General features: G+C 37.0%; 57 protein-coding genes and 1 other annotated feature (2 of these 58 cut by a window edge). Of the genes, 50 read left to right on the top strand and 7 right to left on the bottom strand.

Annotation, left to right across the window (positions count from 1 at the left end; genetic code table 11):
- Window positions 1-754, top strand: the 3' end of a protein-coding gene (locus EDD72_RS00560; protein ID WP_132766689.1) for a 2-oxoacid:acceptor oxidoreductase subunit alpha. The gene continues 1,019 nt to the left of window position 1, outside the view; the window shows 754 of its 1,773 coding nt (coding positions 1,020-1,773); its start codon lies off the left edge, out of view; the stop codon is at window positions 752-754.
- Between the two features lies 1 nt (window position 755).
- The gene (locus tag EDD72_RS00555) at window positions 756-1,619 is read left to right on the top strand and encodes a 2-oxoacid:ferredoxin oxidoreductase subunit beta (protein WP_132766688.1); all 864 of its coding nucleotides are present in this window, start codon (window positions 756-758) and stop codon (window positions 1,617-1,619) included.
- Between the two features lie 206 nt (window positions 1,620-1,825).
- Here the strand turns inward: EDD72_RS00555 and EDD72_RS00550 are convergent, their stop codons facing one another.
- Window positions 1,826-2,008 carry a hypothetical protein gene (locus tag EDD72_RS00550; protein ID WP_132766687.1) on the bottom strand — a complete coding sequence of 61 codons (183 nt, stop codon included), beginning with the start codon at window positions 2,006-2,008 and terminating at the stop codon, window positions 1,826-1,828.
- A gap of 263 nt (window positions 2,009-2,271) precedes the next feature.
- Here EDD72_RS00550 and EDD72_RS00545 point away from each other — a divergent pair, with 263 nt between their 5' ends.
- Window positions 2,272-2,772 (top strand): DUF2062 domain-containing protein, encoded by a 501-nt coding sequence (locus EDD72_RS00545; RefSeq protein ID WP_132766686.1) that lies wholly within the window; start codon window positions 2,272-2,274, stop codon window positions 2,770-2,772.
- Between the two features lie 26 nt (window positions 2,773-2,798).
- Here the strand turns inward: EDD72_RS00545 and EDD72_RS00540 are convergent, their stop codons facing one another.
- A complete protein-coding gene (locus EDD72_RS00540) occupies window positions 2,799-3,428 on the bottom strand; it encodes a YktB family protein (protein WP_132766685.1) in 630 nt (209 codons plus the stop codon).
- Between the two features lie 234 nt (window positions 3,429-3,662).
- Here EDD72_RS00540 and EDD72_RS00535 point away from each other — a divergent pair, with 234 nt between their 5' ends.
- The gene (locus tag EDD72_RS00535; protein ID WP_165894861.1) at window positions 3,663-5,162 is read left to right on the top strand and encodes a leucyl aminopeptidase; all 1,500 of its coding nucleotides are present in this window, start codon (window positions 3,663-3,665) and stop codon (window positions 5,160-5,162) included.
- A 55-nt stretch (window positions 5,163-5,217) separates the two neighbouring features.
- Here EDD72_RS00535 and argH read toward each other — a convergent pair whose 3' ends face one another.
- Window positions 5,218-6,609 (bottom strand): argininosuccinate lyase, encoded by a 1,392-nt coding sequence (gene argH / locus EDD72_RS00530; protein WP_132766683.1) that lies wholly within the window; start codon window positions 6,607-6,609, stop codon window positions 5,218-5,220.
- Between the two features lie 171 nt (window positions 6,610-6,780).
- On the opposite strand from argH, the gene EDD72_RS00525 reads away from it, so the two are divergent.
- The 4 genes from EDD72_RS00525 (at window position 6,781) to EDD72_RS00510 (ending at window position 10,913) form a co-directional block, all read left to right on the top strand.
- On the top strand, window positions 6,781-7,662 hold the full coding sequence (locus EDD72_RS00525; RefSeq protein ID WP_132766682.1) for an NAD(P)-dependent oxidoreductase: 882 nt from the start codon (window positions 6,781-6,783) through the stop codon (window positions 7,660-7,662).
- A gap of 224 nt (window positions 7,663-7,886) precedes the next feature.
- Window positions 7,887-9,719: a translational GTPase TypA gene (typA, locus tag EDD72_RS00520; RefSeq protein ID WP_132766681.1), complete on the top strand. Its 1,833-nt coding sequence runs from the start codon at window positions 7,887-7,889 to the stop codon at window positions 9,717-9,719.
- A gap of 27 nt (window positions 9,720-9,746) precedes the next feature.
- Window positions 9,747-10,589 (top strand): deoxyribonuclease IV, encoded by an 843-nt coding sequence (locus EDD72_RS00515; RefSeq protein ID WP_132766680.1) that lies wholly within the window; start codon window positions 9,747-9,749, stop codon window positions 10,587-10,589.
- A 48-nt stretch (window positions 10,590-10,637) separates the two neighbouring features.
- Entirely contained in the window at window positions 10,638-10,913 is a 276-nt protein-coding gene (locus EDD72_RS00510) for a hypothetical protein (RefSeq protein WP_132766679.1), read from the top strand.
- Window positions 10,914-11,175: 262 nt separating this feature from the next.
- On the opposite strand, the gene EDD72_RS00505 is transcribed toward EDD72_RS00510, so the two are convergent.
- Window positions 11,176-11,772, bottom strand: coding sequence for a YhcN/YlaJ family sporulation lipoprotein (locus EDD72_RS00505; RefSeq protein ID WP_132766678.1), 597 nt, complete (start codon window positions 11,770-11,772; stop codon window positions 11,176-11,178).
- A 208-nt stretch (window positions 11,773-11,980) separates the two neighbouring features.
- Between EDD72_RS00505 and EDD72_RS00500 the strand changes: the two genes are divergently transcribed.
- The 4 genes from EDD72_RS00500 to EDD72_RS00485 all read left to right on the top strand — a co-directional run bounded on the left by EDD72_RS00500 (window position 11,981) and on the right by EDD72_RS00485 (window position 16,549).
- The gene (locus EDD72_RS00500; RefSeq protein ID WP_132766677.1) at window positions 11,981-13,312 is read left to right on the top strand and encodes a PhoH family protein; all 1,332 of its coding nucleotides are present in this window, start codon (window positions 11,981-11,983) and stop codon (window positions 13,310-13,312) included.
- Between the two features lie 126 nt (window positions 13,313-13,438).
- Complete coding sequence (locus EDD72_RS00495) at window positions 13,439-14,059, top strand: MBL fold metallo-hydrolase (protein WP_132766676.1); 621 nt, start codon at window positions 13,439-13,441, stop codon at window positions 14,057-14,059.
- Between the two features lie 14 nt (window positions 14,060-14,073).
- Complete coding sequence (locus EDD72_RS00490) at window positions 14,074-15,138, top strand: CapA family protein (protein WP_132766675.1); 1,065 nt, start codon at window positions 14,074-14,076, stop codon at window positions 15,136-15,138.
- A gap of 226 nt (window positions 15,139-15,364) precedes the next feature.
- A complete protein-coding gene (locus tag EDD72_RS00485) occupies window positions 15,365-16,549 on the top strand; it encodes a class I SAM-dependent methyltransferase (RefSeq protein ID WP_132766674.1) in 1,185 nt (394 codons plus the stop codon).
- A gap of 206 nt (window positions 16,550-16,755) precedes the next feature.
- Here EDD72_RS00485 and EDD72_RS00480 read toward each other — a convergent pair whose 3' ends face one another.
- On the bottom strand, window positions 16,756-17,469 hold the full coding sequence (locus tag EDD72_RS00480; protein ID WP_132766673.1) for a helix-turn-helix transcriptional regulator: 714 nt from the start codon (window positions 17,467-17,469) through the stop codon (window positions 16,756-16,758).
- A gap of 321 nt (window positions 17,470-17,790) precedes the next feature.
- Here EDD72_RS00480 and EDD72_RS00475 point away from each other — a divergent pair, with 321 nt between their 5' ends.
- On the top strand, window positions 17,791-18,150 hold the full coding sequence (locus EDD72_RS00475; protein ID WP_132766672.1) for a Spx/MgsR family RNA polymerase-binding regulatory protein: 360 nt from the start codon (window positions 17,791-17,793) through the stop codon (window positions 18,148-18,150).
- Between the two features lie 127 nt (window positions 18,151-18,277).
- The gene (locus EDD72_RS00470; protein ID WP_132766671.1) at window positions 18,278-19,726 is read left to right on the top strand and encodes an MFS transporter; all 1,449 of its coding nucleotides are present in this window, start codon (window positions 18,278-18,280) and stop codon (window positions 19,724-19,726) included.
- On the opposite strand, the gene corA is transcribed toward EDD72_RS00470, so the two are convergent.
- Entirely contained in the window at window positions 19,727-20,674 is a 948-nt protein-coding gene (gene corA, locus EDD72_RS00465) for a magnesium/cobalt transporter CorA (protein WP_132766670.1), read from the bottom strand.
- 191 nt (window positions 20,675-20,865) lie between these two features.
- Here corA and EDD72_RS00460 point away from each other — a divergent pair, with 191 nt between their 5' ends.
- Together EDD72_RS00460 and EDD72_RS00455 are read left to right on the top strand one after the other, a co-directional pair.
- Complete coding sequence (locus tag EDD72_RS00460) at window positions 20,866-21,618, top strand: enoyl-CoA hydratase/isomerase family protein (RefSeq protein ID WP_165894859.1); 753 nt, start codon at window positions 20,866-20,868, stop codon at window positions 21,616-21,618.
- 126 nt (window positions 21,619-21,744) lie between these two features.
- Window positions 21,745-22,377 (top strand): RsfA family transcriptional regulator, encoded by a 633-nt coding sequence (locus EDD72_RS00455; protein ID WP_132766668.1) that lies wholly within the window; start codon window positions 21,745-21,747, stop codon window positions 22,375-22,377.
- A gap of 59 nt (window positions 22,378-22,436) precedes the next feature.
- On the opposite strand, the gene EDD72_RS00450 is transcribed toward EDD72_RS00455, so the two are convergent.
- Window positions 22,437-22,910, bottom strand: coding sequence for an N-acetyltransferase (locus EDD72_RS00450; RefSeq protein ID WP_424565516.1), 474 nt, complete (start codon window positions 22,908-22,910; stop codon window positions 22,437-22,439).
- 214 nt (window positions 22,911-23,124) lie between these two features.
- Between EDD72_RS00450 and EDD72_RS00445 the strand changes: the two genes are divergently transcribed.
- From EDD72_RS00445 to ileS, 34 genes are all read left to right on the top strand, one after another.
- The gene (locus EDD72_RS00445; protein WP_132766667.1) at window positions 23,125-24,054 is read left to right on the top strand and encodes a ketopantoate reductase family protein; all 930 of its coding nucleotides are present in this window, start codon (window positions 23,125-23,127) and stop codon (window positions 24,052-24,054) included.
- 2 nt (window positions 24,055-24,056) lie between these two features.
- Window positions 24,057-24,428, top strand: coding sequence for a DUF3397 family protein (locus tag EDD72_RS00440; RefSeq protein WP_165894856.1), 372 nt, complete (start codon window positions 24,057-24,059; stop codon window positions 24,426-24,428).
- Window positions 24,429-24,551: 123 nt separating this feature from the next.
- On the top strand, window positions 24,552-25,727 hold the full coding sequence (nirJ1, locus tag EDD72_RS00435) for a putative heme d1 biosynthesis radical SAM protein NirJ1 (protein ID WP_132766665.1): 1,176 nt from the start codon (window positions 24,552-24,554) through the stop codon (window positions 25,725-25,727).
- A 15-nt stretch (window positions 25,728-25,742) separates the two neighbouring features.
- A complete protein-coding gene (locus EDD72_RS00430) occupies window positions 25,743-26,837 on the top strand; it encodes a radical SAM/SPASM domain-containing protein (protein WP_132766664.1) in 1,095 nt (364 codons plus the stop codon).
- Window positions 26,838-27,051: 214 nt separating this feature from the next.
- Window positions 27,052-27,483, top strand: a complete 432-nt coding sequence (mraZ, locus tag EDD72_RS00425) for a division/cell wall cluster transcriptional repressor MraZ (RefSeq protein ID WP_132766663.1) — start codon at window positions 27,052-27,054, stop codon at window positions 27,481-27,483.
- A gap of 18 nt (window positions 27,484-27,501) precedes the next feature.
- A complete protein-coding gene (gene rsmH, locus EDD72_RS00420; RefSeq protein WP_132766662.1) occupies window positions 27,502-28,434 on the top strand; it encodes a 16S rRNA (cytosine(1402)-N(4))-methyltransferase RsmH in 933 nt (310 codons plus the stop codon).
- A gap of 12 nt (window positions 28,435-28,446) precedes the next feature.
- Window positions 28,447-28,830, top strand: a complete 384-nt coding sequence (gene ftsL, locus EDD72_RS00415; RefSeq protein ID WP_132766661.1) for a cell division protein FtsL — start codon at window positions 28,447-28,449, stop codon at window positions 28,828-28,830.
- A 21-nt stretch (window positions 28,831-28,851) separates the two neighbouring features.
- On the top strand, window positions 28,852-31,044 hold the full coding sequence (locus tag EDD72_RS00410; RefSeq protein WP_132766660.1) for a penicillin-binding protein: 2,193 nt from the start codon (window positions 28,852-28,854) through the stop codon (window positions 31,042-31,044).
- 130 nt (window positions 31,045-31,174) lie between these two features.
- Complete coding sequence (locus EDD72_RS00405; protein WP_132766659.1) at window positions 31,175-33,112, top strand: stage V sporulation protein D; 1,938 nt, start codon at window positions 31,175-31,177, stop codon at window positions 33,110-33,112.
- Between the two features lie 110 nt (window positions 33,113-33,222).
- A complete protein-coding gene (locus tag EDD72_RS00400) occupies window positions 33,223-34,710 on the top strand; it encodes a UDP-N-acetylmuramoyl-L-alanyl-D-glutamate--2,6-diaminopimelate ligase (protein WP_132766658.1) in 1,488 nt (495 codons plus the stop codon).
- Complete coding sequence (locus tag EDD72_RS00395) at window positions 34,707-36,083, top strand: UDP-N-acetylmuramoyl-tripeptide--D-alanyl-D-alanine ligase (protein WP_132766657.1); 1,377 nt, start codon at window positions 34,707-34,709, stop codon at window positions 36,081-36,083. Before EDD72_RS00400 ends, EDD72_RS00395 begins: the two co-directional genes overlap by 4 nt.
- 66 nt (window positions 36,084-36,149) lie before the next feature.
- Window positions 36,150-37,112, top strand: coding sequence for a phospho-N-acetylmuramoyl-pentapeptide-transferase (gene mraY, locus EDD72_RS00390; protein ID WP_132766656.1), 963 nt, complete (start codon window positions 36,150-36,152; stop codon window positions 37,110-37,112).
- Window positions 37,112-38,467 (top strand): UDP-N-acetylmuramoyl-L-alanine--D-glutamate ligase, encoded by a 1,356-nt coding sequence (murD, locus tag EDD72_RS00385; RefSeq protein WP_132766655.1) that lies wholly within the window; start codon window positions 37,112-37,114, stop codon window positions 38,465-38,467. Before mraY ends, murD begins: the two co-directional genes overlap by 1 nt.
- A gap of 44 nt (window positions 38,468-38,511) precedes the next feature.
- On the top strand, window positions 38,512-39,609 hold the full coding sequence (gene spoVE, locus EDD72_RS00380; RefSeq protein WP_132766654.1) for a stage V sporulation protein E: 1,098 nt from the start codon (window positions 38,512-38,514) through the stop codon (window positions 39,607-39,609).
- A gap of 15 nt (window positions 39,610-39,624) precedes the next feature.
- A complete protein-coding gene (gene murG, locus EDD72_RS00375) occupies window positions 39,625-40,740 on the top strand; it encodes an undecaprenyldiphospho-muramoylpentapeptide beta-N-acetylglucosaminyltransferase (RefSeq protein WP_132766653.1) in 1,116 nt (371 codons plus the stop codon).
- Between the two features lie 73 nt (window positions 40,741-40,813).
- Window positions 40,814-41,719, top strand: a complete 906-nt coding sequence (gene murB, locus EDD72_RS00370) for a UDP-N-acetylmuramate dehydrogenase (protein WP_132766652.1) — start codon at window positions 40,814-40,816, stop codon at window positions 41,717-41,719.
- Between the two features lie 15 nt (window positions 41,720-41,734).
- Window positions 41,735-43,000 (top strand): UDP-N-acetylglucosamine 1-carboxyvinyltransferase, encoded by a 1,266-nt coding sequence (gene murA / locus EDD72_RS00365; protein WP_132766651.1) that lies wholly within the window; start codon window positions 41,735-41,737, stop codon window positions 42,998-43,000.
- A 63-nt stretch (window positions 43,001-43,063) separates the two neighbouring features.
- Window positions 43,064-43,819, top strand: coding sequence for a cell division protein FtsQ/DivIB (locus EDD72_RS00360; RefSeq protein ID WP_165894854.1), 756 nt, complete (start codon window positions 43,064-43,066; stop codon window positions 43,817-43,819).
- Window positions 43,816-44,556 carry a DUF881 domain-containing protein gene (locus tag EDD72_RS00355; RefSeq protein WP_132766649.1) on the top strand — a complete coding sequence of 247 codons (741 nt, stop codon included), beginning with the start codon at window positions 43,816-43,818 and terminating at the stop codon, window positions 44,554-44,556. The genes EDD72_RS00360 and EDD72_RS00355 overlap by 4 nt, the downstream gene beginning before the upstream one ends.
- A gap of 7 nt (window positions 44,557-44,563) precedes the next feature.
- Window positions 44,564-45,280, top strand: a complete 717-nt coding sequence (locus tag EDD72_RS00350; RefSeq protein WP_132766648.1) for a DUF881 domain-containing protein — start codon at window positions 44,564-44,566, stop codon at window positions 45,278-45,280.
- Entirely contained in the window at window positions 45,280-45,639 is a 360-nt protein-coding gene (locus tag EDD72_RS00345; protein ID WP_132766647.1) for a small basic family protein, read from the top strand. Before EDD72_RS00350 ends, EDD72_RS00345 begins: the two co-directional genes overlap by 1 nt.
- A gap of 204 nt (window positions 45,640-45,843) precedes the next feature.
- A complete protein-coding gene (gene ftsA, locus EDD72_RS00340) occupies window positions 45,844-47,094 on the top strand; it encodes a cell division protein FtsA (RefSeq protein ID WP_132766646.1) in 1,251 nt (416 codons plus the stop codon).
- A gap of 42 nt (window positions 47,095-47,136) precedes the next feature.
- On the top strand, window positions 47,137-48,237 hold the full coding sequence (gene ftsZ, locus EDD72_RS00335) for a cell division protein FtsZ (protein ID WP_132766645.1): 1,101 nt from the start codon (window positions 47,137-47,139) through the stop codon (window positions 48,235-48,237).
- 392 nt (window positions 48,238-48,629) lie between these two features.
- Complete coding sequence (gene spoIIGA / locus EDD72_RS00330) at window positions 48,630-49,541, top strand: sigma-E processing peptidase SpoIIGA (RefSeq protein ID WP_132766644.1); 912 nt, start codon at window positions 48,630-48,632, stop codon at window positions 49,539-49,541.
- A gap of 27 nt (window positions 49,542-49,568) precedes the next feature.
- Window positions 49,569-50,291: an RNA polymerase sporulation sigma factor SigE gene (sigE, locus tag EDD72_RS00325; RefSeq protein WP_132766643.1), complete on the top strand. Its 723-nt coding sequence runs from the start codon at window positions 49,569-49,571 to the stop codon at window positions 50,289-50,291.
- Window positions 50,292-50,355: 64 nt separating this feature from the next.
- Window positions 50,356-51,135: an RNA polymerase sporulation sigma factor SigG gene (gene sigG, locus EDD72_RS00320; protein ID WP_132766642.1), complete on the top strand. Its 780-nt coding sequence runs from the start codon at window positions 50,356-50,358 to the stop codon at window positions 51,133-51,135.
- 72 nt (window positions 51,136-51,207) lie between these two features.
- The gene (locus EDD72_RS00315; protein ID WP_132766822.1) at window positions 51,208-51,501 is read left to right on the top strand and encodes a YlmC/YmxH family sporulation protein; all 294 of its coding nucleotides are present in this window, start codon (window positions 51,208-51,210) and stop codon (window positions 51,499-51,501) included.
- Between the two features lie 157 nt (window positions 51,502-51,658).
- Window positions 51,659-52,489 carry a peptidoglycan editing factor PgeF gene (gene pgeF / locus EDD72_RS00310; RefSeq protein WP_132766641.1) on the top strand — a complete coding sequence of 277 codons (831 nt, stop codon included), beginning with the start codon at window positions 51,659-51,661 and terminating at the stop codon, window positions 52,487-52,489.
- Between the two features lie 4 nt (window positions 52,490-52,493).
- Window positions 52,494-53,174, top strand: coding sequence for a YggS family pyridoxal phosphate-dependent enzyme (locus EDD72_RS00305; RefSeq protein WP_132766640.1), 681 nt, complete (start codon window positions 52,494-52,496; stop codon window positions 53,172-53,174).
- Window positions 53,175-53,195: 21 nt separating this feature from the next.
- The gene (locus EDD72_RS00300; RefSeq protein WP_132766821.1) at window positions 53,196-53,603 is read left to right on the top strand and encodes a cell division protein SepF; all 408 of its coding nucleotides are present in this window, start codon (window positions 53,196-53,198) and stop codon (window positions 53,601-53,603) included.
- Window positions 53,604-53,630: 27 nt separating this feature from the next.
- Window positions 53,631-53,909: a YggT family protein gene (locus EDD72_RS00295; RefSeq protein ID WP_207893599.1), complete on the top strand. Its 279-nt coding sequence runs from the start codon at window positions 53,631-53,633 to the stop codon at window positions 53,907-53,909.
- Between the two features lie 5 nt (window positions 53,910-53,914).
- On the top strand, window positions 53,915-54,697 hold the full coding sequence (locus EDD72_RS00290; RefSeq protein WP_132766639.1) for a YlmH family RNA-binding protein: 783 nt from the start codon (window positions 53,915-53,917) through the stop codon (window positions 54,695-54,697).
- Window positions 54,698-54,795: 98 nt separating this feature from the next.
- A complete protein-coding gene (locus EDD72_RS00285; protein WP_132766638.1) occupies window positions 54,796-55,299 on the top strand; it encodes a DivIVA domain-containing protein in 504 nt (167 codons plus the stop codon).
- Between the two features lie 52 nt (window positions 55,300-55,351).
- Window positions 55,352-55,565 (top strand) — a binding site (T-box leader).
- A 79-nt stretch (window positions 55,566-55,644) separates the two neighbouring features.
- On the top strand, window positions 55,645-57,671 hold the 5' portion of the coding sequence (gene ileS / locus EDD72_RS00280) for an isoleucine--tRNA ligase (RefSeq protein WP_132766637.1). 742 nt of this gene lie beyond the right edge of the window; the window shows 2,027 of its 2,769 coding nt (coding positions 1-2,027); its start codon is at window positions 55,645-55,647; the stop codon falls past the right edge of the window.

Raw genomic sequence — 57,671 nt, 5'->3', positions numbered from 1 at the left:
GATTACACCAACAACAGCAGAAGAGGCATTTTATTACATTCAACATGCGTTTAATTTAGCTGAAAAATATCAATGCCCTGTCATTGTTGGTACGGATATGTTTATGGGAATGTCAAAAAAATCAATATCGGATCTCGATTTTGGAAAAATAAAGATTAATCGTGACGAGATCATTAGTGATGAGGAACTACAGAAAATTGAAAAGGGAATGTTCAAACGATACAACCTAGAAACCAAAACAGGGATCTCACCTCGTTCCATTCCAGGGCAAAAGAATGGTAGATATGTTGCACTTGGAAACGAACATGAGGAAACGGGTTATGAAATCGAAGATCCTGAAACAAGAGTAAAAATGATGGACAAACGGATGAGAAAATTAAAACATTTCGATCCATCAGAGATCGGTATTTATTTTTCGGGAGAAGATCAGTTTGATATCTTGCTTATCGGTTTTGGTTCAACCTTTGCTCAAATCGATGAAGCATACCAAGAACTGAAAGAAAAAGGAGAAAAAGTAGCACATCTTCAGGTGAAAGTGGTATATCCATTCCCAAGAAAAATCGTGGGAGAGCAGATTCAAAAAGCTGCAAAGGTATTTGTAGTCGATCATAATGCGACAGGACAGTTAAGACAACTGATTCAAAAAGAGGTGGGTTACCACGAAAAATTAACAAGCATTCTAAAATATGATGGGAATCCATTCAGTGTGAGAGAAATCGTAAATGGAGTTCTTGGTAAAGGAGTGAATGCGTAAAATGGCAACATTGAAAGATTTTCGAGTCAGTGAAAAAGCAACTTGGTGTCCTGGTTGCGGTCACTTTACAGTCTTAGCAGCTTTACAAGCAGCTTCAGCGAATTTAGGGATAGAACCATATAATATGGTTTTGGTATCTGGAATTGGCTGTTCTGGTAAAATCAGTCAACATTTTGGTTCCTATGGTTTTCACAGCCTTCATGGACGAACACTACCTGTTGCAACAGGGGTACAACTGAATAATCATGACTTAGTGGTCGTTGCGGCTGGTGGTGATGGTGATGGTTACGGAATTGGGATTGGCCATTTTATGCACGCCTTAAGAAGAAATATTGACATGACTTATATTGTCATGGATAACCATATATATGGTTTAACGACTGGGCAAACTTCGCCTACGAGTCATCGCGGTTTTAAATCGAAAACATCTCCAGCTGGTTCAGCGGAAGAACCAGTGCGTCCTGTGCAAACGGCGATTATCAATGGTGCAAGCTTTGTGGCTCAGGCTTTTTCTGGAGATGTCAAACAAATGACAAGAATTATGGAAGAAGCCATTCGTCACAAAGGTTTTTCCTTAATTAACGCGTTTAGCCCTTGCGTCACTTTTAACAAAGTAAATACTTATGATTGGTTTAAGGAAAATATCTATAACTTAGATGAAATAATTGATTATGATCCAACCGATAAATTTGCAGCGCTGAGAGTACTTGAAGATCATGGAAGTGTCGTAACAGGAGTGATTTACCAAGAAGAACGGCCTGTTTACCACGAAGCAATGATTGGAGCCACAAAAGATCCGACAGTAAAGCTAGATTTGACGTTACAAGCTGAGGAGATTGAAGCAATTAAGAACTCCTTAAGATAAAAATTAAAGCTTGTCTTGTGAATATGTAACCATTCATTTTCTTTAACGAAAATGAGTGGTTTTTTTATTATTAAACCTTTTGCAAAATAACATTTTCGGAAGCATCCTTTTCACGTTTGATTCATAAATTAAGTGAGTCAAATGTATTAGAGAAAATTTGCTTAATTGAAAAAAAATATTCATAATCTAGTGTTTACTAGCATATATTATTGTACCCTTACTATTGCCTCGACTAAAACAGAAATGATTTGCTCTACATTAGGTTTAGCTTCAGGAATGGTTAATCTCTCTTGAATTGCTATTTCATTATTGGGGTTTAATGGGCCGATAACTGGAAATTCACTCGGATCCGTAATTCCAATAATTTGAACAAAATCTCTCTGTGCCAACTTTACTCACCTCCCTCTATAAATGCTTCTTAATTTGTGTAATTTATTTCATTTTATTTTATGTTTTTGGAAGAAAAGAAGATATGATGAAACAGCCTGTTTTAATTTGGTATTAGCCAGGTTTGAATCTATAACCACTCATTTTCTGTGACGGAAATTGAGTGGTTTTTAGGTTCATCAAACTCAAACTTTACGAAAACTTAGATTGAATGTTAAACTGCCCATTCGTTATAATAGAAAAAAAAAGCTTAGGGGAATAAAACGTGGCAGCTAAGAGTACCAAAAAAGGGAGTATATATCGGAAATTAAAATTACAATATTTGAAGTTGTTAAGAATGAAAAGTGCCCCGTCGATTATTGCTCGTGGGTATGCGATTGGAACATTTCTTGAATTTTTGACTCTTCCTACTTTAGGGGTCGCTTTTTTTCTACTTTATCCATTCTCGAAAATATTCAGAGCTAGTTTTGCTTCTTCGATGATTGGTTACATTGTAGGAAAATTTATTATGTTATTCTTCCTTTATTGGAATTATTCTGTAGGGAATATGATCACAAAAATGAAGGTTAGTGAACAAGTCTCAGCAGAAGTTTCTCACTTTTTCACGATTGATGCGATTAAAGAGAATGGGATAGCATTTTTTATTGGAAGTGCTGTTAATGGAACGATTGTTGGTCTAGTAAGCTACTTTTTGGTGTATTATTTATTGGTGTATTATCGTTGGAAAAAGAGTAAAAAAAGGAAAGTGAAACTTAATCATTCATGAAAAAAGAAGCCTCAATTTGGGCTTCTTTATGCTTTTTTAGCAATTCGGTATAAAGGGTGCAAAGTTTTCAATGTTTCTTCAATCCGTTTTATCAATTTTTCTCCGTCTTTTAGAATTGGATCATTCCGATCAATATTGATTCCACATAGAATCTCTGCCTTCTTTATTCTCTCTAACCGTTCAGCCATTTCAATCATCTTTTGTTCATTGACTTCGCGATGAGGGATTATGTTTGGTTGAGTGTGATCCAACGACCAAACATAATCCTGAGGAACAGCATGAAGGATCTCGTTTGCATATTTCTTTAATTCTTGACCAAAAGCTGCTTTATTCGGTGCTTCATAAATCATAGCGAACCAGACAAAGAGATGAGTTTGCCACAATCCCACTTGAAAATGTGGTTCAGCCTTATAACCTCTTTTGTTCGCAGACCATGCCACCCAAGTATCTGCAGGAGGGTTCACAGTTCTTCTCGCATGTTTTGCTACATGGTAATAAATTTCTTCCTGAGTTAATACACTTAAATAAGTAGATAATTCTTGTCCAATCACTTCTAATTTTGGGCGAATACGGGTTCGAATTGCTTCCATTCTCGGTTCCAATCCATCAATTGTAAAAACATCAAAATCCTGCGAAGTAAATCCTTGAAAATTCATCGTTAAACTCCTTTGCTAAAAACCTCTAACATCAAAAACAAAAATCTCGATGGGATTTTTGTTTTTAATATACCATATCCTTCCTAATTATTTCAAAAAAAGAGTGTAACTTAATTTTCCTACTATTTACTAATTTCAAATTTTGACTTTTTTAGAGAAGAAAACGTTTTAATTGGAAAATAAAAATTATATAATATCCTTGAGAGAGAGAAACCAATGTGGAGGTGCCAAACTATGCAATTTAAAGTGAGTACAGAGTCCATTATTTCCTTGGCAACAGATTGTCTTATTATTACTTACACGGAAGACAGAGACGGATTAAGAGGGTTAGCTGAGCAAGTGGATGAAAGGATGGATCATCGAATTTCTCAATTAATCGCCGAAAGAGAGATTAAAGGTGAATTTGCAGAGGTAACGATTGTCCATACTTGGGGCAAAATTCCAGCTAAGCGTGTATTAGTTTTAGGTCTAGGAAAAGAAGAAAATTTAACTTTGGAGAAGGCTAGAGCAGCTTTTGCCATTGCCGCAAGAAAGGCTCAATCCATTGGTGTTAAAGAATTAACTCTTGCAATTAGCCAAAAATATAAAGATCTATGGAATCCAGTAGATTTGGGACAAGTCGCTGTAGAAGCAATGATGCTTGGTTCATATCAATATAGTCCATATAAGAAGAAAGAGAAAACAGAGAATCAATTAGAAAGAGTCATTGTTACAGTGGATGGTATTTCGGTTAGTGCTGTTGAAGCTGGAGTGGAGAGAGGGATTATTTTTGCTCAATCCCAAAATCTCGCTAGAGATTTAACAAATACACCGGCAAATCGAATGACACCAACAATTCTAGCAGAAAAAGCGAAGGAAATTGCTAGAAAACATCAAATGGAGATTGAAATTTTAGAAAAAGAACAATTACAAGAATTAAATATGGGGGCTTTTCTTGGGGTTGCACAAGGAAGTAATGAACCTCCTAAAATGATCATTATAAAATATCTTGGTGCACCTGATTGCAAAGATGTGATTGGTTATGTTGGAAAAGGTATTACCTTTGATGCTGGCGGAATCCAGATTAAACCGGAAAAAGATATGGATGAGATGAAAGGGGATATGGCTGGAGCTGCTGCTGTACTGGCAGCAATGAATGCCATCGGTACTCTAAAACCACATGTAAACGTAATCGCTGTAATCCCTGCATGTGAGAATATGGTTTCGGGGCATGCAATTCATCCAGGAGATGTGGTAGATACCTTCTCTGGTAAAACAGTTGAAATTAAGCATACCGATGCAGAAGGACGCTTAATTCTTGCAGATGCGATTGCCTATGCGAAATATTTAGGTGCAACAAAGTTAGTGGACATAGCAACTCTTACTGGTTCTGTGATCTCTGCCTTAGGAAACTCGATTACTGGAGTGTTTACTAATAGTGAGGCTTGGAAGAAAGAAGTATTTGAAGCAGCCAAGATCTCTGGAGAAAAGGTTTGGGAATTACCATTAATTGACGATTATGAAGAACTTGTAAAAAGTGATATTGCTGACTTAAAAAATGATGCTGGTTTTGGAGCAGGAGCCATTCAAGGTGCAATGTTCTTAAAGCAGTTTGCAGGAGATACCCCATGGGTGCATCTAGATATCGCGGGAACAGCGGATTCAAAAGAAATAAAAGGAATTCATACAAAAGGTGCAACGGGTGAAATGGTGAGAACATTAATCTCCCTTGCAATTCGTTTTGGTGGAAAATAAAAGATCGAAGTATGGAAAAAGCTTTAGCGAACATTCGCTAAAGCTTTTTTGGAAACTATTCTTTCTCATTTCTCGAATCTACAATTTCTTTCGCTTTGATCAGTTGTTTTCGTACCTGTTCAAACCCGGTTCCACCTGCACTATTTCTCCTTGCCACAACAGTCCGAGGTTGGAGAACGTTATAAATGTCTTCAGCAAATAGATCGGATGCCTCTTTATAAGTGGACAATGGAAGATCGAGCAAGTATTTTCCTTCCTGAATACAATGAAGGACTAATTTACCAACCACTTCATGGGCTTCTCGAAAAGGCATTCCTTTCGTCACCAAGTAATCTGCTAATTCAGTTGCGTTCGAAAAGTCATCTTTGGTTGCTTTTTCCATCACTTCTTCATGAACGGTCATCGTCTCTACCATCTTCGTAAAAATTTTAAGTGATCCTTTGATCGTCGTAACGGTGTCAAACATTCCTTCTTTGTCTTCTTGTAAGTCTTTGTTGTAAGTAAGAGGAAGCCCTTTTAATACGGTGAATAGACCGATCAAATTCCCATAGACTCGACCTGTTTTCCCACGAATGAGTTCGGCCATATCTGGGTTCTTCTTCTGTGGCATCATACTACTTCCTGTAGCAAAGGCGTCATCGAGTTCAATAAATTGGAACTCTCTTGATGACCAAAGAATAATTTCCTCGCTAAAACGGGAAAGATGTGTCATCAAAATGGATGCATGACTTAGAAATTCAAGAATGAAATCCCGGTCACTCACTGCATCTAAACTATTTTCGTAAATTCCATCAAATTCTAAGAGTTGTGCTGTGTAGGATCGGTCAATTGGGAATGTTGTTCCCGCCAATGCTCCCGCTCCTAACGGAGAGATGTTAATCCTTTTTATACTCTCAAAAAACCGCTCATAATCGCGTTGTAACATCCAAAAATAAGCAAGAAGGTGATGAGCAAAAGAAATCGGTTGAGCTCGTTGTAAATGAGTATAACCAGGCAAGATCGTTTCGACATGCTTTTCTGCTTTTTCGATTAAGACCTTTTGAAAGTCACGAATCAGTCCAAGAATTTCCTTCACTTCTTTTCGTAGATATAAGTGCATATCCGTTGCAACCTGATCATTTCGGCTTCTCCCTGTATGTAGTTTACCGCCGACAGGGCCAATTTCCTCGATTAGCATTTTTTCAATATTTAAATGGATATCTTCGTATTGAACAGAAAAAGTTAATTCATTATTTTTGGCTCGTTGTAGTAATTTTTCGAGTCCATTTTTGATTTGCTTTACTTCATCAATGGTTAGAATTCCACAATGCCCTAACATATTGACATGGGCGAGACTTCCTTGAATATCTTCTTCAACTAGGTTTTGATCAAAGGAAATGGAAGCACCAAATTCATCAACCCATTCCTCAGCACTTTTCGTGAAACGTCCACCCCATAATTTTTTCAAATGAAACACTCCTTTTTTAGCTATTTTATATCGTATATAAATACTGAAATATTAATTTTTATACATTAACTTTACTATACAACGGAAGAAAAAATTTGGCTACTAATTTTTCTTCAATACATTTAAGTGGTACAATTAGAAATGGGAAAATATAGATATGGAGGGACATTGATGAAAGTAGGATTTGTCGGTTTAGGAACCATGGGCTTTCCAATGACCAAAAACTTAATCAAAGTCGGTTTTGAGGTTTTTGTTTTTAGTCGTTCTAGAGGGCCAATTGAAAAAGCAATTGAATTAGGGGCAACGGAAGCAAAAACAGCAAAAGAATTGGCGGAACAAGTAGACTATGTTTTGACCGCTCTTCCAATGCCGGATGATATAAAAAAAGTGTATTTTGGTGAAGAAGGTATTTTAGCAGGGGCTAAACCAGGAACGATTTTAATCGATCATAGCACTGTTAGTCCTCATTTAAATTTACAGATTTATAAAAACGCAAAGGAACAAGGAGTTCATTTCCTTGATGCTCCAATTAGTGGTGGCCCAATGGGGGCGGAAGCAGGTACCTTGACGATTATGGTTGGAGGCGATCAGGAGATTTTTGAAAAAGCTCGACCTGTTTTTGAAGCAATGGGCAAAACCATCCTTTATATGGGAAAGACAGGCAATGGTAGTACTGCCAAATTAATCAACAATATGTTAGTTGGAATCCATACAGCTGCTTTGTCTGAAGCGTTTGTATTAGGAGCAAAAGCAGGCATTGGTATCGATGCATTATATGATGTGCTAAAGACCAGTACAGGACGAAGCTATATGATTGACCGCTGTTACCCACTGATCAAAGAACGTGATTTTCAACAACGTTTTATGATTGATCTATTGTATAAAGATATGGGACTGGTAACCGATTTAGCAGATCGGATTTTAGTTCCTGTTCAATTAGCTAAGCTTGCACAAGAGATGATTGGGGAAGCAAAAGAATCAGGATATGGTCATGAAGATGTAGCAGCTACGATTAAACCCTTAGAGAAAAAAGCTCATACTGAAGTGAAATGAACTACTCCTACTCTTACTTCGTTTAGAAGAGGGAGTCTTCTTGCTTATTTAGGATAAAGATCAATTATACTTGTTGGTCTAATTGAAGTACAAAAGTGCGATACTTATTGTTTCAAGTGAAAAGAACTGTTAAAATAATATTTCAGGGGTTTGTGACGCCTTTTCAAGGCGTCATTCTTCATTCTTACCCTTTCATTTCATTGTATAGTAAGGGGAAAATTAACATGAAACGTGATGAAATAAGAAATATAGCTATCATCGCCCATGTTGACCATGGGAAAACAACACTGGTAGATAAATTATTAACTCAGTCCGGAATTTTCCGCGAGAACGAGCAAATTCAAGAAAGAATGTTGGATTCGAATGACCTAGAACGTGAACGTGGTATCACGATCCTTGCGAAGAATACCGCTGTTCGTTATAAAGACAAACTCATCAATATTATCGATACCCCAGGTCATGCTGATTTTGGTGGTGAAGTTGAACGAATTATGAAAATGGTCAATGGGGTGTTGTTGGTTGTAGACGCTTTTGAAGGGAATATGCCCCAAACCAAATTTGTTTTACGTAAGGCATTAGAAGCTGGGCTTACACCGATTGTTGTCGTGAATAAAGTGGATAGAGAAAATGCACGACCGTTAGAAGTCGTAGATGAAGTATTGGAATTATTTATTGAGCTTGGAGCTAATGACGAACAATTCGATTTTCCAGTGATCTATGCTTCTGCATTAAAAGGAACCAGTGGAACCGATCCAGAACATTTAAGCAATGATATGAAACCATTATTTGAAGCAATCATTGAACATATTCCCGCACCTGAAGTCGATTATGAAGCACCCTTACAAATGCAGATTACCTTGCTCGATTATAGTGAATACCTCGGTCGAATCGGGATTGGTAGGATCGAGCGAGGGATCATTAAGAAAAATCAAAATGTCGCCGTGATTACTCGCGATGGTTCAGTCAAACAAGCAAGGATTGCAAAACTATATGGTTTTGAAGGACTAAAGAAAATCGAAATTGAAGAGGCAAAAGCAGGGGATATTGTTGCTGTCGCTGGAATTGAGGGAATTAACGTTGGTGAAACCGTAGCAGATATTGAACATCCTGAACCTCTTCCTCTCCTGCATATCGACGAGCCAACATTACAGATGACTTTTGTCGTAAATAATAGTCCGTTTGCTGGAAATGAAGGGAAATATGTAACATCCAGAAAGCTAAGAGAGCGATTATTTGCTGAATTAGAGAAAGATGTAAGCTTAAGGGTAGAAGAAACGGATAGTCCAGATGCTTTTATCGTATCGGGCCGTGGGGAATTACATCTGTCAATTCTGATCGAGAATATGAGACGGGAAGGTTATGAGCTTCAAGTTTCTAAACCCGAAGTAATTATTAAAGAGATCGATGGACAAAAAGTGGAACCTTATGAAAGGTTGATTATCGATATTCCAGAAGAACATATGGGTGCGGTTATGGAAAGCCTAGGCCCGAGAAAAGCAGAAATGGTGAATATGATCCATTTGGGATTTGAACAGGTTCGTTTAGAATTCATGATCCCTTCACGGGGACTCATCGGTTATCGTACCGAGTTTTTAACGCTTACAAGGGGATATGGAATTTTAAATCATTCTTTTGATTCCTACCGTCCAGCCGTGCATCAATCTGTCGGTGGTCGCAGAGCAGGAGTACTGGTTTCCTCAGAAACAGGAGTAGCGACAACCTATGGGATCCTATCGGTGGAGGATCGGGGTGTATTATTTGTTACCCCTGGTACCGAAGTTTATGAAGGAATGATCGTCGGGGAACATACCCGTGAAAATGATATTATTGTGAATGTCTGTAAAGAAAAGCATGTGACCAATGTTCGTTCTTCAACCAAGGAAGAAACCGTTAAAATGAAAGCTCCACGAATTCTCAGTTTAGAGCAGGCACTTGAATACTTGAATGATGATGAGTATTGTGAAATTACACCGAAATCGATTCGTTTACGGAAAAAGTTTTTGAAAAAGCAGGAACGAGATAAATACGCAAAACAGAAAAAAATGGAGCAAGTATAACGTCAAAAAAGGAGGGGTAGATGAAACATGCAAATTGGTTGTCATGTTAGTGTATCAAAAGGTTTGGAAAAAGCAGCGCAAACTGCTCATGAGTTGGGGGCAAATACGTTTCAAGTCTTCACTAAAAATCCCCGAGGATTGAAGCCGAAAAAAATCGATTTGGTTGATGCCAAGAAAGGTGTTCAATTTTGCAAGGAACATGGGATTTCTTTGGTCTGCCATACGCCTTATATCACCAATCTATCGACACCCAAAGATGATCTACAAGAAGCAACCATTCGTTCAATTCTCGAAGATTTACAAATTGCAGAAGCATATGGAGCTATTGGGGCGGTTGTCCATTGTGGAAAACACGTTGGTGAAGGAGAAGAATATGGGATAAAGCGAATGATTGAGACCCTTGATCTGATCCTTGAACAATATGATGGACCAACGAAATTACTGTTGGAGAATACAGCTGGACAAGGTTCTGAATTGGGTCTTGATCCAGAAACGCTAATGAACATCAGAAATAGTACCAAGTATCCAGAGAAAATTGGTTTTTGTTTTGATACCTGTCATGCATTTGCGGCAGGTCAATGGGATGATGAAACATTTGATGATTTTATCAAACGAGCTGAAGAAACAAGGTACTTAGACCACCTTTTAGCCATTCATTTCAATGATAGTAAGGCTCCCTTTAACAGCCGAAAAGATCGACACGAAAAAATTGGACAAGGTTATATTGGGACAGATGCACTACAAAAGTTCCTGCAATGTGAAAAGTTAAACCACCTTCCTTTTATTCTTGAGACGCCAGTTCAAAAAGAAATAGAATATGCGGAAGAAATTGAACTATTACGTAACTTAAGCAATAAACGTGACAAATAGATCTAGGGGAGAAAACCATGGTAAAATTAAAAAAAAGGGGGAAAACAAATGATGAAATTAGAAGATGCGGTTAACAATTGGTTGCAAATCGCTGTCGTACATGAGGCAAGACCAAATGATAATGCAGCAAAAGAAACAAAAGATTTTTTTGCATTAATTCTTGAAGAAGATCATGGGTTAAAAAATGTCCGTTATGTACGTGATCCTTTTGAATATACGGTCTACTTTGAAAAAGACGGAAAAGAACATCTATTAAAATTCCAAAGGGCTTTGATTGAAAAACTTCTAGAAGATATTGAGTCAGAGCCAAAGTATAATCAGTAATAAAGTCGACTTCACTTCATAACACTTTACCTATTTCCATTTGTTTCTATCCATATTATTTTTGAATTAGGGAAAAATAAACGTATGTTTTCGGTCTATACCTAATTACTAGAAGCTCTCAAAAAATAATAGATGATCAAAGCTAACCCCCGTGTATTCGTCTACACAGGGGGTTATTTTTTCACATCCTTGATTTACTTTAATTCTGACTTCTGAATACTGACTTCTATGTTACTGACTTCGGACCTCTTAACTCAGACTTCTACTTTTGGTATAAGTCTTTTCTTGGTTCTTTTGGATTATTGGTTTGGTTCATTTTTTGTTGGTTCTCTTTTGTTGGTGGTTCTTCTCGTTTCGGAATAGCCTTTGGGACTTGGGGAATGATTCGAGAAGCGATGTCTGCTAATTCTTCCGCAAATCCTTTAATCGGGTGTCCTCTTTTGATGTCTTCATTCATTTCACGAATTCGTTGAACAATATCTGGATCGCTCGTTACGAGAGCATTTGCACCTTGCGGATCTTCTTTTAAAGCCTCTGCTACTGAGTATTTGATCGTTCCGATTCGAGAGCGATCAAGATGAGCATCTAAGTCTAAACCAACAATCGCATATTTACCAAAAACGATCGCTGTCGCATCTTTTACTTGTGGAACTTTAACAGCTAGCGTAGCTAAACGATGAGCAATCGCTTCAGGGCTTTGATCTCTTTTTGGCTCTGGGACAGTTTGTGGGACTCGCACCGATTGTTTGATTTGTTTATTTGGTGGAGCTGCTTCGTTTGCTGGAGGTTTATTTACTGCTTGACACCCAACCATGAATATGAATGATATCACAATAAAAAGAAGGAATATTTTCTTCATGTTTTCATTCCTTTCATTACACTAATTTTTTTTTTAGTTTAACCATTCCTAACAAATCAATGTACAACTTTTCAATATATATCCATACATCTTTCCGTTTTTCTGCATAGAATATAGTAAGCGCTTATTCTTGCGAGGATATACTCTGGGTGGTCCTAATGTATTCAGAAAACAATGCAACTATTAAAAACAAATAGGAGGCGAAATTTTGGGAAAGATCTTTGTATTGGATACGAATGTATTATTACAAGATCCTAGGGCAATCTTTGCTTTTGAGGACAATGAGGTAGTCATTCCAGCAGTTGTACTTGAAGAAATTGATTCAAAAAAACGCTTTATGGATGAAATAGGAAGAAATGCTAGACAGGTTTCCCGTTTGTTGGATAATCTTAGGGAAAACGGTAAGCTCCACACTGGAGTGAAATTAAAACAAGGTGGTCTCCTTCGTGTAGAATTGAATCATCGATCTTTTCAAAAAATGCAAGACACATTTCCTAATATTACTAATGATAATCGAATATTAGCAGTGGCAATGAATCTTCAAGTTGAAGAAGGGCAAAAGGAATCAGGGCGACCCGTTATTTTAGTCAGTAAGGATGCATTAGTTCGTGTAAAAGCGGATGCATTAGGACTACGTGCAGAAGATTATTTATCCGATCGAGTGATTATGGATACCGACATTTATCCTGGTTTTTATGAACTTTTAGTTGATCCCGATAAAATTGACGAATTTTATACAAAAAAATTTTTAGATCTGAAAGAAATCGGTCTCGATATGAATCAAGTCTATCCGAATGAATTTTATATATTGAAAGATCGTTTTGGAACCAGTAAGTCAGCAGTTGCAAAGGTCAATCAAAATCAGACATTACTTGAACCATTACGAATGAATGAAGCTGTCTGGGGGATTATTCCGAGAAATATTCAACAAAAAATGGCTTTAGAACTTTTGTTAGATGATCATATCTCACTGATTACCATGACAGGCAGAGCAGGAACGGGAAAAACATTATTATCTCTAGCAGCTGGTTTACTCAAAGTGGAAGATGAACAAGTTTATCATAAATTATTAGTAGCAAGACCTGTGATTCCAATGGGTAGGGATTTAGGATTTTTACCTGGGGAAAAAGAAGAAAAACTACGACCTTGGATGCAACCCATCTATGATAATTTAGAATACTTATTTAATACCAAAAAGCCTGGAGAATTGGATAAAATCCTTGCAGGAATGGGTAGTATTCAAGTTGAAGCTTTAACTTATATCCGCGGACGAAGTATACCAAACCAATTTATCATCATTGATGAGGCGCAAAACCTAACGAAACATGAGGTGAAGACGATTATTACAAGAGTTGGCGAAGGAAGCAAAATCGTTTTAATGGGCGATCCCGATCAAATTGACCATCCGTATCTTGATGCCATGAATAATGGATTAACTTATGTCGTTGAACGATTTAAACAGGAAAGAATAAGTGGACATATTCAATTAAACAAGGGAGAACGTTCAATCCTAGCTCAATTAGCAGCGGATTTGTTATAGCAAAAAAAGCGGTGTGGAAGATGCCATACCGCTTTTGTAGTGACTTCATCACTTCTATGATAGTGAAATCATTTTCTTTCAATTATAATAAGAAAATAATGGAGTGTTTCGGAGGTGATTTTGACGATGGAAATCAAAACGTTTGTTTTAGGAGAGTTTGAAACCAATAGTTATTTGCTCATTCAGGATGGACAAGCGATCTTAATTGATGTTGGGTTTGAACCGGAATCGATCGAAACGTATCTGAATCAGCATCAAATTCAATTGAAAACCATTTTTCTTACACATGCGCATTTAGACCATATTGGTGGACTTGAATACATAAGAGAACGTTTTTCTGTACCTGTGTATGTACATCATGCAGAAAGTGAATGGTTATCGAATCCCCGATATAATGGTTCAGAAATTTTTCCCTACTTCGGGCAGGTCATTTGTAAACCTGCTGATTACCTAATCAAAGAGGAACAACTTATCAATATTGGTTCATTTCAAATACAACCTATTCATACTCCTGGCCATACACCTGGAGGAACTTCTTATTATTTAAAACCATTCCTTTTCTCTGGTGATACATTATTTTATCATTCGATTGGCCGAACGGATCTATATGGAGGAAATCATACTCAGTTAATAGATCAAATTCGCAATAAACTATATTTTCTACCAGAAGATACCAAGGTTTATCCAGGACATGGTGAGTCAACTACAATTGGTGAAGAAAAACGGAACAATCCATATGTTCGTTAGAAAGAAGGGAAGATATGTCCACCATCCATCTCATTTCCATTTTGTTATCCGTGTTTTTAACCTTTTCGCCAATTTCAACCAATGATGAGGCAAGAGTTATGGTTGTGGGAGATGTCATGATGCATCTACCAATAACCCAATCTGGCTACGATTCAAAGACGCAAAATTATCAATTTGATTCGATCTTTCAAGAGGTAAAGCCGATTTTTGCGCAAGCAGATTTAGTGATTGGGAATTTGGAAACACCTTTGGCAGGGGAAGCTAGAGGCTTTTCAGGATACCCATTGTTTAATGCGCCCAAGGAAATTGCTCTTGCTCTAAAGAATGCTGGATTTGATGTATTAACCACTGCGAATAATCATGTATTGGATCAACATGAGAGTGGCATCATTCAAACCCTACATTATTTGGATCAATATGGACTCTTTCATACTGGCAGTTTTAAAAGTCAAATTGAAAGAGAAAAACCCCTTATAATCAATGTTCATAATATAAAGATGGGCATCATCGCTTATACCTATGGAACCAATGGACTGCCCATTCCTAAGGGAAAACCTTATTTAGTGAATATTCTCAATTTGAACCAAATCAAAGAAGATGTGAAGCGGTTAAAGGCTAATGATGTGGATTATATACTGGCAATGATTCATTATGGAACAGAATATCAACGTCTGCCAAATCAAGTTCAAAAAAAATGGACAAGGTATCTACTGAATTCTGGTGTAGATTTTGTATTAGGCAGTCATCCTCATGTAGTTCAAACTATGGAATTAATAAAGGGATATCCTATCCAAACTGATCGTGGAGTGATCTATTCAATGGGGAATTTTCTAAGTGGCCAAATTGGAGAATGGAAAGACTACGGTATCATCTTAAACTTGAAATTAGAGAAAAATCGAATCACAAGAAAAGTACGTATAAAAGAGGCTTCCATCATTCCAATATATATTGATCGCTATGATGAGAAAGGAAAAAGGAAGTACATGATCCGAACTATATTCAATGATGTGGGAAGAATCGATCCAACGATTATAGCAAAAGGGAAGGAATTAGTTCAACATGTGATGAGGAAACAATAAAACACCCTTCTGATTAGAAGGGTGTTTTATGGGGGAGGTTGAAAATCCGTTCATTTCATTTGCACCAGCTTTTGGGGGACATGGTTTAAAAAACCATCAGCTGTACCCATGGGTGGGTTTTCATTAGAATCTTTAAGGTGATTCTGTTATTATAATATTATATTATTTTTAACATGTCAATAGTGAAAAATGTTTTTTTAAAAAAAATTGAGTAAAGGAGATCATCATGAAGAACAGTCAAAATCAATTAAAAGATAAGATTATACAAAAAATAAAGAATCAAAAAGATCAGCGAATCACTTTTTATGAGTTTATGAAGATGGCATTATATGAACCAGACCTAGGTTATTATACAAAGAACCGGACGAAAATCGGAAAAGCAGCGGACTTTTATACAAGTTCTACCGTTGGCCCTGTTTTTGGTAAAACCATTGCGAATACGTTTCTAGAATTGTTACCTTATAGTACCGATAAAGAAGATTATACGATTCTTGAAATGGGTGGCGGCGATGGACGTTTTGCTCGGGATGCGTTAACAGGTATAAAAGAAAAAAATCTACATATCTATGAGAAGCTAATTTATTATATGATTGAAACCAGTCCATATCATCAAGATTTACAACGAGAACGTCTAAAAGAACATCTTGATCACGTCAAATGGGTGGATCGTTTGGAAGAAATCCCTCAACCATTTCAAGGTGTGATCTTTTCCAATGAATTAGTTGATGCGTTTCCTGTGCATTTGGTCCAAATGAAAGAAGGAAAGCTGAAGGAAATCTATGTAACTTGGGATGAGGAGAAAGGGGATTTTGCTCAAATAACGGATGAAATAAGTACAAAAGAATTAGAAACTTATTTTCTAGAGCAAAAGATTATCCTAAAAGAAGAACAAATTGCTGAGGTCAATTTAGATGCGATCCAATGGTTAGAAACGATTGTAAAATTTTTAGATAAAGGTTATGTCATTACGATCGATTATGGTTATCCAGCTGATGAACTTTATGCAAGCCATCGTCAAAATGGAACCTTAATGTGTTACCATCGACACGTCGCCAATGAAAATCCTTATCAGAAAATTGGAGATCAGGATATTACGTCCCATGTGAATTTTACAGAATTAATAAATAGAGGGGAAAAATTAGGGTTAAAAACGATCTTGTTTACAACGCAAAGTTATTTTCTCTTAAATAGCGGAATTTTGGAGTATTTACAGGAGATTGAATTGAACCAAATGCTACAAAGAGATTTGTTTCATGATGAAGCTTTAAAAATGAATCGAGCCATTCGTCAATTAATCACACCAGGGGAGATGGGGGAAACGTTTAAAGTATTGGTTCAACAAAAAAATGTATCTGATCATCAGTTCCGCTTTATGACAGGAATTATTGAACAGTACGGGCTTAGTATGTAAGAGGTTAGGATGATTGACTACGTTTGGATATTGAATAGACTGTAGGATTGTATGTTTCATAAGCTGCGACTTTAGCGAGCGAGCTTTCCCTCCATCATGGAAACCGCGAGGTATTGGAGCAGCGTTGAAACATACAAACCCTTGGAGCAACTTAAAAAAAGAGATAGGCTTCATCATCTAAAACCTATCTCTTTATTATATACGGATTATTCTATAGGAAGCTTAATGACTGTATATTGACAAGCATTAAAGCCAGCAATCATTGAACTTTCTTGCATAAGGTCGATATCTCCAAGATATGTTTCAAAAATACCTTCAAGAAAATGATGATGCATTTGACAAATACTATGGTTCTTAATGGTTTCAACAGTTTCATTAAATATACAATTATTTACAGAAAAACGAATTGTATGTTCATCAATTTTTTCAATTCGAGGTTGCAAACCTTGTGCAATGACAAGTCGTTCGATACTCTCTAACTTTTGATCTAATGGGAGGTTAGCAGAGTTCGAAATTCCGTCTTTTAACATTGCTTGTTTTGCGGCTTCTCGACCAAAATTTCTTCCCATTTCCACTAAAGCTTTTTGCCCAATATCTCCAAGAGATAATAAGGTTTCAATCGCGATCTTTGCTAATAGTTGATAATCACGTGGAGGAAATTGTAGGCTTACTACTTCGTCAGAGAGGGTATAAATGCGACTCGGTCTGCCACCACGTCCTGTTTTTTCCGTTTCAGATTTTAATAAATTGACATCTTCCAATTTATTTAGGTGTAATCGTGCCACATTGGGATGGATAACGAATTTATCAGCTATTTCCAAAGTGTTTACAGGACGTCCAATGGAAGAAATATATTGATAGATCGCAAAACGTGTAGGATCAGCAAGAACACTCGTTAATCGCAGAGTCTCGTTTTCCATTGCGACAACCCCCCTTTCATCAATATAAAAAAGTAACGTTAGTTTCTAAGCAAATTTATTCTATAATCATATTATTAATATTACAATAAAAAAAAAGGATTTGTCCATAAAGTTTGTCGAAGAATGGAAAGAAGAGAATTAGAAAATCATTCTAAAAAAAATAATAAACACTATTGACGTGGTATTTAATTTAATAATATAATAATAGTGTAAAAATAATGTCAATAGAAAAGTGCTTCTAAGTTCATATGAGAGAATTTTTAAATATTCATTTTTTATCAACAGAAGATCATTTTATCTTTTTGAGGGGAGAGATTGTAAATGTCAGATAAAGTAATTTTCTTTACATATCCTAGTTGCACATCTTGCAGAAAGACAAAAGCATGGTTAACAGAAAAAGGAGTTCTTTATGAGGAGCGTCATCTTTTCAAGAATCCTCCTAGCGTTGAGGAATTAAAAGAGATTTTAAAAAGAGTTCCAAACGGAACCGATGAGTTATTATCTACACGTAGTCAATTATTTAAAAATCTTGATATCGATATAGAAGAATTAAAAGTAAGCGAGTTACTTGAAATGTTATCAAAAGATCCCCGTTTACTAAAACGGCCAATCGTCCTAGATGAAGAGAATGTGGTCATTGGATATAATAAACCTGCGTTAGAACAATACTTTGCATCTTAATTTCATTGGATACAGAAGACCATGAGGATCCATTCATGGTCTTTTTTTATTCCGTAAAAAGGTAAAATATAGTATTCTTGAAATAGCAATGTAGTAGTAAAGGATTCTTTGAGGGGAGTAAACTTTAATGGGGAAAGAAGCAAGCGTCAAACAGGAAGCTAATTCTTTATCTAGGAGTAAACAATTTCAGATCTTAAGTGCAGTTGCTATTGGTACCTTTATGGGTCCGTTGGATTCAAGCGTGGTAAACATCGCTTTACCAGAGATTAGCCAATATTTCCATGCCTCTTTAGGTACAGTGGAATGGGTAGTGATGTCTTATTTATTGGTGATCAGTAGTTTATTACTCACTTATGGACGATTAGGTGATATGTATGGTCATAAAAAAATATATACACTAGGTTTTGTTATTTTCACTTTAGGTTCATTACTCAATGCATTATCACCAAATATTCTATCATTAATCTTTTTTCGCGCTGTTCAGGCGATTGGTGCTGGAATGATGATGTCAATGGGGCCTGCAATCATTACCGATATTGCTCCGCCCAACGAACGGGGGAAATTTATGGGTGTTACCGCTGTTTCTGTATCAGTGGCCCTAGCAACAGGTCCAGTATTAGGAGGATTTTTAACCACTCATTTTGGTTGGCCAAGTATTTTTTATATTAATCTTCCAATTGGTATAATTGGATACATTTGGGCGAATCGTGTGATTCCTCAAAGCAAAAGAAAAGATAGACAACAATTTGATATTCTAGGTGCCTTAATTCTTTTTCTTGCTCTGATCAGTATTCTCTTTTCATTAAGTTATACAGAAAAATGGGGTTGGAAAGATCCAATTATCTTATCGTTACTAGCACTTGGGCTTGTGTTTTTGTTTACATTTGTTTTGATCGAAAAAAGAGTGAAAGACCCGATGGTCGATCTATCGATTTTTCAAAATCGACTTTTTTCAATAGGAAATCTTTCCTCTTTGCTTAGCTTCATTGCTCAATTTTCTGTAATCTTACTCATGCCTTTCTATTTACAGCAATTAAGAGGATATGAGCCGTCTCAAGCAGGGTTATTATTTATTCCAATGCCATTAACGACATTAATCGTCGCACCCATTAGTGGTATCATTTCTGATCGGATTGATGCACGCTATATTAGCTCTTTAGGAATGGGAATTACCGCTTTTGGTCTTTGGCAATTAAGTCAATTAAATGCGAATTCTTCTCACTTTACAATCGTAATCGCAATGATAACGATCGGTCTTGGTTCAGGAATGTTCCAAACCCCTAATAATAGCGCGATTATGGGAAGTGTTCCCAAAACACGACTTGGTATTGCCTCTAGTATGTTAGCCACCATGAGAAATCTAGGAATGGTTTTGGGAGTAGCTATTTCTGGCGCTATTTTTACAGGTCGTCTTCAAGCATTGAGTTATTCTTTGGCCCAAAAAGGACTCCGTGGAGAGGAACTCAAAGTAGAGTCTTTTATTGGTGCAATGCATTTAGCTTTTCTCGTGACGGCAGGTTTAGCAGTGATTGCGGTATTTACTTCCTTAATTCGGGGATCAATGAACCATCGTTGATTAATCCTCGAACCATCCTTTCTTTTTAAACCAATAGAACATGGTAAAACCTAGTATTGCCATAAATCCTAGGACGTAAAAATAGCCGTAGCGCCATGACAGTTCTGGCATATATTTGAAGTTCATTCCATAAATACCAGCGATAAAAGTTAGTGGCATAAAGATCGTTGTAATCACGGTTAATGTCATCATAATCGTATTCATTCGATTTGAGTTTAAAGAAAGATAGCTATCGCGAATATCTGCTGTGATTTCTCGATTCGATTCAATCATTTCTGATAGTTTCAACAGATGATCATAAATATCAGCAAAATAGAGCAATTGATCATGAACAATTTCAAGATGCTTTGAATTTAGGATTCGATATAAAAGATCGCCCATCGGTATAATCGTATGGCGTACCCTTAATAATGTCCCCCTTAAATGAAACAGTTCATCCAGTAATAGTCGAATCTGCTGTGTACTGTTATCAAGCTCATTTACGCGATCTTCAAGTTGATAAATAATTGGAAAGTAATGATCTACCAATTTATCCATGATTCGATACATCACGTATGAAGTCCCCTGTTCCCAGACGTGTGGGCTTGTTCTTATTTCCGAATAAACATTTTCAACTTCTTTCACTGGTGTTTGATGAAAGGAGACAAGAAAATCTTTGCTAATAAATAGATCGACTTCTTCTGCTTTATAGGTTTGTTGGTTCAAAGAATGAAGAACAAAAAAATGATAACCATCATAATGATCAAGTTTTGGACGTTGAATATATTGCAAACAGTCTTCAATGGCAAGTGGATGAAAATGAAAAAATGATTCTAGAAGACCAGACTCTTCTTTTGTTGGTGAAATAAAATCTACCCAGTACCAAAGAAAATCATGACTTTCTAATTGCTGAATGGATACATCTTCCATTATTTTTAATTCCTTTGTGATGGCAATGATACGAATCATGATAATCACCTCCAACTTTAATTCATTTACATTTTTTCTTAAAAAAAATATATAAAAAAGAAAAATATATTTCAAACAAATTAAATCCATAGAGGATTTTCGATTAAATCGCGACGAAATCTATAATATCATTTTAGGTTGTAATATAATGGAAAATAAATAAGGTGAATATGAAGGGATGGAGGAACAAATTGAAAACAATTCAGGTAGAACAAAAAAAAGAAACACTGATCATTGTATTAAATCGTCCAGAATTTCGAAATGCTGTAAATTTTGAAATGATGGATGAATTAAGGAAAGTCTTAGATCAAGCCAAACAAAGTTCGCAGATTAAAACGATTATTTTTACGGGGGTTGAACGCTCGTTCTCTTCAGGTGGCGATTTAGGACAGTTCCATCAATTAAAATCTAAAGATGAAGTCAAGCCAATGTTGGAAAAAATGGGTAAAGTTATCACTCAGATTGTCAACCTAGGAAAACCGACGATTGCGTACGTGAATGGTTACGCTCTTGGAGGGGGAGCCGAATTGGCGATGGCTTGTGATTTTCGCTTTATTAGTAACCAAGCGAAGATGGGATTCATTCAAATTAATCTAGGAGTTACCTCAGGTTGGGGTGGAGGGACACTATTGCTTGAGAAATTAGGAAGGACGAAGGCGCTTTCCCTGTTATTAACGGGTGACATCTTAAACAATGAGCAGATCCTTCAATATGAAATCGCATTGAAAGAGGTTAGTAGTTTTGATGAAGTACTTTTGTTTGCCGATAAGATCAATTCTCATTCCTTAGAAAGTCTTCAGGCTTACATTGATTTAGCAAACGGAGTACGAGATGGGAGGACATTCGTAGAAAATCAAAAGAAAGAGATCGAATCTTGTAGCACATTATGGGAATCGGTAGAACATGAGCGTGCTGTAGATGAATTTTTACAAAAAAATAAGTAAATCCTAATTCCCCCTGATTAAAAAAAAGAAGAAATGGATATAAAAAATAGTAGTATCTTATGATTCTATGAAAACTATGATCTTCATAAAAATATAGTAACTTGTTTTTTACGGGGGGATTATCATATGGTGGCAACAAGACAAGATGCATGGACTGAAGATGAAGACCTTCTCTTAGCGGAAGTAATTTTACGCCATATTCGGGAAGGTAGTACACAATTAAAAGCATTTGAAGAGATAGGACAGAAATTAAATCGTACTCCTGCTGCTTGTGGTTTTCGTTGGAATAGTCTAATTCGTAAAAAATATGAAGCAGCGATCCAGATTGCTAAGGCACAACGGCAAAAAAGAAAAAATTATCAGCCTATCAAAGAAACTGTTGATCTAGAAATGAGTGAAGAGTTCACACAAGAAACATCTGCTAAACAGGAAATAGATTCTGAACTATCGTATGATAGTGTGATTCGTTTCTTAAGAAAACAGAAGTTATTTGTTCAAGATGTAGGAAAAAAATATAGAACGTTAGAGAAAGACTTGGAAGAAAAGAATAGAGAGTTAGAACAGCTGAAACAAGAGAATAAAGAGTTAAAAGAGAAAGTGAAATATTTGGAATCTGATTATCAAGTTGTGAATGAAGATTATAAAGCTCTTATTCAGATTATTGATCGAGCTCGAAAAATGGCATTTTTACCACAAGATGATGGTTCTAAGCCTGTTTTTAAAATGGATTTCAATGGAAATCTCGAGCGGATTGATTAGTAAGAAAAGTAGATAAGTAAAAGGGAGATGATCACACTACATCTCCCTTGTTTTATTTCTTATTCTTTTTCCATCTCAGGATGCCATAGGTATGGATTTTCTCCACGATCTCTTTGAGAGTCATATCTAGCAGGTTTGAATCCCATTTTTAGCCAGAATTGATCGGAGGCATTTCTCGCATTGGTTTTAATTGGATAACCAAGGCTCATCGCATATTTTACTAATGCGGTCCCATAACCTTTTCCTCGGTAATCAGGTAATACCTCTAGTTTAAATAATTCGTAATGATTCTGAGGGGGAAAGAAATACTGGTCATATTTCTTACTAATCGAATATAAACTCATTCGAGCAACCAATTTATCCCCCTCATAGATTCCAAAAAATGGTGAGTTCGCATCATCTTCAATTAAATTGGCCTCTAAATCTTCTAACATAGCCAATTCTTCTAAACCATATTCCCGAAATTTTCGGAATTCCTCCATGGTTTTATAATTTATTTTGAGTGGTACAACCTGAGATATTGAGATTGACATGATTGACTCCACCTTTCTATAATTTTTAAGAATTGAATTAAATTTTTAGCAATTTTTTACGATAACTAAAATGTTTTATTATTAGAAAATTCTTTATTTTTCTATATTATACTACAAATATGTAACGATAGGTATAATTTAATTTAAAATTTTAAAAATTTTAAATCATTTCTATGTATTATTAAATGAAAAATCATTTTTGGAGAGGGTAGGAATGAAGATTGCGATTATAGGAGCTGGCTCCCTAGGGTTATTATTTGCTTCTCGATTTATCATCCATTCAGATGAAAATATTTATCTCATCACAAAAACGGAAGAACAAAAACGCCTCATTCAAAAAGAGAAGCTTTATTTGCAAGAGATAGATGGGACAAATTATTCATTAAACGTAAAAGTGTATTCTCAGTTCGACCATGGACAAACAGTTGATTGGATTTTTCTCACGGTAAAACAAACCAATATTGCAGGAATTGAAACAACCATCAAGAAATGGTCAGACAAACATACGAAAGTCATTTGTTTTCAAAATGGAATGGGTCATTTTGAATATTTAAAACAGAAGATATCAAATCCCGTTTACTTGGCAGTCACAACAGAAGGAGCGTTACGAAAAGCTGGGAATCATATTCGTCATACGGGGAAAGGTGAGATCTGGCTGGGTAGGTTAGAAGAACAAACTGATGGTTCGATCGAAGATTTGTTATCTTTATTAGACCAAGCAGGATTTCGTGCTTTCTATTCCGAAAAGATTAAAGAGAAGATTTGGCATAAGCTTGTCATCAATGCAGTGATTAATCCGTTGACCGCACTGTTTGAGGTAAAAAATGGGGAATTAATCGAAGATCCGTATTTAAAAACACTTTCGAATCAATTACTAAGTGAAATTATAAGAGTTCTAAGAAAAGCAGAAGTTCCGATTGACGAAAATATAGCGAATGCGATTGAACAAGTGTGTATCCAGACAAAAGATAATGAATCATCCATGCTGCAAGATTTACGAAGGGGACAAATGACGGAAATTGATAGTATCCTAAAACCAATCATTGATTTAGGAATACGGAATCATTTGACGACTACATTATTAGAAAGTATTCGCTTAATGGTTCATGCAAAAGAAAACCAGTTGGCCAAAAGGAAGTGGTGAGAGTGGGATTTATCATTCAAACGTATGCTTTAATTGCAACGGTTCCATTTATCTCTTTTTTCCTGATTTATTATTTGCTCCTATTCACAGGGAGAAAGAATAGAACAGCGAAAGAATTTGCGATTCATTTCACAACACTTCTATTGATTAGTGCCGTAAGTGCGGAAATCAATTATATCTTTCAGACTAAATTTGGATTTCTTTGGAGCTTGCTGTGGGTCTTACTGATCTTGATCATCATCAGCTATCTTCAACAAAAAATGCGAGGGGTATTAAATTATAAGAAAGTGATGACTTCTACTTCAAAGCTATCGTTTCTCTCACTTAGCTTCTTTTATTTGTTATTTTTCTTAATAGGACTTTTTCAAAGATAAAAGAATCGTTTGTTATAAAAGAATCTTTTGTCGCAAATGATTCGAGATACGGTATAATTAATATGCAATGGTTTTCAATCTTTTAGTAGTAATGTTTACGGTACAAAGGAGGGGACTGGGAATATGATAGGAATCACAAAACTTCTAACGAATTCTAGGAATTATGGGGACAAGTTACGTTATAGTGAAGGGGCAAGAGGACGTATTCATGGCACCCATTTAAACCATGGTCCTGTTGTCGTTTGGAATGTGACAAGGACTTGTAATCTAAACTGTATTCATTGTTATTCCAATTCAGAGAATAAAAAATATGAGAATGAATTAACCTCAGAAGAAGCAATGAAAATGATCGATGAACTAGCTGAGTTTTCGGTGCCTGTTCTATTACTTTCTGGAGGGGAGCCTCTCATTCGGCCTGACATTCTTGATTTGGCAGAATATGCAATCCAAAAAGGGATTCGGGTCACTTTTTCGACTAATGGTACTTTAATCGATAAAGAGACAGCGAAGCGAATCAAAGAGATTGGTGTCGGTTATGTGGGGATTTCTTTTGACGGAATCGATGAAAAACATGATGAGTTTCGTAGAACCAAAGGGTCATTTAAAAAAGCTTTACAAGGATTACGCAATTTGGTTGAAGTGAATCAACGGGTTGGCCTTCGTTTTACGATCAATAAACATAACTATCTTCAATTGCATCAAATTTTTGATTTCATTGAGAAAGAAAATATCAACCGGGCCTGTTTCTATCATCTTGGTTATTCTGGTAGAGGAAGCCAAATGATGAAAGATGATTTAACTCATGAAGAAACAAGGGATGCAGTAGATATTATTGTAGAAAGAACACTAGATTTTCATCGTCGAGGATTGGATAAGGAGATTCTGACTGTCGATAACCATGCTGACGGCGTTTATCTTTATCTAAAAATGAAGGATCAAAATCCAGATCAAGCGGCTTATATTTTAGAAATGCTACAAAGAAACGGTGGAAATCGTTCAGGTATTGCCATTGCCAATATTGACTGGAAAGGCGATGTTCATGCAGATCAATTTACTATGAATCATACGTTTGGTAACGTTCGTGATACACACTTTGGGGATATCTGGACAAAGGCTGAACATCCCATCTTACAAGGATTAAAAAATCGAAAACCCTTATTAAAAGGAAGATGTGCGTCTTGTCAATGGTTAGAGATATGTAATGGGAACTTCCGTTCACGTGCAGAAGCGGCGACGGGAGATTTTTGGGAATCAGACCCAGCTTGTTATTTAACCGATGAAGAAATCGGCTTGAAATAGGGGGGAGAAGTACACATGGGTCATCCAATACATGGGGGTATAGGAGAACACACTCGGAAGGAATATGTTCCACGGCTTGTTTTTTGGGAATTGACAGAGGGTTGTAATTTAAAATGTGTTCATTGTCGTGCCACTGCAAAGCCGAACCGGAATCAGGAAGAGCTAACTACTGAAGAAGCATACCGTGTCATTGATGAGATTGCTTCGTTTGCAGACCCGATTCTTGTCTTAACAGGTGGGGAGCCATTGTATCGACCTGACTTTTTCGAAATTGCTACTTATGCGATTCACAAAGGGCTGAAAGTAGCACTGGCAACAAATGGGACATTGATTGATCAAACGATTGCAAAAAGAATAAAGGAAATTGGGATTAGACGGGTATCCATTAGTATAGATGGGGCAAATAAAAATACACATGATGGATTCCGAGGAATCGATGGTGCGTTCGATCGGGCACTACAAGGAGCGAAATACTTACAAGACGCAGGAGTCGATGTCCAATTTAACACCACAATTAGTAAACATAACGTAGGGGAGATTGAGGATATTCTTAGACTTGCTGTTGAGAAGGAAGCGGTTGCGTTACATTTATTCATGCTTGTGCCGGTTGGATGTGGAATTCAAATTGCGGATAATGAAATGTTACCAGCTGAACAATATGAAGAGGTGCTCGGGTGGTTCTATGAACAATCACGTGAAGTTCCTTTAGAAATGAAAGCCACTTGTGCACCACATTATTATCGAATTATTCGTCAGAAAGCAAAAGAACGGGGAGAACGCATTACATTTCAAACACACGGAATGGCAGCTATGACGAAAGGATGTCTTGCAGGGACAGGCGTTTTCTTTATCTCTCATAAAGGAAAAGTACAACCCTGTGGCTATCTTCCAGTTGAAGCGGGAGATGTGAAGCAACAAAAGGTTGAGGATATATGGAATGAGTCTCCTGTTTTCCTCCGGTTACGGGATCAATCGCAATTAGAAGGAAAATGTGGGGTATGTGAATTTCAAAACGTCTGTATGGGATGTCGAGCCAGAGCGTTTTATGAAACGGGAAATTACATGGCGGCAGAACCATATTGTATCTATGAACCAAAAATGGTTCGTTAGAGTCTAGCTTATCGCTAGGCTCTTTTTACCGTATCGCACTTGTGTTGGATTTCCTTTCTAGGTATTTTGACTTATCTATAGGTAAAAAGATTTTTTTTAGAAAAAATCCTGTATGTTAGCAGGATTTTTTTTTTGATTTGCAGAATATGGATAGTCGAGTGGTGAATAGTGGAGGAAAGTGGTTTAAAATGGAGAAGAAGTGGGGTGACTTGGCATGTTTATGGGTGAATTTCAACATAATATTGATAATAAGGGCCGAGTCATTATTCCTGCCAAATTTCGTGAAGAATTAGGAAACACATTCGTCATCACAAGAGGTTTGGATCAATCATTATTCGTTTATCCACAATCAGAGTGGAAACAAGTAGAACAAAAATTAAAATCATTACCCTTTACCAAAGCTGATGCTAGGAAGTTTACCCGCTTTTTCTTCTCTGGAGCGATTGAATGCGAATTAGATAAACAAGGAAGAGTGATGATTCCTGCTAACTTGCGCGAATATGCAGAATTAGAAAAAGAATGTGTATTTATTGGTGTTTCCAATCGAGTTGAAATTTGGAGTAAGAAACTCTGGGATTCATACTATGAGGAATCGGAAGAATCATTCAATGAAATTGCAGAAAAAATCGTGGATTTTGACTTATAACAGTGGAGGTTACACATCATGTTTAAACATACCACAGTTTTATTACATGAAGCAGTTGCTAGCCTAAATATCAGAGGAGACGGAATTTATGTGGATTGTACGTTAGGTGGAGGAGGACATTCAGAACGAATCGCATCCATGTTAGACGAGGGTGGTCACCTCTTTAGTCTAGATCAAGATGATCATGCGATTGAATCTGCCAAAGAACGGCTAAAACCCTATAAAAATCGTATCACGTTAATTAAAACCAATTTTCGATACCTAAAAGAGGTTTTACTCGATCAGGGAATCGAGCAAGTGGATGGTGTGCTTTTTGATTTAGGAGTATCTTCCCCACAGTTAGATGAAGGAGAAAGAGGGTTTAGCTATCAACATGATGCTCCATTGGATATGAGGATGGATCAGAGTCAAGAATTAACAGCAGAGATGGTTGTAAACGAGTGGTCAGAACAAGAACTCGCACAAATGATATACCAATATGGGGAAGAAAAATTTTCCCGGCAGATCGCCAAAAAAATTGTAGAACATCGTAGTAAAAAAAGGATCGAAACAACGGGTGAGCTAGTCGATATCATTAAAGAAGCAATTCCAGCACCAGCTAGAAGAACAGGACCTCATCCGGCAAAAAGAACTTTTCAGGCCATTCGGATTGCGGTTAATGATGAGTTGAACGTATTTGAGAAGGCAATTCATGATGCAATTGACATACTAAAACCAACGGGTAGGGTAAGTGTCATTACCTTTCATTCATTAGAAGACCGAATTTGCAAACAAGTATTTACGGAGTATGCACAGGGATGTGTTTGTCCACCAGATTTTCCGATTTGTACCTGTGGGCAAACTCCGAGAGTAAAAATCGTAACCAAAAAACCAATCGTTCCAAGTGAGCATGAATTAAGGAACAACCCTAGGGCACGTTCAGCAAAATTAAGAATCGCGGAGAAACTTTAGGAGGTATGTGTCATGGTATCTTATACAAATGGAAATCTAGCATACCAAGCACGTGAAAAAGAAACAGTACAGAAAAAGACCGTTACAAAAGTAAAGAAATCAACAATGCCCATTAGGGAAAAATTATTCTATCTTGTAATGGTATTATTAGTTGTCGTAGTTGCTAGTGTGATCATTTCCAATTATGCGCAAATCGTAGAATATAATTATTTGATTCAAAAACAGGAACAAGCCATAAAAGCAATCCAACTTGAAAATGAAAGCCTTCAACTGAAAATTGCCAATTTAAGCTCACCAGAACGGATATTGTCGATTGCCCAAAAAAAGTTGGGAATGAAGTTAAACGAAGAACAAATTGTCATGTTGTCCAATCAATTACACAACCGTCAACAATAAAGAGTAGAGGTGCGTTTATCTATGAAAAAGAACATCAATAAACGTTCACTCTGGATTGGTCTTGGTGTAATAATCCTTTTTCTGGTTTTAATTGGTCGTATTTTTTATATTCAAGTGGTTGATGCAAAAATGCTGCAAGAAAAAGCGCAAAATTTATGGGATCAATCCACGGTCTTAGAGCCAAAAAGGGGAACAATCTACGACCGAAATAATGAACCATTAGCATACAATGCTTCAGCATACTCTGTAATCGCCGTGCTATCCAAAAATTATGAGAATCATGTTGTTGATCCACTGACTACGGCACAAAAATTAGCACCGCTTCTTAATATGGATCAAAGTACATTATACTCAATGTTAACGAAGAAAGTTTTTCAAGTCGAATTGAAAAATGGTGGAAAAAAGGTTGATAAAGATACAGCCGATAAAATAAAGGAATTGAATTTGCCCGGAATTTTTTTACGTGAAGAAGCGAAAAGATATTATCCAAATCATTCTCTAGCCGCCTATACGTTAGGATTTGTGAATTATAAGCAAGATGAAAAAACGAATAATGAGCAACAGTTCGGTGCAATGGGAATTGAATTACAATATGACAAAGAATTACGTGGAGAACCTGGAGAATTAAAGGTGAAACGAGACCCAAAAGGATACCAATTACCTGATGGGCAAGAATTATTCAAACCAGCGAAAGATGGGAATGAACTGGTATTAACGATTGATAAAACCATTCAACAGTATGTAGAGAATGCTTTAGATAAAGCAGATGCGATGTACCACCCGAAAAAGATGATCGCAATTGTTGCGAACCCGAAAACAGGGGAAATCTTAGCCATGTCAAATCGGCCTGATTATGATCCGAATGAGTATTGGGAGATACAGGATTACCGGAACTATGCAACCAGTTACCAATTTGAACCTGGTTCTACGTTTAAAATTGTAACGTTAGCGGCAGCAATTCAGGAAGGAGTCTTCAATCCAAATGAAACATATCAGTCGGGATCGATTCGTGTCCCAGGGGCAGTTATAAAAGACCATAACAATGGACGTGGATGGGGCAGGATCTCTTTCTTAGAAGGTGTTCAACGTTCTAGTAACGTCGCTTTTGTTCATTTAGGGTATGAGCGTTTAGGAAAAGAAAAACTTTTCTCTTATATTCGAGATTTTGGGTTTGACCAAAAAACAGGAATCGATTTACCAGGTGAATCGAATGGAATTATGAAAGATGAAGCGGAAGCTAGGCCGAGTGAAGTAGCTACGATGTCTTTTGGCCAAGGGGTAGCAGTTACACCAATTCAACAAGTGATGGCCGTTTCGGCAGTAGCAAATGGTGGGCATTTAATGACACCTTATATCGTCAAGGAAATACGAGATCCAAAGACACACCAAATCATTAGTAAAAATGAACCTATCGAGAAAAGAAGAGTAATTTCTGAAGAAGCTGCTCGTAAAACAAGAGAAGTTTTAGAGAAAGTCGTCCAATTTGATAATCGTCCAGGATATATCGAAGGATATCATGTTGCAGGTAAAACGGGAACAGCACAAATACCGAATCCAAATGGAAAGGGTTATTTAAAAGGGAAATATATTGTTTCTTTTATTGGCTTTGCCCCAGCCAACGATCCAAAACTACTAACCTATGTTGTTGTAGAAGAGCCGAACGTAGGAAATACGCCTTACTTTGGTAGTACAATTGCTGCACCGATCTTTAAAGATATTATGCAAAATAGTCTTCGTTATCTAAAAGTACCAATGGATACCGAAGTGCAGTCAAATGTTGACGAGTCAAGTTATATCAGACTCGATAATGTTCTTAATCAATCGGTTTCTACCGTAGAGAAGCAGTTCAGAGTGAAAGGAATGAATCCCATTGTTATTGGTGGAGGGAAAACGGTATTAGCTCAATATCCGAAGCCAGGAAGTCAATTAGCAAAAGGTGAACGTATTTATTTAATTACTGTTCCCAAAGAGGAGATACGAATACCTGACCTTAGAGGAAAATCTCTTCGTGAAGCGATGGAGTATTGTACGGCATTAGGTATTTCTTTTAAACCAGTAGGCAGTGGTTTTGTAATCGAACAAAGTGAAACACCTAACACACCTTATACTGGTCAAATTTTAGAATTAAAGTTAAGTGATCAGGGAATTGATAACAACCCATCAGAAAAAGAGAATTCTCAAAGTTCTACAGCAAAATCAAATAGAAACGAGTGAAAACGGTTCGATGATGGTCTGAATATTTTTCAAACTGAACTTGTGTTAGATTACGCATTGGCTTGTTCTATCTTTATCATCACTTGAATATGATTAAAAGGAGTGATGGATAATCAAAGGGGGACAAATCGTGCGAAGAGTATCTCAAGTCACTGTTCGGAAAAGAATCTGGCTATCTTTCGTGATCGGGAGTTTTCTCTTTGTTTCACTCATTGGACGGCTTGGTTATGTTCAATTAGCAAAAGGACAATGGTTAGCGGATAAAGCAGAAGATTTATGGAGTCGGGATATTCCAGTTGAAGCCAAACGTGGTAAAATTTTTACTCGTGATGGTGAAGTATTAGCTTATAATGTTAGCGCTCCATCTGTCATGGCCATACCCGTTCAGATCAAGGATCCGAATTATACGGCAAAAGAGTTGGCGAATATCCTTGGAATGAATCAAGAAAAAATTTATAAATTAATTACGCAAAGAGAATTAATTGTTCGAGTCGCTCGGAAAATCCCTGAGGAAAAAGCGGTTCAAATCGAAAAATTAAAATTACCAGGGATTGCAATAACTGAAGAGAGCAAACGTTATTATCCTGAGAAAGATTTGGCCTCTCATGTTTTGGGTTTTGTCGGTATTGATAATCAAGGCTTGGCGGGTATTGAAGTCGTCTATGATGATTTACTAAAAGGAAAGAATGGAGCGATTTCCTTCTATGCTGATGCAAAAGGAAGGGAGATGCCTAATCAAAGTCAACGCTTCACTCCGCCAAAAAACGGTTATGATCTTGTGTTAACCATTGATAAAAATATACAATCCTATATCGAACGGGAATTAGACCAAGCTGTAGTGACCTATAATCCAGACCATGCAATCGCGATTGCGATGGACCCCAATACAGGGGAAATCTTGGGAATGGCTAGCAGGCCTAATTATGACCCGAGCCGGTTTAAAGAATATCCATCGGAAGTCTATAATCGCAATCTACCGATTTGGATGGCTTACGAACCAGGATCCACGTTTAAGATTATAACGTTGGCTGCATCATTACAGGAAAAAACGATTAACCTAGACGATCATTTTTTTGATCCGGGTTATATTAAAGTGGCGGATTCAACATTGCATTGCTGGAAAGATGGAGGTCATGGTTCGGAAACATTCTTACAAGTTGTTGAAAACTCATGCAACCCCGGTTTTGTTGTAATGGGACAAAAATTGGGTGGAGATAAACTTTATTCTTATATCAAAAATTTTGGTTTTGGTGAAAAGACAGGAATCGACCTTTATGGAGAACAAAAGGGTATTTTATTTAATCAAAAATCGATGTTAAATTCAGTGAATCTAGCAACAACATCGTTTGGTCAAGGGGTTTCGGTTACGCCGATTCAGCAAGTTGCAGCGGTAGCAGCTGCAATTAATGGTGGAAAATTATTAACGCCGCATTTGTTAAAAGAAGTACGTGATCCTGAAACTGGTGATGTACTAAAAACGATTCAACCACAGATAAAAAGACAAGTGATTTCTCCTGAAACATCGAAACAAGTTAGACAAACGTTAGAAAGTGTGGTTTCGAATGGAACGGGTCGAAATGCTTATATAGATGGCTATCGTATTGGTGGGAAGACGGGTACTGCTCAAAAAGTAGGACCTAATGGCGGATATTTAGATAACAATTATATTGTTTCCTTCATTGGTTTCGCACCCGCAGATAAACCTGAAGTGGTGATTTATGTAGCGATTGATAATCCGAAAGGAACCGTTCAGTTTGGTGGAACTGTTGCCGCACCGATTGTCAAAAATATTATTGATTCTACTTTGCAATACTTAGAAATACCAAAAAGAAAAGATCAGTTAGAGAAAAAATATCGTTACGGTATTGATATACCTTATGTAGAAGTACCCAATTTAATTGGTCAGACAAAAAATGATATCATTCAAAGCCTTTATACGAATTTCACTTTAGAAGTTGAAGGAACGGGTAATGTGGTACTTCAACAGATTCCAAAACCAGGAACTCGGGTCGAAAAAGGTTCTACTTTACGAATATATATGGGTGACAATCCGAAAAAAGGGGATTAAAATAGATTTGATATGATTGCCAGGGAAAATGGTTGCCTGGCTTTTCTGTTGGGTCTTATTGTTCCTGTTTTTGTCAATAATGAGAATAAGAATAACTGGAGGTTCGCCGGATGAAATTAAGCCAATTAATTGAGCCATTACTTACTGCAAAAACCATCGGAAATCTCGATATAGAAATAAATGGAATCGAAGTCGATTCACGGAAAGTTCAACCTGGGAGTGTATTTCTATGCTTACCTGGTTTCACTGCGGATGGTCACGATTTTGCGCCAAAGGCAATTGAAAACGGGGCAGTTGCACTGATCTGTGAACGTGAGTTATCAATCTCTGTTCCCCAAGTCATTGTAAAAGACAGCCGTTTTGCAATGGCGTTTTTGGCTGATCGCTTTTATGGTCATCCATCCCAGCAATTGAAAGTGATTGGTGTTACAGGAACAAATGGAAAAACAACAACGACCCATTTGATTGACAAAATTTTAACCGATCAAGGTAATACTACCGGTTTGATTGGAACGATTAAAATGAAGATCGGAAATGAGATATTTGATGTGAAAAATACCACACCAGATGCTCTTGAATTACAACGATCTTTGGCAAAGATGGTTGAGATCGGTTCGGATTATGCGGTGATGGAAGTCTCTTCCCATGCCCTAGATATGGGTAGAGTTCGTGGTGTCAAATATCATGTTGGGGTATTTACGAATCTGACCCAAGATCATTTAGACTATCATGTTACCATGGAGCAGTATCGCCATGCAAAGGGGCTTTTATTCTCTCAATTAGGGAATGTCTATTCTAACGAAGTATGTGAAAACCAATATGCCGTACTAAATGTGGATGATGAGGCCACTGAATATTATCGTAGAATTACATCTGCCCAAGTGATTACATATGGAATCGACCGTGATGCAGATGTTAAAGCAACAAACATCAAGATCTCCGCATACGGAAACGAATTTACGGTAGAAACATTTAAAGGTTCGATCGATCTCCAGTTAAAACTCGTTGGTAAATTCAACGTATACAATGCCTTAGCTGCGATTACCGTAGCATTGATTGAAGGCATAACTCTTGAATCGATTAAAAAAAGTTTAGAAGAAATTGACGGGATAGACGGCCGATTTGAACCTGTTGCATTGGGCCAAGACTTCGCCGTTTTAGTAGATTATGCTCACACTCCTGATAGTTTGGAAAATGTACTGAAGACCGTAAAAGAATTTGCAAAGGGTAAAATTTATTGTGTATTTGGAGCAGGTGGGGATCGAGATAAGACGAAGCGTCCATTAATGGGGAAAATTGCAGTTCAATATAGTGACGTGGCCGTTGTCACTTCTGATAATCCACGAACGGAGGATCCAGATCAAATCATCGAAGATATTTTAGCGGGAATACGTGAGATGAACACGGGAGCAGACAAATATGTTGCGATTGTCGATCGGAAAAAAGCGATTGAATACGCAATTCAAAAAGCAGAAAAGAATGATGTCATTGTAATCGCGGGAAAAGGACACGAAACATACCAAATTCTACATGACAAAGTCATTCATTTTGATGATCGGGAGATTGCAAGGGAAGCGATAAGGGGAAAACAACAATGAAATTGAAATTAAGAGAAGTCATTCAAGCAATATCTGGTACTGTAGTGCCAGCGCGAGTATCGGATGAGAGTATATACGGAATTAGCACAGATTCAAGAAAAATAGGGCAAGGAGAACTTTTCATTCCTCTAGTTGGGGAACAGTATGATGGTCATGACTATATCATAAATGTGATACAAAAAGGTGCGGTTGCCTCTTTGTGGAATCGTTCAAAATCGATCCCAGAAGGGATTACAATTCCACTTATTCTAGTGGAAGATACGTTAAAGGCGTTACAAGAATTAGCACGGTATTATCGAAACAAAGTGAATCCGAAAGTCGTTGGTGTAACGGGAAGCAACGGGAAGACCACGACGAAAGATTTAATTGCCTCTGTTTTATCGACCCATTATCGAGTACACAAAACAAAGGGGAATTATAATAATCATATTGGTGTTCCTCTTACTCTACTTAATATGCCAGAAGATACAGAAGTTGCCGTAATTGAGATGGGGATGAATAATCGCGGTGAAATCGAGATACTAACCCAGATTGCTTATCCTGATCTTGCAGTAATTACCAATATTGGCGAGTCCCATCTTGAATTTCTAAAAACCAGAGAAAATATCGCAGCAGCAAAATTAGAGATTACAAAAGGTTTAAAAGAAAATGGTATACTGATTCTAAATGGAGATGAACCACTTTTACGAACAGCAATGGAAAAACTAGATTCATCTTATCATGTGATTTGGGTAGGAAGTGAAACCGGAAATGATCGGTTTCCAATCGAGATCAGACAAAATTTAAATGATGTTCAATTTCGACATTCGTCTGGAGAAGAATATTCACTTCCTTTACTTGGGGTTCATAATGTGATCAATGGACTCATGGCGATTGAGGTCGGGATTCAACTCGGTGTTCCTCTTTCCAAAATTAAAGAAGGTTTAAAACATCCTGATTTAACCAGTATGCGCTTAGAAAAAACGATCACGAAAAACGGAAGTACATTAATTAATGATGCTTATAACGCAAGCCCTACTTCGATGAGAGCAAGCCTTCAGATACTTACAACTTTTCGCCAATACCAAAAAAGAATTGCCATATTAGGGGATATGTTTGAACTTGGAGAACAAGCAGAGTATTATCATCAAGAGATTGGCCAATTATGTGCTTCCTTAAAGCTTGATTTATTAGTGACTACAGGGCAATTAGGCAGATTGATTGCAAGTAGCGCAATCGAGCATGGAATGGAAAAGAGGCATGTATACCATTTTGAGAATGTCGATGAAATAGCTCCCTTTATCAATCAGCATTCTGATCCAGATTCAATTATTCTTGTTAAAGCTTCAAGGGGCATGCATCTAGAACGAGTGGTCCAGCAACTTCTTTCCTAAATCGCCTATTTATCTTCCAATCATTGGATTAGTTATTTTCTGAGGAAACAGAAGGAGAAGAGAACAATGGAACTTCGGATTATTATTTATACGATCATTGCGTCACTTTTAATATCGACTCTCCTTGGTCCTTTATTTATTCCCGTATTAAGAAGATTGAAGGCAGGACAGTCTATTCGTGAAGAAGGTCCAAAATCCCATCAAGCCAAATCTGGGACACCAACGATGGGTGGGATCATCATTTATTTAGCACTTATTTTTACTGTATTGAAATTCGCTCCACATACCACGAATCTCTACTTGTTATTATTTGTGACATTGGGGTTTGGTTTTCTAGGATTCTTAGATGACTTTATCAAAATCATCAAACGAAGGAACTTAGGGTTAACCGCCAGACAAAAATTGTTTGGCCAATTATTTATTGGAGTTGTGCTATACTATTTTTTGCAAAAACAAGGATTTGACACAGCACTTTATATTCCTGGACTATCTTGGGGAATTGATTTAAAATGGCTTTATTTTCCTTTTTTAATCTTTATGACCGTCGGGTCTTCCAACGCAGTCAATTTAACGGATGGAGTCGATGGATTGTTGGCAGGAAGTAGCGCGATTTCTTTCGGTGCTTTTTCGATCATTGCTTTAAGTAACTCTCAATTTGAAGTCGCCATTTTCGGTGCAGCCATGGTTGGCGCTGTGCTGGGATTTTTAATTTTTAATGCACATCCAGCGAAGGTCTTTATGGGAGACACCGGTTCGTTAGGAATTGGTGGTGCATTAGCGACCATGGCCATTCTGACCAAAACCGAACTATTACTGGTTATTATCGGTGGGGTATATGTGATAGAGACCTTATCGGTTATTATTCAAGTCATATCATTCCAAACCCGAGGAAAACGAGTCTTTCGCATGAGCCCAATTCATCATCATTTTGAACTTTCTGGTTGGACTGAATGGAAAGTTGTGATGGTCTTTTGGTTAGTGGGATTCATTTTTGCTGGCATTGGAGTTTATCTAGAGGTGTTGAGATAATGAATTTTAGAGATAAACAAATCATTGTTTTGGGATTAGCAAAGAGTGGGACAGCTGTTGCAAAGATATTACAAAAACTTGGAGCAAAGGTCATTGTAAATGACGCAAAGCCAGAGGAACAATGTAAGGGAAAAAATGAATTAGAGAGCTTAGGTATCAAGGTCATCTGTGGTTCTCACCCAGATGACTTAATTTCGTATGAAACTGATCTCGTCATTAAGAATCCAGGAATCCCATATCATATACCTCCAATTCAAACGGCGTTATCCTTACAGATCCCAGTGATTACAGAGGTAGAGGTGGCTTATCAACTATCAAAGGCTCCATTTATCGGGATTACCGGATCAAATGGGAAGACAACAACAACAACATTAATTGGTGAGATTATCGAACAAGCAGGATTAAATCCGATCGTTGCAGGCAATATTGGAACTGTCGTTAGTGAACAAGCATTTTTAGCCAATGAGAACCAAGTTCTTGTTACAGAACTTAGTTCGTTTCAACTAAAAGGTACTCAGTCATTTCGTCCAAAGATCGGGGTAATTATCAATATTTATCCTGCACATTTGGATTATCATAAATCAATGGAGGATTATATCTTATCAAAAGCCAAGCTGTTCCAGAATCAAACTCCTGAGGATTATGCTGTTTTGAATGTAGATTGTGAAGAATGTGTAAAATTGATTCCGTCGATAAAAAGTCAAATTTTCCAATTCTCAAAGAAATACGAAGTAGAGAGAGGAACTTATGTATCGAAAGGAATCATTTATTGGAAAGATCAAGAAAGAACAGAGTCTATACTTCCTGTATCTGAACTTTCCTTAAAAGGGGAACATAATGTAGAAAATGTGTTAGCTGCCATAACAGCAACTAGACTTTATGGTGTTGATGTAGAAATCATTCGGGAAGTTTTACGAGATTTTAAAGGTGTGGAACACCGATTAGAATTTGTTCGAACCACTCCCAATCAGGTAACATATTATAACGATTCCAAAGCAACCAATCCAACGGCAACGATTACAGCACTAAAATCATTTCCCCAAAAAGTGATTCTCATTGCAGGTGGTCTTGATCGTGGTATTGATTTTCATGAATTGATTGAACCCTTTGAACAACATGTCAAAGAATTGATCACCTTTGGCCAAACCGCCGAAAAACTTTCAAAGGTTGCCAAACTCGCAGGATTAGATCGCATTTACACCGTCGATAATGTAGATAGTGCAGTGGAATTAGCCGCTCGCACAGCCATTTCGGGTGATGTCGTTTTATTATCTCCGGCATGCGCAAGTTGGGATATGTTCTCCTCTTTTGAAGAACGAGGACGAATGTTTAAGGAAGCTGTGCATAAAATTTAGAGAGGCTGATACAAGCTGTACTACACACGATGGGGGTTTTATCAATGACAAAATCAAGATCAAATCCTGATTGGTGGATTATCCTTTCCACGATCTTGCTACTTGGAATCGGTATTGTGATGGTTTATAGTGCTAGTGCCGTATTGGCTTATCGTGAAGTTGGGGATTGGTATTTTTATGTGAAACGTCAAATTCTTTTTGCACTGTTAGGAATTGCAGCTTTATATGTCACGATAAATATTGATTATTGGGTATGGAAACAGTGGGCAAAAGTAGCACTGATGGTCAGCTTTGCCTTACTGATTTTAGTATTAATTCCTGGTGTTGGTTTAACAAGAGGTGGAGCAACCAGTTGGCTAGGTGTTGGTGCTTTTAGTATTCAGCCTTCCGAATTCACGAAACTAGGTATGATTATCTTTCTAGCGAAGTTCTTATCTGAACGACAAAATAAAATCATCTATTTCACCAAAGGGCTTTTGCCTCCCTTGGGAATTATTGGAGCTGCTTTTGCTTTAATCATGTTACAACCGGATTTAGGAACGGGTACTGTTTTAGTGGGAACATCGATTTTAATGATGTATGTTTCTGGTATGAGAATCAAACATCTCGTTGGTTTAGGATTAGTTGGAGTCGTGGGTTTTGCCGGGTTAATTGCTGCTGCTCCCTATCGGATGAAACGGATTTGGGCATTCTTAGATCCTTGGTCTGATCCGCTTGGTACTGGTTATCAGCTTATTCAATCCTTATATGCAATCGGACCGGGTGGATTATTAGGATTAGGCCTTGGGATGAGTCGGCAAAAACATCTCTATGTACCTGAGCCACAAACTGATTTTATCTTTGCGATTCTCTCAGAAGAACTGGGATTTATTGGAGGAGCTACGGTATTAATTCTGTTCCTCATTCTGTTTTGGCGGGGATTACGAGTAGCAATCACGGCTCCTGATCTATTTGGAAGTTTTCTTGCGACTGGTATTATTGGGATGGTTGCTATTCAAGTAATTATCAATATTGGTGTCGTCATCGGAATGTTTCCTGTTACTGGTATTACACTTCCATTATTAAGTTATGGTGGTTCTTCACTCACCTTAACCTTAACTGCAATTGGAATTTTACTAAATATTTCGCGATTTTCGCGTTAAATGTGGTGATGAGAAATGAAGGTTGTTTTATCTGGCGGAGGAACAGGAGGTCATATTTATCCAGCATTAGCAATGGCGAAGGAGATCAAAAAGCAGGTTCCTAACGCAGAATTTTTATATATTGGTTCAAAAAAAGGATTAGAAAAAGGGATCGTCGAAAAAGCAGGATTTTCTTTTGTTGAGATTGAGATTACTGGTTTTAAACGAAAACTATCTTTTGATAATGTCAAAACAATTTTACGTTTTTTAAAAGGTGTTCAAACATCAAAAAAATATCTCAGGGAGTTTCAACCTGATATTGTAATCGGAACTGGTGGCTATGTTTGTGGACCAGTTCTTTATGCTGCTAGTAAGGAAAAAATTCCAACCATCATTCATGAACAAAATGTAATACCAGGTCTAACAAATCAATTTCTTTCTCGTTTTGTTGATGTAGTAGCGATTAGCTTTGAAGGGGCAAGACCGTATTTTTCTAATGCGAAGAGAATTGAGTTGACAGGTAACCCTCGTGCAACTGAAGTTGTAAATGCGAATCCAATGAATGGATTTCAAGCATTGGGAATTTCGCCAAGTAAGAGAATTATTCTCTTTGTTGGTGGTAGTCGCGGTGCAAAAGCGATCAATGAAAGTTTTTTGGAAGTTTTACCTTCATTAACACAATATGAAGATTACCATTTTGTTTATGTAACAGGTGAAGTTCATTATGAAAATATTCAAAAAGAAATCAAAAACAGAGGGATTGATTTGAATCAATACTCCAATGTCTCGATTTTTCCATTTTTATATAACATGCCGGAAATTTTAGCTGCGACGAGTTTAATCGTTAGTCGTGCTGGTGCCTCAACATTAGCTGAGATTACGGCTTTGGGAGTCCCAGCCATATTAATCCCATCTCCTTATGTAACAAACAACCATCAAGAGAAAAACGCGAAGTGGTTAGAAGAACAAGGGGCAGCCAAAATGATTCGTGAAAAAGAATTAAATGGACAACTCCTTTTAGAAACCATTTTAGAGATGATGAACGAGCAAAATCGGGAAAAAGTGGTTCACGCGTCTAAAATGATTGGACAACCCGATGCTGCGGGTAGAATGGTGTCGATCATGAAGACATTATTGCATACAAAAAATTAGGCCGCTGTCACAAATTCGGTAAAAAGACATAATATATCGTATGACCCAGTGATATTTAGGGGGATAGTGTTTTATGAATTGGATTAACAGACTAAAACAAGCCAATGTCGGAGAAATATTTGAAAATGAACCCTTATCCAAACATACTTCGTGGAAAATAGGCGGAGTTGCCGATGGGTTCATTATTCCAAAAAATCGAGAAAAGTTAGTGGAAACCATTCTGATTTTAACTGAAGAGCAAATTCCATGGAAAGTGATAGGAAAAGGGTCAAATTTGCTTGTTCGCGATCGTGGTTATCGGGGAGCGATTCTTCATCTAGATTCTGCAGACTTCGAACAGATTGAATTTAATGAACATCATGTTTTAGTAGGTGCCAATGTTTCTATCATCCGTCTAGCAAATCTGGCGGCTAAAAAAAGCTTAACGGGCTTTGAGTTCGCAGGCGGTATTCCAGGAAAGATTGGTGGGGCGGTCTATATGAATGCTGGTGCCCATGGATCTGATATCTCAAAGATACTCGTTGAAGCAGAGATTCTTTTAGAAAACGGAAGAATTGTAAAATGGTCTAATCAAGAATTTGATTTTGCTTATCGAACATCGCGTTTACAGAAAGAAAAAGGAATTCTTTTATCTGTTCTTTTTCAATTGAAGCTTGGTGACCGAAAAGAAATTATTGAACAAATGGTACGATTTAAAGAACGTCGAACAAAGACACAACCATACCACCTACCTTGTGCTGGAAGTGTATTTCGTAATCCAGAGGGTGATTATGCTGCACGTTTAATCGAAGAACTTGGTTTAAAAGGTTATCAAATTGGTGGTGCGCAGATCTCTATGATGCATGCAAATTTTATTGTGAATGTAGGTCAAGCTACGGCGAATGATGTCCTCTCCTTAATTCAAACCGTTCAGGATAAAGTTTGGGAAGCTTATAAGATTAGGCTAAAACCTGAAGTGGAAGTGATTGGTGAGGGATAAATCGGAGGTGAAACTTTGGAAAGTTTTATCATCGAAGGTGGAAGACCTCTTTCAGGAAACATAAAAATACAAGGGGCGAAAAATGCTGCACTTCCGATTCTTGCAGCATCCCTTTTAGCTGAGGGGATACATCAAATCGATGACATTCCTCAACTATTAGATATTGATGTCATGGTTCAAATCCTAGCCAAACTAGGAGTGAATGTAAACCAAGAACAACATACGATTTCTTTAGATACTCGTTCAATAATATCAACAGAAGTACCTGAAGAATTGATGTCGCAAATGAGATCATCGATCTTTCTGATGGGACCTTTGCTGGCACGCTTTCATGAAGTTACCGTTTTCCGACCGGGTGGGTGTGCCATTGGTGAACGAAAAATAGACCTACATCTAAAAGGGTTAGAAGCATTAGGTGCAAAGATTGAGGAGTTAGAGAATCGGATTGTTTGTCGTACAGATCGATTACAAGGGGCCACGATTGTTCTCGATTATCCAAGTGTTGGGGCAACGGAGAACATTATGATGGCTGCTACTAGAGCGAAAGGGATAACAAAGATTATCCACGCTGCAAAAGAACCGGAGATAGTTGATTTACAGAATTTCCTGAATATGATGGGGGCAAGGGTCTCTGGGGCAGGAACTGAAGTGATTACCATTGAAGGTGTGGACCGACTTCATTCTGTACCCTATTACCAAATCATTCCTGATCGAATTGCTGCAGCTACATTTATGGCTGCTGTCGGAATGACTGGAGGGAAAATTGCCTTAAAGAATGTAATTCCGGCCCATTTATCAAAAGTAATTGAATATCTTCAATATGTTGGTATTGAATTTGAAAACGACAATGATAAAATGATTGTAACAAGAGAAAACCGTCGACTTAAAGCAGTAAAAAGAATTTTGACATCCCCCTATCCTGGTTTTCCAACGGATATGCAAGCTCAATTTATGGCTTTGTTGTCATTAGCGGATGGGGTGAGTATGATTGAAGAAACTGTCTTTGATTCCCGATATAAGCATGTCAAACAATTAATTTCAATGGGAGCAAAAATTGAAATAGAAGGTCGAGCAGCCATCATACAAGGAACAGATCGTTTATTCGGTACAGAAGTGAGAGCTTCTGATCTAAGGGCTGGTGCCGCATTAGTTCTTGCAGGTATGGCTGCTGAAGGGAAAACGACGGTTCGAGATATCTATCATATTGATCGTGGTTATGAGAATCTAGAAGCAATTTTACAATCTTTGGGTGCAAATATAGAGAGAATAAAGACTTTTTAGCGGCATATTTCATGCCGCTTTTTACGCGATAACCGTTAAGTACAAAGGATAAGGATGATGAAGTTGAGTTCGGTACAAACGATTCCTCCATACCGAAAGAAAATAGTGAAGCCAAAGCGAAGTCGAAGAGTTTTGAACCTTATATTATTTTTCTTTTTTGTTTTAGCTATTATTGCTTTTTTTAACTCATCCATTAGTAGAATTACAGATATACAAATTCAAGGGAATCATTTTCTTACGGAAAAAGAAATCTATGATCAAGGGAATCTTCGGTTGAATATGCAGTATTTCTTTTTAATCCCTTCATCCTTAGAAGAAAAACTAGCAAAATTGCAGGAAATAAAAAAAGTTGAGATTCAAAAAGTGTTTCCTAGTAAGTTAAAGATTTCAATCGTAGAGTATCAACCGATTGCTTTTTTGCAGCAAAAAAACAATGAATGGTTACCTATCTTAGAAAATGGTTATCTCGTTCCAAAACCGATGAATGGTCAGTTTATGAATGGACCCTTAATCACAGAATGGAAGGATCAACGATTACTTTCGAAATTGGCGGATCAATTAAAAAAAATTCAACCCGTTATTCTAGATCAGATTTCTGAAATCCGTCAAAATGGACAAGTTGATGATCCTTCCCAACTTTTACTGATTATGAATGAGGGGTATAAAGTCCATGTATCCCTTGAAAAACTAGCAAACAATTTGAATCTTTACCCAAGTATTATTGAAAATGTGAAAGAAAAAACGACAAAACTAGGCGATATTTATATGCTTGAATCCATTCGTTTTGAGGAATTTAAAGACAGTGGTGATCATTCATGAAAGTGAGTAAGTTACACCTCTATTTAAGCATTGTTCTATTATTTTTAGGCTTTTTAGTAGGATTTCAGTATCAGTTGACAAATAAACGAACAATGACTGATATAGCTTATTCTTGGAATAAAGAACAACAAATCCAGGAAAAACTAATCCGTCAAAAAGAAGAGAATAAAAAATTGGAAGAGCAAATTCGAGAAGTAGAAGATCAGATCCATAGTATCGAACAAAAGGCTCAAGCAAACCAAGATGAAGCAACTAAGATCCATGAAACGCTCGATTATAGTCGGATGTTGGCTGGTCTCATGGATGTGGAAGGACCAGGTCTTATTGTTACGTTGAATGATAGCAAAAAAGCAAAAGAGATGTCTGGTGATGTATCTAGTTATATCGTTCATGAACAGGATTTACGCAGAGTGGTGAATGAATTATTTGCCTCAGGTGCAGAGGCTATTAGTGTCAACGGAGAGCGAATGATTAGTACGAGTACCATTAAATGTGTGGGACCAACGATTCTCGTGAATTCAATTAAGAAAGCACCTCCATTTGAAATCAAAGCGATCGGCGACCCTGATACACTATTAAAAGGCTTAGAGTTACCAGGTGGGGTATTAGATACATTGCGGATCTGGGAAATTCAAATCACAACCCAAAAAGTGGACAAAGTTGTTATCCCACGTTATATGGGAACAATTGAAACAAATAAATTGTCCTTATTACACACATCTCAGGCAGAGGAATGATCGAAAGATGTTTCATCTAAAACGGAAGATACCATTAGCGATTACCATAATTAGTATGACGATCGGTTTTATGATCTCTATTCAATATCATTCCACACAGGAATTATTAACCTTGAATTCAAGAGATATTACTGAACTTCGGACAGACCTAAGTAAAGAGATGGAAAGAAAAGAGGCTCTTTTAAAAGATTTGGAGAAGAAGCAGGAACTTTTGTCTCAATATAAAAATAATAGTAAGAATCAAGAAACCACGGATATCATGAAGGAAGAATTAAATAAGGCAGAAATAATGGCTGGTTTACTGCCAGTAAAGGGGAAAGGTTTGATCATCACGATAAAATCTAATGGTCAAACGAGCTCTGATCAAGCAATTGAGAATTTAGTGGTTGATGATGATTTACGAACGCTTGTGAACGAATTATTAGCGAATGGGGCCCAAGCGATTTCAATAAATGGCCAAAGACTTGTATCCAATTCAGCGATTCGAAATGTAGGAAATCAAATTCAAGTGAATAATCAGTTTATTCACTTTCCTTACCAAATCAATGCCATTGGCGATCAAGAAAATATGAAAGCTGGATTACAGGTGGCTGGGTTATTTGATTATTTTAAACTATTAAAAAAAGAGTTGAGTATAGAGAAACGTGATGTTGTTGAAGTTCCAGCTTATGTAGGCGACTTCCATCCAAAATATATGAAACCGGTAAAAGCAGGTGAAAAATAATGTGGCTACCTATTTTAGCTCTATTTATTGGACTTTTTTTAGGATTTCATTCTGATATTCATATTCCTGAAGCATATAGTAATTACCTATCCATTGCTGTATTGGCTGCTTTAGATACGGTTTTTGGCGGTATACGTGCTAATTTGCAAAAAACGTTTGACACCACTGTTTTTATATCAGGTTTCTTTTTTAACACCTTACTTGCTGCGGGTATTGTTTTTATAGGCGTACAATTAGGGGTTGATCTTTATTTAGCAGCCATTGTTGCTTTTGGTGTGAGATTATTTAACAACATTGCAGTAATACGCCGAATTTTGTTAGACAAATTTTCAAAAACAGGACAAAAGACACAAGGATAGGTATTTATGTTCATTTTCTTTTTTTTTCTAAAAAAAAATTAGAAAAAATCATCGAAAAAAAAGGGAAAATGGAAATTATGTTGAATTAATTAAAAATAGTATATTTGAATAAGTTGTGTCATTACAATTTTGTTCTACGTTAACCTGTTTTGTCGTTTTATAATAGAATTGAATCAATTGAAAAAATGAAGGAGGTGCCACAGGTTGGGCAACAACGACGTAATAGTCAGTCTAGACATCGGTACGTCCAAGGTTCGAGTAATCATTGGCGAAATGAATAAAGGATCATTAAATATCATTGGAGTAGGAACGGCTGACTCCGTTGGAATTAAAAAGGGAGCAATTGTCGATATTGACCAAACGGTACAATCGATTCGCCAAGCAGTGGATCATGCAGAGAGAATGGTAGGAATTACAATAGAAGATGTGTATGTGGGTATCTCTGGTAATCATATAGAATTAGAAGTGGGTCATGGCATAGTCGCTGTATCTAGTGAAGATCGGGAAATTGGTGATGTAGATATAGATCGAGTGATTCAGGCCTCAAAAGTAATTCCTTTGACTCCTGATCGGGAGATTATTGATGTGGTTCCTAAACAATTTATGGTTGATGGTTTAAATAATATTAACGATCCAAGTGGAATGATTGGGATCCGTCTAGAGGTAGAGACGACCATTATAACTGGAGCCAAAACCATCATACATAATTTAGTACGTACAATTGAAAAAGCGGGACTGAAAATAGCTGGGTTTATCTTAATGCCATTAGCAACCAGTCAAGTTGCTCTATCTAAAGACGAAATGAATCTTGGAGTCGCATTAATCGATATGGGAGAAGGAGTAACCACAATCTCTGTTTACGAGCAAGGTGGTTTAGCGAAGATGAGTGTATTACCTATTGGGGGGGAATACATTACAAATGATATATCGATTGGACTTCGAACACAGCTTGACATTGCTGAAAGGGTCAAAATAAAATATGGTATCGCCAGTATTGAAGAGGCTTCAGAAGACGTCAGATTTAAAGTCGCACGTATTGGTAGTAATGTTGAGAAAGAGTTTAGTCAAAAAGACATTGCTTATATTATTGAACCACGGGTTCGAGAAATGTTCGAGTTGGTTCAACAAGAAATCTATCGAATGGGTTATACGAATGAATTAGCAGGGGGCTATGTTCTAACAGGTGGAGTTGTTGCGATGAATGGCATTTTATCGATCGCCCAAGAAGAGTTTCGTTCATCTGTACGAATTTCTATGCCCGATTACATTGGCGTTAGAGACCCCTCTTACACGAGTGGAGTCGGTTTAATCCTCTATGCATCAAAACGATTCAAAAAAACAAGTAGTCAAGTGAAACAAGCCGTATCTACTGCACCTTCAAAACAATCTACTCGTAAGTCAAAAGGAGTAAGCCCTTTTGAACGTGTGAAAAATTGGTTTAGTGAATTTATTTAATCATCAAGAAATGCGTTCCTATGATAAGTAAGGGGGATATTCATGTTAGAATTTGATCTTGAAATGGAGCAATTAGCCCAAATTAAAGTAATCGGTGTCGGCGGCGGAGGAAGCAATGCGGTTAACCGTATGATCGAGGCAGGAGTAAAAGGTGTTGAGTTTATTGCTGTAAATACAGATGCACAAGCATTACACCGTTCATTAGCTGAACACAAATCACAGATTGGTGAAAAATTAACAAGAGGATTAGGAGCTGGTGCAAATCCGGAAATCGGTAAAAAAGCAGCAGAAGAAAGTAGAGAAGTCCTTGAAAATCTATTAAAAGGAGCAGACATGGTTTTTGTCACAGCAGGTATGGGTGGTGGAACAGGAACCGGTGCAGCCCCCGTTATTGCAGAGATAGCAAAGGAACTTGGCGCCCTTACTGTTGGTGTTGTCACTCGTCCATTTACTTTTGAAGGAAGAAAAAGACAAGCTCAAGCTGAATTAGGTATTGCTGCTCTAAAAGAAAAAGTAGATACCTTAATTGTGATTCCAAATGATCGATTATTAGAAATTGTGGATAAAAATACACCAATGTTGGAAGCTTTTAGACAAGCAGATAATGTATTGCGTCAAGGGGTACAAGGAATTTCAGATTTAATTGCAGTTCCTGGTTTAATCAATTTAGACTTTGCTGATGTAAAAACAATTATGACAGAAAAAGGTTCTGCTTTAATGGGTATTGGGATTGCTACCGGAGAAAATCGTGCGGCTGAAGCAGCAAAAAAGGCGATTTGTAGTCCGCTTCTTGAGACATCAATCAATGGGGCAAAAGGTGTATTGATGAATATTACCGGTGGAACCAACTTAAGTCTTTACGAAGTAAATGAAGCTGCGGATATCGTTGCATCTTCTTCTGATCCAGATGTGAATATGATTTTTGGTGCAGTAATCAATGAGAACCTAAAAGATGAAATCATCGTTACAGTGATTGCTACGGGCTTTGATGATGATAAAACTGGACAACCTTCTTCAAAATCGGTGAAGGATCATCATTCAAGTAATAAAGGAAATGTAAACATTAAGCCATTTAATTCACAAATTAGCGATAACCTTGATATTCCGACATTTTTAAGAAACCGAAATAAATCAATTGACTAAGCTGAAATAGACCACAATGGTCTATTTTTTTTACAAGCCAAGATTATTAGGTTTGTATATTCCATAAGCAGTGACATAGCACGACTAGCAGCTTTAGCTGCATAGTGTGACTTGTACACTTTGTGTGCTTTTGGGAGTGTATTTCTTTCTTATCGTTCTTCATTCAAAAGAAATACACGGACAACGGAGCGCGTTGGAATATACAAACCTATTTTTATAATATTAAATTTTGGTTTTTCGCTAAAAAATTTGATATGTTGACAAAAAAAATAAGAGCTTGTCGGCAAGTTTAGACAGACTTTGAATATATTTTTATTATATACTTTTCTCATTCTTAAAAGTTTTGGGACTTATTGAGATTGAAAAGTTGATAGGGATAAGGGGCGGCTAAGATGGTTTTTTATGCCGATTTGATCTTTTTATTCAATCTTGTTATTGATTATTTGATCCTTTGGACAACAGGGAAATTCCTTCATTTAAAGGTGAAGAAACTACATTTATTTTTAAGTGCTGGAATTGGTGCTTTTTATACGTTTGTATTCCTTATGCCTGCTCTTACCATTTTTCATCTTCTATTAACCAAAATCATAGTTTCTATACTTATGGTTTGGATTTCCTTTCGATTTATTCATCTTGTTCATTTTATTCGTGCAATCGCAACATTTTACTTTGTGTCCTTTGTTTTTGGCGGGGGTGTATTTGGACTTCAATACCTTCTCCAGATTGATCACGAAATCATCAATGGGATTTATGTCACACACTCATCTGGTTCATATATCTATTTCCTTTTTCTAGTCATTTCACCACTCATGGTATGGATATTCTCGAAGAAGACATACCATTCCATAGAAAGAAAAACATCCATACAACAGGATTTGGTCGATCTTGAATTAACGATACTGGATCAATTCTTTCATTGTAAAGGATTAGTTGATACGGGGAATCAACTCTATGACCCCATTACGCGAAAGCCAGTTTTAGTCATAGAAGCAAAGGATCTTACTTTCTTACCTGATATTCTTTATCAAACATTTGTTTCTCGAGAATTTGAATTAGAGAAGTTTGAACAAATCGTTGATCAGATCGATCCAATTTGGTTATCTAGGATTCATCTGATTCCATTTCGTAGTGTTGCAAAAGAAATGCAGTTTTTATTGGCATTGCGTCCAGATAAGGTGGTGATTCATAACAGAGAAAAATTAGTGGAAACGAACACGGTTTTAATTGGCTTAGATTTTGGTTTATTGTCCATCGATCGGTCGTATCAAGCGATTATTCATCCGGAATTATTAATTGCATCATAAAAATATCGTTATTCAAGGGGGTCTCAAATGATTACAAAATGGAAGATCCAATTGATGCTTGTATGGTATCGAATTTTATTTTTACTTGGTCTTAAGTCAGAGGAAGTCTATTATATTGGCGGAAGTGATACCCTTCCACCTCCGTTAACAAAGGAAGAGGAAGAACTCCTATTAGAAAAACTGCCAACAGGAGATTCGGCGGCCAAATCAATGTTAATTGAAAGGAACCTTCGGCTTGTTGTTTATATTGCAAGAAAGTTTGATAACACGGGTGTAAGTATTGAAGATTTGGTTTCGATTGGATCGATTGGTCTCATTAAAGCGGTAAATACCTTTGATATCGACAAAAATATTAAATTGGCTACTTATGCTTCTCGTTGTATTGAAAATGAAATCCTGATGTATTTACGACGAAGTAATAAAATGAAAACAGAGGTCTCTTTTGATGAACCGCTAAATATTGATTGGGATGGAAATGAATTATTATTATCTGATATATTAGGCACAGAAAATGATACGATCTTCCGCAATATTGAAGATGAAGTCGACAAAAAATTATTAAAAAAAGCATTAGAAAAGTTAAGTGATCGCGAAAAAATGATTATGGAACTTCGTTTTGGCTTAAAAGATGGTGTTGAAAAAACACAAAAAGATGTTGCAGATATGCTAGGAATCTCACAATCTTATATATCTCGACTTGAAAAACGAATAATCAGACGATTACGAAAAGAATTTAATAAGATGATCTAAAGCATAAAATTTTCCCTCCAAGGAGATACTTTACATATCTGTATCTCCGATAGGAGGGAGAAGAATGTCAAGAAGCAAAGTTGAAATATGCGGTGTGGATACATCTAAATTACCTGTCTTAAAAAACGATGTAATGAGAGAACTATTTGTTAAACTCCAAAACGGAGATCTTTCTGCGAGAGAACAACTCATAAATGGAAATCTTCGATTAGTATTAAGCGTGATTCAACGCTTTAATAATCGAGGAGAATATGTGGATGATCTATTTCAAGTCGGATGTATCGGTTTAATGAAAGCAATTGATAACTTTGACTTAAGTCAAAATGTGAAATTCTCCACCTACGCGGTTCCTATGATTATTGGCGAAATCCGTCGTTATCTTCGAGATAACAATCCAATTCGTGTATCTAGATCTTTAAGGGATATCGCCTATAAGGCTTTACAAGTCCGAGATGCACTAACGAATCAAAAAGCTTGTGAACCTTCTATTTATGAAATATCCGAGGTATTAAATGTACCAAAAGAGGACGTAGTCTTTGCTTTAGACGCGATTCAAGATCCAGTTTCCTTATTTGAACCGATTTACCATGATGGGGGAGACCCGATCTATGTTATGGACCAGATTAGCGATGATAAGAATAAAGATGTTCAATGGGTAGAGGAAATCGCGTTAAAACAAGCTCTTGAACAATTAAATGATCGTGAGAAAATGATTCTTTCGATGCGATTTTATGAAGGCAAGACTCAGATGGAAGTAGCTGGGGAGATTGGGATATCCCAAGCCCAGGTATCAAGATTAGAAAAAGCAGCCATTAACCAAATGCAAAAGCATATTAAATCTTGATTTGATCTTCGTACATTTTTCGCCTATCTTTCATATATATATTAAAAGACCAGAAAAAGATAGGTGAGTGACATGATTAAAATTTCTGAGTTCCAGACGAAGGATGTTGTCAATATTTATGATGGCAAAAAACTCGGCACTGTCCAAGATATTGAAATTGATTTAAAAACTGGTCGAGTAGAGGCATTGGTGATCCCAAACCAAGGCAAGTTGTTTGGCCTTTTTGGTAATGGTACAGAGTATATTATTCCTTGGAGGAATATTGTAAAGATTGGTCTTGATGTGGTATTGGTGAAACTGGATGATCATCGCTCTTTTCGATCTTTAGAATCGAATGAGGATTCAGATCCATTTAAAAAATATTAAATGAACGATGACAAGGAGATTTTCCTTGTCTTTTTTTTTGATTTTATACACGAACAACGGAGCGTGTTGAAATATACAAACCTATTTTTATCTTGTTCATATGCTATATTTAATGATGAAAGTCATTATGATAAAATGTGGTAAAGGAGTGCATGACATGGAACCGTTTCAATTAAAGGAACAACCGATTCCACATTTCGTAATTGATTCTTGGCAAAAACTCGTACCTGGATTAACTGTAGGATTTAGTACGAAAAAAGGTGGAGTGAGTCAAGAACCTTACGCGACGATGAATTTAGCCCTACATGTAAATGACAATCAAGAAGATGTGATTACAAATCGAAAAATTTTAGCTGATGCTTTAGGTTTTTCTTTTGATGCTTGGACATCAGCAGAACAGATTCATGGAAATCATATTGAAATCATTTCAAAAAATGAACGGGGAAAAGGTCGGTTAACGAGAGAAGATGCCATCCAAGTCACGGATGGAATTGTTACCTCTGAATCTGATATATTACTTACTTCCTTTTATGCGGATTGTGTTCCTTTATTTTTCCTCGATCCAATAAAAAAAGTGATTGGTCTTGCTCATGCAGGTTGGAAAGGAACACAATTGAAAATAGCAGAAAAAATGGTTGAAACTTTTGTAACTCATTATGGTTCGAATCGTGATGATATTCGTGTTGCGATTGGTCCATCGATTGGACAATGTTGTTATGAAGTTGATGCTCGAGTGATTCAACCTATACAATCTACTTTTTCAATGATTACAGAAGAAATGATCTTTGATAAGCAAAACGGTCACTATGATTTAGATTTAAAAAAATTAAACCAACAAATACTAATTCAGGCAGGAATTTTGCCGAATCATATCGAAATTTCTTCATATTGTACAAGTTGTGATCATCATTTATTTTTCTCTCACCGAAAAGATCATGGGAAAACGGGTCGAATGGCGGCTTGGATTGGCTTAAGGAAGGAAGATTAATTCGATGTCTTTAATGGAAAATATTCAACAAGTAAAGCAAAAAATTAAAAAAGCGTGCGAAATTAGCCAAAGAAACGAAAATGAGATTAAAATGATCGCAGTGACCAAATATGTTGACATCGAGCAAACGAGGGAAATACTTGAATTAGGGATTCAGCATATTGGGGAGAACAGGGTTCAACATGCGCTCCCGAAATACGAAGCACTATCATCAATGGGAGTTTGGCATTTTATCGGTCATTTGCAAACCAATAAAGTGAAACAAGTGATCGGAAAGTTCGATTATATTCATTCTTTGGATCGGCTTTCTTTGGCAGAAGCCATCGATAAGCGGGCAAAACAACTCCAAACCAAAGTGAAATGTTTTATTCAAGTAAATATATCCGGTGAAGAGAGCAAAGGTGGTGTTAATCCAGCTGAACTCATCGATTTTTGTAAGTCAATTCGACAATATGATTCCATACAAGTCATTGGTTTTATGACAATGGCACCTAATATTAAGAATCAAGATTTGATTCGCTCTGTATTTAGGGGGCTGCGGGAATGGAGAGATCAGATTAACCAAGAGAAAATTTTTTCAGAGCCTTTAGAAGAGTTATCGATGGGGATGTCCAACGACTTTGAAATTGCGATTGAAGAAGGAGCAACTTTTATCCGTTTAGGAACCGTGTTATTTAAAAATTAAAGCAAAATGAAAGGTGGAGGAATTTTTATGATGGGGAAATTAATGGGTTTTCTTGGTTTAAACGATGAGGATGAAGAGATCATGGAAGAGCCAGAAGAGAGGGTAAGAGAAGAAGAATTTTTGCCAAGCCGTAAACAAAAAAATAACGTGATCAGCTTACATAGTCAGAAAAACGTAAAAGTGATTTTATCAGAACCACGATCCTATGAAGAGGCTCAACAAATCGCAGATTATTTACGTTCACATCGTCCAGTAATCGTAAATCTTCAACGAATGAATTCAGATCAAGCAAGGCGAGTGGTTGATTTCTTAAGTGGGTGTGTCTATGCCTTAAATGGAGAGATTTCAAAAGTTGGAGCCAGTATTTTTGTCTGCACGCCAGAGAATATTGATATTGAAGGTACAATTACAGAAATGATCCAAGAATAGTAGAATAAAAGTGTAAAGGGTGACAGCATGATTTCCTTATTAACACAAATAATCCAATTTGCGTATAATATATATTTTTACATGATTTTTGTGTATATTTTAATGTCATGGATTCCTCAGATGGCCCAAAGTCCAATTGGGGAATTATTGGCTCGATTAGTTGAACCTTATTTACGTCCATTTCGCAGGTTCATACCACCGATTGGTATGATCGACATTTCTCCGATTGTTGCTATATTTGCATTAAAGTTTATCTATTTAGGTGCCTTATCCATTCTGAACTATATTTTTGTATTGACGAGGTAACAACGATGGGGATCGAACATATACTGAATCACTATCGTAAAGAAGAGCTACCCTTTGTTGAAAGAATGATCGATTCCTGTGAGCGAGTTCTGCGTAACCATCAGCCGATCAGAACTGATTTCGTTGATCCAAGACAAAAGGTGATTATCGAAAACATCGTTAATTCTTACATGGATTTGACGATGTTTTTTGATGGGGGCTATGAACAAGCAGAGCGAGGAAGGGTTCTGATTGCCCCTTCCTATTATATTTTTGATCAAGAAGAATTAGGACTTCATTTTTTTCAAATTCTAGGTGAAAATAAATTTTTTGAACTTACACATCAAAATGTGTTAGGGGCCTTATTAAATATTGGATTGAAACGAGAAAAATTTGGTGACATTTTAATCACGGATACAACAAAACAATTTATCGTCGCAAGTGAAGTGGCAGATTATGTGAGAATGGAATTAAAGCAAATTGGTAAAACCAAGATTTATTTAGAGTCGATACCAAGGAATCAACTGAATCCTCCATCCATTCAATATGAGATTCAACAATTTTCCGTATCTTCTTTGCGGATCGATGCTATAGTAGCACAAGTATTTCACCAATCTCGTTCAAAAGTAGTAGAATGGATTAAGGGAAAACATGTAAAAGTGAATTGGCAAATCATTGACCAAGTGGATTATAAATTAGAAGTTGGAGACATGGTCTCACTAAGAAAATTTGGACGCTTTAAACTCTTAGAAGAAGAAGGAATCACGAAAAAAGGTCGAATGTTGATAAAGGTTGGTAAAATCATTTAAAAAATATTGTAAGAATATGAAGGATTTTTTATTTGAATGTCGAAGTTTGAAATTGACCAGATCATACAGATCACATATTTTGATTGGAGGTGTTTTTGGTGCCTTTAACCCCGCTAGATATCCATAATAAAGAATTTAGTAAAGCTTTTCGTGGTTATGATGAAGATGAAGTTAATGAATTCCTTGATCAGATTATTAAGGATTATGAAGCATTAATCCGTCAAAATAAAGATCTAGAGGAAAAAATCCTTCAGGCGAATGAAAGATTGCAACATTTTGCCAATATTGAAGAAAGCTTGAGCAAGTCAATCATTGTTGCGCAAGAGGCGGCTGAAGAACTAAAAGCGAATGCGAAAAAAGAAGCCCAATTGATCGTCAAAGAAGCTGAGAAAAATGCCGATCGTATTATTAATGAAGCATTGATTAAATCAAGAACAATCGCTTTAGAAATTGAAGAACTAAAGAAAAAAGCAAGTATTTATCGGACGCGTTTTCGTACTTTGTTAGAAGCACAGTTAGAAATGCTTAGTGAAAAGACTTGGGATGAACTTGAACAACTTGAACCGCTAGAAAAAGTAGAAAAAGACAAAATTGACGTATAAATATTGACTTTCTGTCTATAATTATGTATATTCTTACATTATAAATTGATAGAAAAAAGCTGTGATTGGGACACGTTTCATAAAATGGATTCTCAGCGAGCTAGGGAATGGTGTAAGCCTAGTAATCTCATTTTATAGAAATATCACCTAGGAGCTGCTTTCCGAAAGCAGTACTGCGAGTAGGAAAAGTCGGTTTAGACCGTTATTCTTTTGAGTGGCTTTTTAGCTATTAGGGTGGTACCGCGGGTTACCTTCTCGTCCCTAGATTGGGATGGGAAGGTTTTTTCATTTTATTGACTTGTTCAATCCAATAGATAATCAATAAATGGTAAGGAGTGAAGAAGGGTGGATTATACAAACACATTAAATCTATTAAAGACCGAATTTCCAATGCGAGGTAACCTACCTAACAAAGAACCAGAAATCCAAAAATGGTGGGATGAAATCGATATCTATCACATGGTTCAAGAAAAACAAAAAGGAAAACCAAAGTTTATCCTTCATGATGGACCTCCTTATGCAAACGGGGATATCCATATCGGTCATGCCTTGAATAAGGTATTAAAAGACTTTATCGTGCGTTTTAAAACGATGCAAGGATATGATGCCCCGTATGTTCCTGGCTGGGATACACATGGTTTGCCGATCGAACATGCAATTATCAAGACGCAAAAAATCAACCGTCATGAAATTGGACCAATCGAGTTCCGAAACATGTGTCGGGATTATGCTCTTTCTTATGTAGAAAAGCAAAAAAGTCAGTTTAAACGACTAGGAGTACGCGGTGATTTTGACAACCCGTATATCACCTTAAAACCGGAATATGAAGCTAGACAACTTCGAGTCTTCGGTGAGATGGCGAAAAAAGGTTTAATCTATAAAGGATTAAAGCCTGTTTATTGGTCACCATCATCAGAGTCTGCATTGGCTGAAGCGGAGATTGAGTACAAAGAGAAAAAATCAGCATCTATTTATGTGGCATTTGAAGTGGTAGATGGAAAAGGTAAACTACCAGAAGGTTCGAATATCGTGATTTGGACCACAACGCCATGGACAATTCCTGCGAACCTAGGAATTTCGCTCCATCCCGAATATCAATATGTTCTTTTTAATGCGAACAACCAACAATACCTTGTTGCAAAAGAGTTATTAGATCATGTGAAAGCGGAAGTTGGCTTTGAAGAAGTTGAAATCCTTCAAGAATTCAAAGGGGAAGAATTAGAAGGTATCTTAGCGAAACATCCATTCTATGATCGCACATCTTTAGTGATGCTAGGTGAACATGTCACATTAGATGCTGGTACGGGTTGTGTTCATACTGCACCTGGGCACGGGGAAGATGACTTCTATGTTGGTCAAAAATATGGCCTTGATGTCTTATCGCCGATTGATGATCAAGGGAAGTTCACGAAAGAAGCCCCAGGTTTTGAAGGGATGTTCTATGAGGATGCCAACAAAGAAGTCACGAAGAAGCTAGATGAAGCTGGCAAATTGTTAAAACTTGGTTTTATCAAACACCAATATCCTCATGATTGGCGTTCTAAGCAACCGGTGATTTTTCGTGCGACAGAGCAATGGTTTGCTTCTATTGATAAGATTCGCCAACAAATGTTGGATGAAATTAAAAATGTGAAATGGGTACCACATTGGGGTGAGCAACGTCTTCACAATATGATCGCTGATCGTGGAGATTGGTGTATTTCCCGTCAACGGATTTGGGGTGTGCCGATTCCAATTTTCTATTGTCAGGATTGTGGAGAAACGATTCTGAATGATGATACCATCAATCATTTAATCAAACTGGTGGAAAAAGAAGGAACCAATGTTTGGTTCGCAAGGGAAGCGAGTGAATTGATGCCAGAGGGAACAACATGTCCATCCTGTGGTGGAACACATTTCCGCAAAGAAACCGATATTATGGATGTTTGGTTTGACTCTGGATCTAGTCATGAAGGTGTCCTTGATCAACGAGAAGAACTTCGTCGTCCAGCTGATCTCTATCTCGAAGGTTCTGACCAATATCGTGGTTGGTTTAACTCTTCACTATCAACAAGTGTTGCAGTAACAGGAAAAGCACCTTACAAGGCGGTATTAAGCCATGGCTTTACATTAGATGGCGAAGGTAGAAAAATGTCCAAATCATTAGGAAACGTGATTGTTCCCCAAAAGATTATGGATCAATTAGGAGCAGATATTCTTCGTTTATGGGTAGCATCGGTTGACTACCAAGCAGATGTACGCATTTCTGATAATATTTTGAAACAGATCTCAGAAGTTTATCGTAAGATTCGCAACACTCTGCGTTTCTTAGTCGGTAATTTAGAAGGGTTTGATCCTAAAAAAGATCCTGTACCACTTGAAAAAATGAATGA

It is taken from the genome of Tepidibacillus fermentans (assembly GCF_004342885.1).
Taxonomy (GTDB): Bacteria; Bacillota; Bacilli; order Tepidibacillales; family Tepidibacillaceae; genus Tepidibacillus; species Tepidibacillus fermentans.
This window is presented reverse-complemented; position numbering and strand designations above follow the sequence as displayed.

Coding starts and splice junctions, on each gene's coding strand:
- EDD72_RS00555 (WP_132766688.1), top strand. CDS start 756: ATGGCAACATTGAAAGATTTTCGAGTCAGTGAAAAAGCAACTTGGTGT.
- EDD72_RS00540 (WP_132766685.1), bottom strand. CDS start 3,428: ATGAATTTTCAAGGATTTACTTCGCAGGATTTTGATGTTTTTACAATT.
- EDD72_RS00535 (WP_165894861.1), top strand. CDS start 3,663: ATGCAATTTAAAGTGAGTACAGAGTCCATTATTTCCTTGGCAACAGAT.
- EDD72_RS00525 (WP_132766682.1), top strand. CDS start 6,781: ATGAAAGTAGGATTTGTCGGTTTAGGAACCATGGGCTTTCCAATGACC.
- typA (WP_132766681.1), top strand. CDS start 7,887: ATGAAACGTGATGAAATAAGAAATATAGCTATCATCGCCCATGTTGAC.
- EDD72_RS00515 (WP_132766680.1), top strand. CDS start 9,747: ATGCAAATTGGTTGTCATGTTAGTGTATCAAAAGGTTTGGAAAAAGCA.
- EDD72_RS00510 (WP_132766679.1), top strand. CDS start 10,638: ATGATGAAATTAGAAGATGCGGTTAACAATTGGTTGCAAATCGCTGTC.
- EDD72_RS00505 (WP_132766678.1), bottom strand. CDS start 11,772: ATGAAGAAAATATTCCTTCTTTTTATTGTGATATCATTCATATTCATG.
- EDD72_RS00495 (WP_132766676.1), top strand. CDS start 13,439: ATGGAAATCAAAACGTTTGTTTTAGGAGAGTTTGAAACCAATAGTTAT.
- EDD72_RS00490 (WP_132766675.1), top strand. CDS start 14,074: ATGTCCACCATCCATCTCATTTCCATTTTGTTATCCGTGTTTTTAACC.
- EDD72_RS00485 (WP_132766674.1), top strand. CDS start 15,365: ATGAAGAACAGTCAAAATCAATTAAAAGATAAGATTATACAAAAAATA.
- EDD72_RS00480 (WP_132766673.1), bottom strand. CDS start 17,469: ATGGAAAACGAGACTCTGCGATTAACGAGTGTTCTTGCTGATCCTACA.
- EDD72_RS00475 (WP_132766672.1), top strand. CDS start 17,791: ATGTCAGATAAAGTAATTTTCTTTACATATCCTAGTTGCACATCTTGC.
- EDD72_RS00470 (WP_132766671.1), top strand. CDS start 18,278: ATGGGGAAAGAAGCAAGCGTCAAACAGGAAGCTAATTCTTTATCTAGG.
- corA (WP_132766670.1), bottom strand. CDS start 20,674: ATGATTCGTATCATTGCCATCACAAAGGAATTAAAAATAATGGAAGAT.
- EDD72_RS00455 (WP_132766668.1), top strand. CDS start 21,745: ATGGTGGCAACAAGACAAGATGCATGGACTGAAGATGAAGACCTTCTC.
- EDD72_RS00450 (WP_424565516.1), bottom strand. CDS start 22,910: ATGTCAATCTCAATATCTCAGGTTGTACCACTCAAAATAAATTATAAA.
- EDD72_RS00445 (WP_132766667.1), top strand. CDS start 23,125: ATGAAGATTGCGATTATAGGAGCTGGCTCCCTAGGGTTATTATTTGCT.
- nirJ1 (WP_132766665.1), top strand. CDS start 24,552: ATGATAGGAATCACAAAACTTCTAACGAATTCTAGGAATTATGGGGAC.
- EDD72_RS00430 (WP_132766664.1), top strand. CDS start 25,743: ATGGGTCATCCAATACATGGGGGTATAGGAGAACACACTCGGAAGGAA.
- mraZ (WP_132766663.1), top strand. CDS start 27,052: ATGTTTATGGGTGAATTTCAACATAATATTGATAATAAGGGCCGAGTC.
- rsmH (WP_132766662.1), top strand. CDS start 27,502: ATGTTTAAACATACCACAGTTTTATTACATGAAGCAGTTGCTAGCCTA.
- ftsL (WP_132766661.1), top strand. CDS start 28,447: ATGGTATCTTATACAAATGGAAATCTAGCATACCAAGCACGTGAAAAA.
- EDD72_RS00410 (WP_132766660.1), top strand. CDS start 28,852: ATGAAAAAGAACATCAATAAACGTTCACTCTGGATTGGTCTTGGTGTA.
- EDD72_RS00400 (WP_132766658.1), top strand. CDS start 33,223: ATGAAATTAAGCCAATTAATTGAGCCATTACTTACTGCAAAAACCATC.
- EDD72_RS00395 (WP_132766657.1), top strand. CDS start 34,707: ATGAAATTGAAATTAAGAGAAGTCATTCAAGCAATATCTGGTACTGTA.
- mraY (WP_132766656.1), top strand. CDS start 36,150: ATGGAACTTCGGATTATTATTTATACGATCATTGCGTCACTTTTAATA.
- murD (WP_132766655.1), top strand. CDS start 37,112: ATGAATTTTAGAGATAAACAAATCATTGTTTTGGGATTAGCAAAGAGT.
- spoVE (WP_132766654.1), top strand. CDS start 38,512: ATGACAAAATCAAGATCAAATCCTGATTGGTGGATTATCCTTTCCACG.
- murG (WP_132766653.1), top strand. CDS start 39,625: ATGAAGGTTGTTTTATCTGGCGGAGGAACAGGAGGTCATATTTATCCA.
- murB (WP_132766652.1), top strand. CDS start 40,814: ATGAATTGGATTAACAGACTAAAACAAGCCAATGTCGGAGAAATATTT.
- EDD72_RS00355 (WP_132766649.1), top strand. CDS start 43,816: ATGAAAGTGAGTAAGTTACACCTCTATTTAAGCATTGTTCTATTATTT.
- EDD72_RS00350 (WP_132766648.1), top strand. CDS start 44,564: ATGTTTCATCTAAAACGGAAGATACCATTAGCGATTACCATAATTAGT.
- EDD72_RS00345 (WP_132766647.1), top strand. CDS start 45,280: ATGTGGCTACCTATTTTAGCTCTATTTATTGGACTTTTTTTAGGATTT.
- ftsZ (WP_132766645.1), top strand. CDS start 47,137: ATGTTAGAATTTGATCTTGAAATGGAGCAATTAGCCCAAATTAAAGTA.
- spoIIGA (WP_132766644.1), top strand. CDS start 48,630: ATGGTTTTTTATGCCGATTTGATCTTTTTATTCAATCTTGTTATTGAT.
- sigE (WP_132766643.1), top strand. CDS start 49,569: ATGATTACAAAATGGAAGATCCAATTGATGCTTGTATGGTATCGAATT.
- sigG (WP_132766642.1), top strand. CDS start 50,356: ATGTCAAGAAGCAAAGTTGAAATATGCGGTGTGGATACATCTAAATTA.
- EDD72_RS00315 (WP_132766822.1), top strand. CDS start 51,208: ATGATTAAAATTTCTGAGTTCCAGACGAAGGATGTTGTCAATATTTAT.
- pgeF (WP_132766641.1), top strand. CDS start 51,659: ATGGAACCGTTTCAATTAAAGGAACAACCGATTCCACATTTCGTAATT.
- EDD72_RS00305 (WP_132766640.1), top strand. CDS start 52,494: ATGTCTTTAATGGAAAATATTCAACAAGTAAAGCAAAAAATTAAAAAA.
- EDD72_RS00295 (WP_207893599.1), top strand. CDS start 53,631: ATGATTTCCTTATTAACACAAATAATCCAATTTGCGTATAATATATAT.
- EDD72_RS00290 (WP_132766639.1), top strand. CDS start 53,915: ATGGGGATCGAACATATACTGAATCACTATCGTAAAGAAGAGCTACCC.